General features: G+C 58.3%; 48 protein-coding genes and 2 pseudogenes. 26 read left to right on the top strand and 24 right to left on the bottom strand.

What is annotated here, in order from left to right:
• The 8 genes from DYL59_RS26515 to arnC all read right to left on the bottom strand — a co-directional run.
• A partial coding sequence (locus DYL59_RS26515; protein ID WP_135291798.1) for an ArnT family glycosyltransferase occupies window positions 1-629 on the bottom strand: 629 nt, incomplete at its 3' end.
• 3 nt (window positions 630-632) lie between these two features.
• The gene (locus DYL59_RS26510) at window positions 633-2,012 is read right to left on the bottom strand and encodes a UDP-glucose dehydrogenase family protein (protein ID WP_135291797.1); all 1,380 of its coding nucleotides are present in this window, start codon (window positions 2,010-2,012) and stop codon (window positions 633-635) included.
• Window positions 2,009-2,410: a 4-amino-4-deoxy-L-arabinose-phosphoundecaprenol flippase subunit ArnF gene (gene arnF / locus DYL59_RS26505; RefSeq protein WP_135291796.1), complete on the bottom strand. Its 402-nt coding sequence runs from the start codon at window positions 2,408-2,410 to the stop codon at window positions 2,009-2,011. The genes DYL59_RS26510 and arnF overlap by 4 nt, the downstream gene beginning before the upstream one ends.
• Window positions 2,407-2,754, bottom strand: coding sequence for a 4-amino-4-deoxy-L-arabinose-phosphoundecaprenol flippase subunit ArnE (arnE, locus tag DYL59_RS26500; protein ID WP_135291795.1), 348 nt, complete (start codon window positions 2,752-2,754; stop codon window positions 2,407-2,409). Before arnE ends, arnF begins: the two co-directional genes overlap by 4 nt.
• Window positions 2,751-4,406 carry a lipid IV(A) 4-amino-4-deoxy-L-arabinosyltransferase gene (gene arnT / locus DYL59_RS26495; protein WP_135291794.1) on the bottom strand — a complete coding sequence of 552 codons (1,656 nt, stop codon included), beginning with the start codon at window positions 4,404-4,406 and terminating at the stop codon, window positions 2,751-2,753. The genes arnE and arnT overlap by 4 nt, the downstream gene beginning before the upstream one ends.
• Window positions 4,403-5,287: a 4-deoxy-4-formamido-L-arabinose-phosphoundecaprenol deformylase gene (gene arnD, locus DYL59_RS26490; RefSeq protein ID WP_135291793.1), complete on the bottom strand. Its 885-nt coding sequence runs from the start codon at window positions 5,285-5,287 to the stop codon at window positions 4,403-4,405. The genes arnT and arnD overlap by 4 nt, the downstream gene beginning before the upstream one ends.
• Window positions 5,287-7,293 carry a bifunctional UDP-4-amino-4-deoxy-L-arabinose formyltransferase/UDP-glucuronic acid oxidase ArnA gene (arnA, locus tag DYL59_RS26485; protein ID WP_135291792.1) on the bottom strand — a complete coding sequence of 669 codons (2,007 nt, stop codon included), beginning with the start codon at window positions 7,291-7,293 and terminating at the stop codon, window positions 5,287-5,289. The genes arnD and arnA overlap by 1 nt, the downstream gene beginning before the upstream one ends.
• Window positions 7,290-8,321, bottom strand: coding sequence for an undecaprenyl-phosphate 4-deoxy-4-formamido-L-arabinose transferase (gene arnC, locus DYL59_RS26480; protein ID WP_135291791.1), 1,032 nt, complete (start codon window positions 8,319-8,321; stop codon window positions 7,290-7,292). The genes arnA and arnC overlap by 4 nt, the downstream gene beginning before the upstream one ends.
• 366 nt (window positions 8,322-8,687) lie before the next feature.
• Here arnC and DYL59_RS26475 point away from each other — a divergent pair, with 366 nt between their 5' ends.
• Complete coding sequence (locus DYL59_RS26475) at window positions 8,688-9,500, top strand: M949_RS01915 family surface polysaccharide biosynthesis protein (protein ID WP_135291790.1); 813 nt, start codon at window positions 8,688-8,690, stop codon at window positions 9,498-9,500.
• A gap of 108 nt (window positions 9,501-9,608) precedes the next feature.
• Window positions 9,609-10,523: pseudogene (locus DYL59_RS26470) on the top strand (site-specific integrase).
• A gap of 6 nt (window positions 10,524-10,529) precedes the next feature.
• On the opposite strand, the gene DYL59_RS26465 reads toward DYL59_RS26470, so the two are convergent.
• Window positions 10,530-11,387: an SDR family oxidoreductase gene (locus DYL59_RS26465; protein ID WP_135291789.1), complete on the bottom strand. Its 858-nt coding sequence runs from the start codon at window positions 11,385-11,387 to the stop codon at window positions 10,530-10,532.
• Between the two features lie 184 nt (window positions 11,388-11,571).
• On the opposite strand from DYL59_RS26465, the gene DYL59_RS26460 reads away from it, so the two are divergent.
• The 8 genes from DYL59_RS26460 to DYL59_RS26425 all read left to right on the top strand — a co-directional run bounded on the left by DYL59_RS26460 (window position 11,572) and on the right by DYL59_RS26425 (window position 18,783).
• Window positions 11,572-12,333: a GntR family transcriptional regulator gene (locus DYL59_RS26460; protein WP_135291788.1), complete on the top strand. Its 762-nt coding sequence runs from the start codon at window positions 11,572-11,574 to the stop codon at window positions 12,331-12,333.
• Complete coding sequence (locus DYL59_RS26455; RefSeq protein WP_135291787.1) at window positions 12,330-14,060, top strand: fumarate reductase/succinate dehydrogenase flavoprotein subunit; 1,731 nt, start codon at window positions 12,330-12,332, stop codon at window positions 14,058-14,060. The genes DYL59_RS26460 and DYL59_RS26455 overlap by 4 nt, the downstream gene beginning before the upstream one ends.
• Window positions 14,061-14,139: 79 nt before the next feature.
• Window positions 14,140-14,385: a 4Fe-4S dicluster domain-containing protein gene (locus DYL59_RS26450; RefSeq protein WP_028616162.1), complete on the top strand. Its 246-nt coding sequence runs from the start codon at window positions 14,140-14,142 to the stop codon at window positions 14,383-14,385.
• Window positions 14,386-14,504: 119 nt separating this feature from the next.
• Entirely contained in the window at window positions 14,505-15,911 is a 1,407-nt protein-coding gene (locus tag DYL59_RS26445; RefSeq protein WP_135291786.1) for an ABC transporter substrate-binding protein, read from the top strand.
• A 13-nt stretch (window positions 15,912-15,924) separates the two neighbouring features.
• Window positions 15,925-16,707 carry an ABC transporter permease gene (locus DYL59_RS26440; RefSeq protein ID WP_135291785.1) on the top strand — a complete coding sequence of 261 codons (783 nt, stop codon included), beginning with the start codon at window positions 15,925-15,927 and terminating at the stop codon, window positions 16,705-16,707.
• Complete coding sequence (locus tag DYL59_RS26435; RefSeq protein WP_135291784.1) at window positions 16,707-17,537, top strand: ABC transporter ATP-binding protein; 831 nt, start codon at window positions 16,707-16,709, stop codon at window positions 17,535-17,537. The genes DYL59_RS26440 and DYL59_RS26435 overlap by 1 nt, the downstream gene beginning before the upstream one ends.
• Window positions 17,534-18,478 carry a HEAT repeat domain-containing protein gene (locus DYL59_RS26430; RefSeq protein ID WP_135291783.1) on the top strand — a complete coding sequence of 315 codons (945 nt, stop codon included), beginning with the start codon at window positions 17,534-17,536 and terminating at the stop codon, window positions 18,476-18,478. Before DYL59_RS26435 ends, DYL59_RS26430 begins: the two co-directional genes overlap by 4 nt.
• Entirely contained in the window at window positions 18,475-18,783 is a 309-nt protein-coding gene (locus tag DYL59_RS26425; protein WP_135291782.1) for a DUF971 domain-containing protein, read from the top strand. Before DYL59_RS26430 ends, DYL59_RS26425 begins: the two co-directional genes overlap by 4 nt.
• Here DYL59_RS26425 and DYL59_RS26420 read toward each other — a convergent pair.
• Window positions 18,753-19,961 carry a multidrug effflux MFS transporter gene (locus tag DYL59_RS26420; RefSeq protein WP_135291781.1) on the bottom strand — a complete coding sequence of 403 codons (1,209 nt, stop codon included), beginning with the start codon at window positions 19,959-19,961 and terminating at the stop codon, window positions 18,753-18,755. The genes DYL59_RS26425 and DYL59_RS26420 overlap by 31 nt on opposite strands.
• A gap of 196 nt (window positions 19,962-20,157) precedes the next feature.
• Between DYL59_RS26420 and DYL59_RS26415 the strand changes: the two genes are divergently transcribed.
• Window positions 20,158-22,251 (top strand): TonB-dependent siderophore receptor, encoded by a 2,094-nt coding sequence (locus DYL59_RS26415; RefSeq protein ID WP_135291780.1) that lies wholly within the window; start codon window positions 20,158-20,160, stop codon window positions 22,249-22,251.
• 108 nt (window positions 22,252-22,359) lie between these two features.
• Here the strand turns inward: DYL59_RS26415 and DYL59_RS26410 are convergent, their stop codons facing one another.
• A complete protein-coding gene (locus tag DYL59_RS26410) occupies window positions 22,360-22,851 on the bottom strand; it encodes a DUF4019 domain-containing protein (RefSeq protein WP_135291779.1) in 492 nt (163 codons plus the stop codon).
• Between the two features lie 573 nt (window positions 22,852-23,424).
• On the opposite strand from DYL59_RS26410, the gene DYL59_RS26405 reads away from it, so the two are divergent.
• Window positions 23,425-24,627 carry a hypothetical protein gene (locus tag DYL59_RS26405; RefSeq protein WP_135291778.1) on the top strand — a complete coding sequence of 401 codons (1,203 nt, stop codon included), beginning with the start codon at window positions 23,425-23,427 and terminating at the stop codon, window positions 24,625-24,627.
• Between the two features lie 1,515 nt (window positions 24,628-26,142).
• On the opposite strand, the pseudogene DYL59_RS31460 reads toward DYL59_RS26405, so the two are convergent.
• Window positions 26,143-26,295: pseudogene (locus DYL59_RS31460) on the bottom strand (transposase domain-containing protein); the annotation flags it as partial.
• 99 nt (window positions 26,296-26,394) lie between these two features.
• On the opposite strand from DYL59_RS31460, the gene tnpA reads away from it, so the two are divergent.
• From tnpA to tnpC, 3 genes are read left to right on the top strand one after another with little or no spacing between them, the layout of a single operon-like run.
• Complete coding sequence (gene tnpA, locus DYL59_RS26390) at window positions 26,395-26,727, top strand: IS66-like element accessory protein TnpA (protein WP_135291777.1); 333 nt, start codon at window positions 26,395-26,397, stop codon at window positions 26,725-26,727.
• Complete coding sequence (gene tnpB, locus DYL59_RS31815) at window positions 26,724-27,059, top strand: IS66 family insertion sequence element accessory protein TnpB (RefSeq protein WP_057440793.1); 336 nt, start codon at window positions 26,724-26,726, stop codon at window positions 27,057-27,059. Before tnpA ends, tnpB begins: the two co-directional genes overlap by 4 nt.
• Window positions 27,060-27,109: 50 nt before the next feature.
• Window positions 27,110-28,636, top strand: a complete 1,527-nt coding sequence (gene tnpC, locus DYL59_RS26380; RefSeq protein ID WP_135291776.1) for an IS66 family transposase — start codon at window positions 27,110-27,112, stop codon at window positions 28,634-28,636.
• 978 nt (window positions 28,637-29,614) lie between these two features.
• Here tnpC and DYL59_RS31455 read toward each other — a convergent pair.
• Window positions 29,615-29,788, bottom strand: a complete 174-nt coding sequence (locus DYL59_RS31455) for a hypothetical protein (RefSeq protein ID WP_167496719.1) — start codon at window positions 29,786-29,788, stop codon at window positions 29,615-29,617.
• Window positions 29,789-29,976: 188 nt separating this feature from the next.
• A complete protein-coding gene (locus DYL59_RS26370; RefSeq protein ID WP_200846544.1) occupies window positions 29,977-30,489 on the bottom strand; it encodes a hypothetical protein in 513 nt (170 codons plus the stop codon).
• Between the two features lie 99 nt (window positions 30,490-30,588).
• On the opposite strand from DYL59_RS26370, the gene DYL59_RS26365 reads away from it, so the two are divergent.
• Window positions 30,589-30,879: a helix-turn-helix domain-containing protein gene (locus DYL59_RS26365; RefSeq protein WP_102060515.1), complete on the top strand. Its 291-nt coding sequence runs from the start codon at window positions 30,589-30,591 to the stop codon at window positions 30,877-30,879.
• 555 nt (window positions 30,880-31,434) lie between these two features.
• Here the strand turns inward: DYL59_RS26365 and DYL59_RS26360 are convergent.
• Both DYL59_RS26360 and DYL59_RS26355 read right to left on the bottom strand, forming a co-directional pair.
• On the bottom strand, window positions 31,435-31,812 hold the full coding sequence (locus tag DYL59_RS26360; RefSeq protein WP_073637659.1) for a termination factor Rho: 378 nt from the start codon (window positions 31,810-31,812) through the stop codon (window positions 31,435-31,437).
• Window positions 31,813-32,116: 304 nt separating this feature from the next.
• Window positions 32,117-33,256: a glutathione-independent formaldehyde dehydrogenase gene (locus DYL59_RS26355; RefSeq protein ID WP_027616432.1), complete on the bottom strand. Its 1,140-nt coding sequence runs from the start codon at window positions 33,254-33,256 to the stop codon at window positions 32,117-32,119.
• A gap of 226 nt (window positions 33,257-33,482) precedes the next feature.
• On the opposite strand from DYL59_RS26355, the gene DYL59_RS31810 reads away from it, so the two are divergent.
• Window positions 33,483-33,686: a hypothetical protein gene (locus DYL59_RS31810; RefSeq protein ID WP_045792439.1), complete on the top strand. Its 204-nt coding sequence runs from the start codon at window positions 33,483-33,485 to the stop codon at window positions 33,684-33,686.
• Window positions 33,687-33,693: 7 nt separating this feature from the next.
• Here the strand turns inward: DYL59_RS31810 and DYL59_RS31805 are convergent, their stop codons facing one another.
• On the bottom strand, window positions 33,694-33,942 hold the full coding sequence (locus DYL59_RS31805) for a hypothetical protein (RefSeq protein ID WP_073637661.1): 249 nt from the start codon (window positions 33,940-33,942) through the stop codon (window positions 33,694-33,696).
• Window positions 33,943-33,946: 4 nt separating this feature from the next.
• On the bottom strand, window positions 33,947-34,657 hold the full coding sequence (locus tag DYL59_RS26340; RefSeq protein WP_135291774.1) for a glycosyltransferase family 2 protein: 711 nt from the start codon (window positions 34,655-34,657) through the stop codon (window positions 33,947-33,949).
• Window positions 34,658-34,848: 191 nt separating this feature from the next.
• Here DYL59_RS26340 and DYL59_RS26335 point away from each other — a divergent pair, with 191 nt between their 5' ends.
• The gene (locus tag DYL59_RS26335) at window positions 34,849-35,103 is read left to right on the top strand and encodes a hypothetical protein (RefSeq protein WP_045792168.1); all 255 of its coding nucleotides are present in this window, start codon (window positions 34,849-34,851) and stop codon (window positions 35,101-35,103) included.
• A 336-nt stretch (window positions 35,104-35,439) separates the two neighbouring features.
• Here the strand turns inward: DYL59_RS26335 and DYL59_RS26325 are convergent, their stop codons facing one another.
• The gene (locus tag DYL59_RS26325; RefSeq protein WP_232920625.1) at window positions 35,440-35,682 is read right to left on the bottom strand and encodes a hypothetical protein; all 243 of its coding nucleotides are present in this window, start codon (window positions 35,680-35,682) and stop codon (window positions 35,440-35,442) included.
• A 279-nt stretch (window positions 35,683-35,961) separates the two neighbouring features.
• On the opposite strand from DYL59_RS26325, the gene DYL59_RS26320 reads away from it, so the two are divergent.
• Both DYL59_RS26320 and DYL59_RS26315 read left to right on the top strand, forming a co-directional pair.
• A complete protein-coding gene (locus tag DYL59_RS26320; RefSeq protein ID WP_135291773.1) occupies window positions 35,962-36,399 on the top strand; it encodes a hypothetical protein in 438 nt (145 codons plus the stop codon).
• Window positions 36,400-36,424: 25 nt separating this feature from the next.
• Entirely contained in the window at window positions 36,425-36,955 is a 531-nt protein-coding gene (locus tag DYL59_RS26315) for a cupin (RefSeq protein WP_238340767.1), read from the top strand.
• On the opposite strand, the gene DYL59_RS26310 is transcribed toward DYL59_RS26315, so the two are convergent.
• Window positions 36,952-37,452, bottom strand: a complete 501-nt coding sequence (locus DYL59_RS26310) for a CinA family protein (protein WP_135291772.1) — start codon at window positions 37,450-37,452, stop codon at window positions 36,952-36,954. The genes DYL59_RS26315 and DYL59_RS26310 overlap by 4 nt on opposite strands.
• Before the next feature lie 187 nt (window positions 37,453-37,639).
• Here DYL59_RS26310 and DYL59_RS26305 point away from each other — a divergent pair, with 187 nt between their 5' ends.
• The 5 genes from DYL59_RS26305 (at window position 37,640) to DYL59_RS26285 (ending at window position 40,710) form a co-directional block, all read left to right on the top strand.
• Window positions 37,640-38,401: an OBAP family protein gene (locus tag DYL59_RS26305; protein WP_135291800.1), complete on the top strand. Its 762-nt coding sequence runs from the start codon at window positions 37,640-37,642 to the stop codon at window positions 38,399-38,401.
• Between the two features lie 81 nt (window positions 38,402-38,482).
• Window positions 38,483-39,793: an SDR family oxidoreductase gene (locus DYL59_RS26300; protein WP_135291799.1), complete on the top strand. Its 1,311-nt coding sequence runs from the start codon at window positions 38,483-38,485 to the stop codon at window positions 39,791-39,793.
• Window positions 39,794-39,833: 40 nt separating this feature from the next.
• Window positions 39,834-40,115, top strand: coding sequence for a hypothetical protein (locus tag DYL59_RS26295; RefSeq protein ID WP_135291771.1), 282 nt, complete (start codon window positions 39,834-39,836; stop codon window positions 40,113-40,115).
• Window positions 40,116-40,216: 101 nt separating this feature from the next.
• A complete protein-coding gene (locus DYL59_RS26290; protein ID WP_135291770.1) occupies window positions 40,217-40,471 on the top strand; it encodes a DUF6555 family protein in 255 nt (84 codons plus the stop codon).
• On the top strand, window positions 40,471-40,710 hold the full coding sequence (locus tag DYL59_RS26285) for a hypothetical protein (protein WP_104996130.1): 240 nt from the start codon (window positions 40,471-40,473) through the stop codon (window positions 40,708-40,710). Before DYL59_RS26290 ends, DYL59_RS26285 begins: the two co-directional genes overlap by 1 nt.
• A gap of 228 nt (window positions 40,711-40,938) precedes the next feature.
• On the opposite strand, the gene DYL59_RS26280 is transcribed toward DYL59_RS26285, so the two are convergent.
• The gene (locus DYL59_RS26280; protein WP_135291769.1) at window positions 40,939-41,865 is read right to left on the bottom strand and encodes an NADP-dependent oxidoreductase; all 927 of its coding nucleotides are present in this window, start codon (window positions 41,863-41,865) and stop codon (window positions 40,939-40,941) included.
• 178 nt (window positions 41,866-42,043) lie between these two features.
• Between DYL59_RS26280 and DYL59_RS26275 the strand changes: the two genes are divergently transcribed.
• Window positions 42,044-44,356: an FdhF/YdeP family oxidoreductase gene (locus DYL59_RS26275; RefSeq protein ID WP_135291768.1), complete on the top strand. Its 2,313-nt coding sequence runs from the start codon at window positions 42,044-42,046 to the stop codon at window positions 44,354-44,356.
• Here DYL59_RS26275 and DYL59_RS26270 read toward each other — a convergent pair.
• The 3 genes from DYL59_RS26270 to DYL59_RS26260 form a co-directional block, all read right to left on the bottom strand.
• The gene (locus DYL59_RS26270; protein ID WP_027616419.1) at window positions 44,328-44,582 is read right to left on the bottom strand and encodes a hypothetical protein; all 255 of its coding nucleotides are present in this window, start codon (window positions 44,580-44,582) and stop codon (window positions 44,328-44,330) included. The two genes, DYL59_RS26275 and DYL59_RS26270, sit on opposite strands and share 29 nt — an antisense overlap.
• A 1-nt stretch (window position 44,583) precedes the next feature.
• Entirely contained in the window at window positions 44,584-45,210 is a 627-nt protein-coding gene (locus DYL59_RS26265; RefSeq protein WP_027616418.1) for a cytochrome c oxidase subunit 3, read from the bottom strand.
• The coding region (locus DYL59_RS26260; RefSeq protein WP_135291767.1) for a cytochrome c oxidase subunit I at window positions 45,197-46,268 on the bottom strand (1,072 nt) is incomplete at its 5' end. The genes DYL59_RS26265 and DYL59_RS26260, both read right to left, overlap by 14 nt.

Genomic DNA, 46,268 nt, shown 5'->3' with positions numbered 1-46,268 from the left:
CTGAACAGTCGGCGCCATTGCCGGTTGATCAGGTAGTAACTGCACAGCACACCCGTAGGGATCACCAACCCGATGGGCCCGCGAATCGCAAACCCGATGATCAGCAGCAGGTACAGCCAGTGCAGGCGCTTGCCCGCACCGAAGTGATCATGCGCATACCCCAGGTAGAACACGGCCAGGGCGACGGCGGCAAGCATCTGATCCAGGGATACGGCTCGGGTCTCGCTGACAAAGGTACTGCTGAGCAGCAACATCGCCACGCTCAACAGCCCCCAACGCCGGGAGTAGGGCGCGGTGAGGCGGTACACCAGCATGACGATCAACGCCGATGCCAGTGCCGTCGGCAACCAGGCGGTCAGGCTGGTGACCTGGCCCAACGGCACCGACAGCAACCACGTCAGCAGGGTCGAGGTGGCCAGGTAGTCGGCGTAGGGCTGGCCGTACGTGGTGGGAAAGAAGCTGGGCCCATGGCGCAGCATCTCCTGGGCGAACACCACGAAGCGGGAGTCGAAGCCAATGATCGCCTGGTGCCAGCTGCCGGCGATAAACAGCAACAGCGCCAACACAGCCAAACCGAGGGATTGCTGGCGAACCGTTGCATTGCACAGGGACGGTCGGGCTTTGTTCACCTATCAGGCTTCCACGACCCGCGGTAACCACTGTTGCTGCGGGATCGGTAACTGGCAGGAATCGCCACGGCCGATCGGGTAGTACTGGAAGCCTTTGCGCGTCAGGCGTTCACCGTCGTAGAGGTTGCGCCCATCGAAAATCACTGGGGTTTTGAGGCGCTGGTGGATCAGGTCGAAGTCCGGTGCCTTGAACTGCTGCCATTCGGTGCAGACGATCAGCCCGTCGGCGCCGCCGAGGGTCGATTCCGGGGTGCCCATCAGCATCAGCCTTGGGTCGTCGCCGTAGATGCGCTGGGTTTCCTGCATGGCTTCAGGGTCGAACGCCCGCACATTCGCACCGGCGGCCCACAACGCTTCCATCAGCACACGGCTGGGCGCATCGCGCATGTCATCGGTGTTGGGCTTGAACGCCAGGCCCCACAGGGCAAAGGTCTTGCCACGCAGGTTGCCTTTGAAGAACGCGTTGATGCGTTCGAACAGCTTGCTCTTCTGGCGCTGGTTGATGGCTTCCACAGCTTCCAGCAAGTCGCTGGAGCAGTTGGCCTGCTTGGCGCTGTGGATGAGGGCGCGCATGTCCTTGGGGAAGCACGAACCACCGTAGCCACAGCCGGGGTAGATAAAGTGGTAGCCGATGCGCGAGTCGGCACCGATGCCCAGGCGCACGGCTTCAATGTCCGCGCCCAGGTGCTCGGCCAGTTCGGCGATCTGGTTGATAAAGCTGATCTTGGTGGCCAGCATGCAGTTGGCGGCGTACTTGGTCAGTTCGGCGCTGCGCAGGTCCATGAAGATAATGCGGTCATGGTTGCGGTTGAATGGCGCGTACAGGTCGCGCATCACGTCGCGCACCTCTTCACGCTCGCAGCCGATCACGATGCGGTCCGGGCGACGGCAATCGGCAACCGCCGAACCTTCCTTGAGAAATTCCGGGTTGGAGACAATATCGAACTCCAGGTGACGACCGGCCAAGTGCAGGGCTTTTTCGATATGGGCGCGCAGGGTGTCGCCGGTGCCGACCGGCACGGTGGACTTTTCCACCAGGATCACCGGGTTGATGCGGTGACGGGCCACCGCGTCGCCCACCGACAGCACGTATTTGAGGTCGGCGGAACCGTCTTCGTCCGACGGCGTGCCCACGGCGATAAACAGCACTTCACCGTGTTCGACCGCGAGTTTCTCGTCATGGGTAAAGCTCAGGCGGCCGCTTTCCAGGTTGTCCTTGACCATGGCGGCCAGCCCCGGCTCAAAAATGGTCACGTGGCCTTTTTGCAGTTGCTCGACCTTGTGCTTGTCTACGTCCATGCAAATGACATCGTGGCCGACTTCGGCCAACACAGTGGCCTGCACCAGGCCGACGTAACCGCTACCAAATACACTGATTTTCATGGGGCATTCCTGGGACTTGTCGTGCTAGTACGGCGCGAGTTGATAACCACAACACCAAGGATGACCAACGCCACCCCCAGGGTTTTTGAAAGCGAGAAATGTTCGTTGAACACCGGCAGGCTTGCGGCCAGCAGGTACACCAGCGCATAGCTGATGCTCAGCAGCGAATAGGCGCGACCCAGCGGCAGGTGCTTGAGGGCGCCAAGCCAGCACAGCATCGACAGCGCATAGGCGAGGATCGCCAGGCTCACCACGCCAAGGGCGCCCACATCGATTTGGGCACTGAGCCATTCGGTCGGCAGCGGCAGGCGCGTCATGCTCCAGCGCATGCCCAACTGGGCGGCGCTGACCAGGCCGACGCTGCCCAGGGCCAGGGCAAAGCCACGCACGCGGCTCATACCTGACGCCCCAGCAGCACGACACCGGCAATCACCAACAGCACCCCCAGCCAATGGCGGCTGTCGATGGGCTCATGGAAGACAAACCGCGCCACCAGGGTCACCAGCACAAAATTCAGGCTGAGCATGGGGTAGGCGATGCCCACCTCCAGGCGCTGCAACACCAGCAGCCATACCAGCAGGCCCAGGCCCAGGCAGATCAACGCCGCCCACAGCCACGGCGAGCGCAGTTTCAGCGCCCAGCCATCGGGCAGGTCACGCCAGCTTTCCACGGCGAACTTCTGCGCAACCTGGCCCATGCAGGTCAGCAGGCAGGCCGCCAGTAACAGCAGCAGCGTGATCATTGCGTCACCTGCGGGAAGATCAGAATCACGATATTGCCTTGTTCATAGCGCTGGCCGTCATTGGGCAGCAATGCAACTTCGGCAATTTCGTCGTCACCTTTAACCCGCATCACCACACCGACCGAACCTTTTTTGCGCGCATCGCTCATCCATTGCTGGACGTGCGTGGTGTCGACCTTGTGGTGACTGGCATCCGGGTAGGCCAGGCCGTACTTCACTTCGCCCACGGTGTTGTAGAGGGTCACGTCCGGGCGCGCCAGCCGCCACGACAGGGCAGAGGCCGCGCCAAGGTCATTACTGAGCAAGGCGCTGGCCGGTCGCAGTGCCTGCAAGTGATCGACGATGAATTGATCCGGGGTCTTGTTGTAGACCACCGAATGGGGCAGCGCAGCCGGCACCAGCGCTACCAGCAGCCAGCTGCCGATCACCGGCGCAGCCCACAGTTTCAAAGGGCGAGCGGCTTGCAGCAGATTGACGATGATCCAACCGAACAAAAAGCTGAACACCAGCACCAGGCTGAGGGTTTCCTGGCCGTGCTCGTAGACCGGCTTCTTCACTTGAAACCAAGTGAGAGCCAGCAGCGCCGCGATGCCGATGATCAGGTTCAGCCAGCCGTTGAGGCGCAAGGCCAGGCTTCGGCCCTGAGCCAGCGCGTCGGCCAGGGCAGACCCCATCAGCAACGCCAGAGGCAGCAGGCACGGCATGATGTAGGAGGGCAGCTTGCCTTTGGCCAGGCTGAAAAATGCCAGGGGCATCAGCAGCCACAACAACAGGAACGCGGTTTGTGGCAGGCGTTTCTCTTGCCACGCCCGCGTGATCGTGGGCGGCAGCAGGGCCACCCAAGGCAGCGAGAACGCCACCAGCAGCGGCAGGTAGTACCAGAACGGCTCGGCATGCTGGGCGTCGTCGCCGGCAAAGCGCTGGATATGCTCGTGCCAGAAGAAGAAGTCCCAGTAATCGGGCTCTTGCAGGTGCACTGCCAGGGCCCACGGCAGGCTCACCCCAATCGCCACGACCACGGCCACCAAGCCAAACCGGACCAACTCCCCAAAGCGTTTCTGCCAGAGGGCGTAGGGCAGGGCGATCAGCACCGGCAGCAGCCAGGCCAGGAAGCCCTTGGTCATAAAGCCCATGCCACAGGCAAAGCCCAGCAACGCCCAGGCACCCAGGCGACCGTTACGGGTGGTGCTGTCAAAGCAAAACCACAGGGCCACGCCGGTCAGGTTGATCCAGAAGGTGAATTGGGGGTCGAGGTTGGCATACCCCCCCAACGCCGCGACGCTGACAAAACTCATGTACAGCACGGTGCTGACCAGCGTCTTTTGCGGGTCGTTCCACAACCGGCGCGACACCAGGTACACCAGCAGGATGCTCAAGCCGGTGCTCAACGCCGAGGCAAACCGCACGCCGAACAGGTTCTGCCCGAAGATCGCCTGGCCCAGCGCGATCAGCCAGTAGCCCGCCGCCGGTTTTTCAAAATAGCGGATGCCCATGAAGTGCGGCGCCGCCCACTTGCCGGTCAGCAGCATTTCCTGGCTGATCTGTGCGTAGCGGGTTTCATCCGGGATCCACAGGCCATGGGTGGCCAGCGGCAATAGGTAGAACACGCCAAAGGCCAACAGAAGCAGGGGCAGCGCCCAACGGCGGATCATGCCTGCTGCACTCCGAGCCAACCCTCGCGGCCGGGCAACGCACCCCGCACCAAGTGTTGCTGGGGCAGGCGGGTGGGGTCGGGGGGCAGCAAATCGCCCAGCGGCTTGAAGTGGATGCCGCGCTGCCCTGCCTGGGCGAGCAACTGGCGAAAATCGTTGGCCATCAGAATCCCTTCTACTTCTGCGTGGATCGTGTAGACGTTCAGCTTCGAGTCGGCAAAGCGGTCGAGGATGAAGCCATTGAAGTCGTTGGCAGCCACCACCGGCCCGACGACTTCGTCGAAGGTCGGCAGGTCTACCGGAATTTGTGGGGTGCCCGCGCTGCCATCGGCCAGTGTCGGCCTGAACAGGCTGGTGCCCCGGCAATCGCTGTTGTAGCGAAAGTTGAAGCCTTGTTTGGCTTGCACCACGCGCTCATCGGCACGCCAACCGGCGGCCGCTGAACAGTCGATGCGTTCACCGAGGATGTCACTGAGGGTGTCGACGCCCTGGCGGATCTGCTCCACCAACTGCGCCTCGCTCCAGCGCCCGGCGTTGGCCTGCCAGCCATGGTGGTCCCAGGCGTGCAGGCCCACTTCATGCCCGGCCGCCTTGGCCTGGCGCATCAAATGCCCCAGGTCGCGGCCAATCGGCTTGCCCGGCCAGGCGGTGCCGGCCAGCAGGATATCCAGGCCATACAGGCCCACGGCATTGGAACGCAGCATCTTCCACAGGAACTGCGGGCGGATGAGGCGCCACAAGTGGCGCCCCATGTTGTCCGGCCCCACGCTGAAGAAGAACGTCGCTTTCACGCCGGCTTCATCCAGGGTTTCGAGCAGCCGCGGCACGCCTTCACGGGTGCCTCGGTAGGTGTCGACGTCGATGCGTAGGCCTGCCTGCATTAGCGTGCTTTCTCGGTAGAACGGTCGGCGATTTCAAGCATGGCTTCGCGCAGGAAGAAGTCCAGGGTGTTGCCGATGGTCTCGCTCATCTCAACGGTAGGCTCCCAGTTCAGCAGGCGCTTGGCGTTTTCGATGCTTGGCTTGCGGTGAGCCACGTCCTGGTAACCGGTGCCGTAGAACGCCTTGCTCTCTACGTCGCGGAAACCGGCGAACGGCGGGAAGTTGCTGCGCAGCGGGTGCGCTTCGAACTGACGCAGCAGCTCTTCGCCCAACTGGCGGATGCTGGCTTCGTTGTCCGGGTTGCCGATGTTGATGATCTGGCCGTCGCACACGCCGTTGTCGTTATCGATAATGCGCGCCAGGGCTTCGATGCCGTCGGCGATATCGGTAAAGCAACGCTTCTGCTCGCCACCGTCGAACAGGCGGATCGGCGTGCCTTCCACCAGGTTGAGGATCAGCTGGGTGATGGCGCGTGAACTGCCGATACGGGCCGAGTCCAGTCGGTCCAGGCGCGGGCCCATCCAGTTGAACGGGCGGAACAGGGTGAATTTCAGGCCTTTGTCACCGTAAGCCCAGATGACGCGGTCCAGCAGTTGCTTGGAGACCGAGTAGATCCAGCGCTGCTTGTTGACCGGGCCGACCACCAGGTTGGAGGTGTCTTCGTCGAAGTACTGGTCCTGGCACATGCCATAGACTTCGGAGGTCGAGGGGAAGATCACGCGCTTGTTGTACTTGACGCAGTAGCGCACCAGCTTGAGGTTTTCTTCGAAGTCCAACTCGAACACGCGCAGCGGGTTGCGGGTGTATTCGATGGGCGTGGCGATGGCCACCAGCGGCAGCACCACGTCGCATTTCTTGATGTGGTACTCGATCCACTCGGTGTGGATGCTGATATCGCCTTCCACATAATGGAAGTTCGGGTGGCTGCGCAGGCGCTCGATGGCGTCGGAGCCGATGTCCAGGCCGTAGATTTCGTAGCGGTCATCGCGCAGCAGGTGCTCGGACAGGTGGTTGCCGATAAAGCCGTTCACACCCAGGATCAGCACGCGAGTCCGGCGAGGCTTGCGGCCAGATTCGGCGCCGCGCAGTACGGAGCCGTCCACCAAACCCAGCTCATTGGCCAGGGACGGGCCCGCCAGGTACAGGCCGTTGTCGTTGCGCTGGCCGAACTTGATCACCAGCGAGTCTTCACCGCAGGCAATGCGCAGCGGGTTCACGCTGATCACCCGGCCCGGCGCCAGGCCTTCGTTGCCTTGGGCCACTTCGGCTTGCCACACGATCAACTTGTGCTCGCCCACCGCGCAGAACGCGCCTGGGTAAGGCTGGGTCACGGCGCGCACCAGGTTGAACAGTTCTTCAGCCGGTTTGTTCCACTCCAGCTTGCCGTCGGCGGCGCTGCGGCGGCCAAAGTAGGTGGCTTGGCTTTCGTCCTGGGCGGTTTCGCTCAGTTTGCCGGCGGCCAGTTGGGGCAGGGCGTCGCGCAGCAGGCTGACGGCCGCATCGCGCAGCTTGGCGTGCAGGGTCAGGCCGGTGTCGCTGCGCTCGATGATGACTTTCTGCTGGGCCAGGATCGCACCGGCATCGGCGCGCTTGACCATGCGGTGCAGGGTCACGCCGGTTTCGGTTTCGCCGTTGACCAGCACCCAGTTGGCCGGGGCGCGGCCACGGTATTTGGGCAGCAGCGAGCCGTGCAGGTTGAATGCACCGTTGCGGGCGGTGGCCAGCAGTGGCTCGCTGAGCAGATTGCGGTAGTAAAAGGAGAAGATGTAGTCCGGGTTCAGCTTGGCGATGCGCTCGATCCACAGCGGGTGGTTGGCGTCTTCCGGCGCGTGCACCGGGATGCCGTTGCGCGCGCAGAGCTGGGCGACGGAGCCGTAGAAGTTGTTTTCCTTGGGATCATCGGCATGGGTAAATACCGCAGCAATGTCGTAGCCGGCAGTCAGCAGGGCTTCAATGCCTGCGCAGCCAATATCGTGGTAGGCGAAGACAACGGCTTTTGAACTCATGATTGGACCTGATCAGCAGAAGTAGAAGTGTGGGAAGACGCCAAGCCGTCAACGACAACCGTGGGGGCGGGTGCCGCCGGTTGGTTGCGCAGCACTTTTTCGATAAAGAACCGTGGGCGGGCGCGCACGTCGCTGTACATGCGGCCCAGGTATTCGCCCAGCAGGCCCATGCCGATGAACTGGCCACCTGTGAACACGAACAGCACGGCGAACAGCACGAACATGCCGTCGCCCGCCCATTCGGCGCCGAAGGCCAGCCGCAGCACGATCAACGCAAAGGCAAACAGCATGCCCAGGGCCGCCAGGCTGAAACCGACAATGGACAACAGGCGCAAGGGGGTGGTGGTCATGCACGTCAGCAGGTCGAACATCAGGCTGATCAGGCGCATGGCGCTGTATTTGGACTCGCCGTGCTCACGCTCGGCGTGGTGCACCAAAATCTCGGTGGTGTGGCGGGCAAAACCGTTGGCCAGAATAGGGATAAACGTGCTGCGTTCACGGCAGGCGAGCATGGCGTCGACGATGGTGCGCCGGTACGCGCGCAGCATGCAGCCGTAGTCGGTCATGGCCACGCCGGTGGAGCGTTGCACCGCCAGGTTGATCAGGCGTGATGGCCAGCGGCGAAAGGCCGAGTCCTGGCGGTTATTGCGCACGGTGGCGACCACGTCATAGCCACGCGCCGCTTGTTCCACCAGGCGCGGGATCTCTTCGGGCGGGTTCTGCAGGTCGGCATCGAGGGTAATCACTACATCGCCCCGGCATTGCTCGAAACCGGCCATGATCGCGGCGTGTTGGCCATAGTTGCGGTTGAGGATGACCGCGACCACCTGGCTGCCCGCTTGCGCGGCGGCGTCTTCGAGCATTTGGGCCGAGTTGTCGCGGCTACCGTCATCCACCAGGATGATTTCGTATTCGTAGGCAAGTTGCTTGCACGCTGCGGTGGTGCGTCGCAGCAATTCGGGCAGGCTTTCTTGTTCGTTGTAGACCGGGATAACGATCGACACGCAATGAATAGGGTAGGGTTTCAAAGATTCATGACCTCGGGGGGTTAGAGCAACTTGGCGCGTGAATACAGCAACAATCATGGGGCGAACGTCTAGACCGCAAACTTGAGAAACGGTGCCAAAGATAAAGCGTAATCAACAGGTTAGCCGGTGTAACGCGGTTTGCTCTGAAGTTCTGCAATAAAGACTAAGCGTAAAAATGTAGAACGAATATGAAAGCCGGATGAAAAACTCGTTTATTTGACAGGTAGACAGCCAGGGTTCAGCTAAGTAATCAGGGGTCAGTCAGCACTGGGTTTAATCAGTGCGCAATCGGATTTATTGAAGAATCTTCTCTGCAATGCCTCTCAAGTGCCGGTAAAGTAAGCCCTCTCTTGCCAGGGTACTCGGATGAATAGCGTGCAGCTTTTACGCGGCCATTTGCGGCCAGTGTTGATGGGGTTGTTGATGGGGGTGGCGTGTGTCACCACCGTGCGGGCTGACGACAGCGTGGCGTTGACCAGCATCGACCAGGTACCGGACGGCGTGGAAGTGCGTGGCAAGCAGATCGCCGCCTATACCTGGGACGATCGCCAAGGCAAGAACCTGCTGGTGCTGGCCGAACAGGTCAGCGAGCGTGACGATGACGGCACCCAGTCAGCGTTTGTCTATGCCGCCCAATACCTGATCGACGGCAACCGCCCCAAGCGCGTGTGGATGCTCTACGACGATGTGCAGCATTGCCAGTTCGACGCAGCACTGCGTTTTGACATGGCCGCAACCCAGGTCACCGACCTGACCGGCGACGGCATCACCCAGGCCACCGTGGGTTACTCGCGCACCTGTACCAGTGATGTCAGCCCCAACGAATTCAAACTGATCATGCACGTTGGCAAGTCGCAGAAGTTTCGCCTGCGCGGCGTTGACCGCTATGGCGCCAGCTGGTGGGACGAAGAAGCTGGCGCACTGCGCGGCATGCCACTGCCCAAGGATTGCAGCGTGGCGGCGCAACAGGCGTTGGTCAGCCAATACAAGGAGCAGGGCACGGAGCTGCCATTGCCGGGTTGTTACGGCGACGAGAAGGATTTTGCCAAGGCGCCCGAAGCCTACCTGAGCTTCATGCGTGAGCAATGGTTTGCCCTGATGCACAAGCAAGACAGTGAATGGGGCCAGGCGCAGACCCAGCCGCCTGTGCCCACCGAGGACGACGACACGGCCCCGTGACTTTGTGCCAGGGCCGTGCTTGCGTTAGACTCGGCCCTCGCCAATTCACTAAATACCTCGATTAAACAACGGCTTGTTCGAGGTATTTAATCCAAAGGCTGATCTACCTTGACTGAGTCTATCCGCAACCCGCTGACCCTTTACCTCACCCGTCTGGCGCCCTCCAGCCAGCTGACCATGCGCTACGTGCTGCAGGACGCCGCCGACCGGCTGGGCTTTGAAGACATCAACCTCGAAGACATCGACTGGCACCTGTTGCAGCCCGAACAGGTGATCGCTCTGGTGGCGGCGTTGCGCGAGGACGGGTATGCGCCCAATACCTCGTCGTTGTATGTGAATGCGGTGCGCGGCGTGATGAACGAAGCCTGACGCATGAACCTGATCAGCCAGGAGCACCTGCTGCGCATGCGTACGGTCAAGCCGTCGCCGGGTACGCGCCTGGGCCAGGGCCGCAACCTGCGGCGTACGTTGATCCGCGAGATGATGGAGGTCTGCGCCGCCGACCCGCGTCCCCAGGGCCTGCGGGATGCAGCGCTGATCGGCATTCTGTACGGCTCGGGGATGCGCAAGTCCGAATCGGTAAACCTGGACCTGGCCCAGATCAACTTTGCCGAGCGCAGCCTGCGGGTGATCGGCAAGGGCAACAAGGAACTGCTCAAATACGCGCCGGACTGGGCATTTGCGAAGTTACAGGCCTGGCTGGATTTTCGTCGCGAACAACTCAAGGACGGCGAACAGGACGACACCTTCCTGTTTAACCGCATTCGCCGGGGCAGCCACATCACCCGCGAGCGCATCACCAAACACGCGATCTACTACATCGCCCGCCAGCGTGGCGAGCAGGTAGGCGTCAAGATCATGCCCCATGACTTCCGTCGCTCATTCATCACACGGGTGATCGAGGAGCATGACCTGTCGATTGCGCAGAAGTTGGCGCACCACACCAACATCCAGACCACCGCCAGTTATGACGTGCGTGACGACAATGAGCGGCGCCGCGCGGTGGATCGCTTTGATTTGTGAAGTGGCCTAGAGGATGGGTTTGCCCCCGGTGACCGCATAGCGTGAGCCAGAGATGTAGCTGGCCTCATCCGATGCCAACAACACGTAGATCGGCGCCACTTCCACCGGTTGGCCTGGGCGGCCGAGTGGAGTTTCGCTGCCGAAGCTCTGCACATCGTCGTCGGGCATCGTGGCGACGATCAGGGGCGTCCAGATCGGGCCAGGCGCCACACTGTTGACCCGAATACCCTTGCTGCCCAGCAATTGCGCCAAACCACCGGTGAAGTTGGCAATCGCGCCCTTGGTGGCGGCGTAGGCGAGCAGGGTTGGCTTGGGCATGTCCGAGTTGACCGAACTGGTATTGATGATCGAACTGCCAGCCTTCATATGGGGCAGGGCGGCCTTGCAGATACGAAACATCGCGGTGATGTTGATATCGAAGGTCTTGACCCATTCCTCATCCTCGATCTCTTCGAGGGTGTCGTGACTCATCTGGAACGCTGCGTTATTGACCAACACGTCAATGCGGCCGAACTGTTCGATGGTCTTGTCCACCAAAGCCTGGCAATTGGCCTTTTGCGCGATGTCACCTGGCAGCAACAGGCACTGGCGCCCAGCCTCTTCGACCCAGCGTGCGGTTTCTGCGGCGTCGTCGTGCTCATCCAGATAGGCAATGGCCACATCGGCACCTTCACGGGCAAAGGCAATCGCCACTGCGCGGCCGATGCCGCTGTCCGCGCCGGTGATCAAGGCGATCTTGTTAGCCAACCGGCCAGAACCTTTGTAGCTCTGTTCACCGCAGTCCGGGTATGGGTCCATCTTCTGTTGGACGCCGGGCACGGTCTGGGCCTGGGGAGTGAAGGGTGGGCGGGGGTAGTCAGTCATCTCAATCTCCATAGGTTTTCAAAGGTGCTATGGGATTAGTAGGCTCGCCTCTGGTGATAGTTGTAGCGGATGGCGCGCAGCCCCGACGAGTGGTTGGCTTTAAGCTTATGCGTAAACGGTATTTCCACCGCCACCCTTAGACTTCCTATGATCACGTCATAACTCGTTATGACAAGTGACTTTGATGAACGATTCCACCGCCGCCTTATCCCCACTGTCCAGTATCCCCTTGCATACCCAGCTGCGTGATTTGCTGCGCAGCGGCATTCTGGATGGCCAGTACCCGCCCAACACCCAGATGCCGTCCGAAAGCGAGTTGGGTACACGCTACAAGGTCAGTCGCATCACCGTGCGCCAGGCCCTGGGGGACCTGCAGAAGGAAGGGCTGATCTTCAAGATCCATGGCAAGGGTACGTTCGTGTCCAAGCCCAAGGCATTCCAGAACGTCAGCACCTTGCGCGGCCTGGGGGAGTCGATGACCGAACGCGGCTTTGAGGTGATCAACCGCCTGCGCAGTTTTCGCTTTGTGCCGGCTGACAAGCAAGTGGCCGAGCGCCTGGGGTTGGAAGAGGGCGCCACGGTGGCGCAGATCAAGCGGGTTCGCCTGATCAATCGCGAGCCGGTATCGCTGGAAATCACCTACCTGCCCCAGGCGCTGGGGGAGCGCCTGGAAAAAGCCGACCTGGTGACCCGCGACATCTTCCTGATCCTGGAAAACGACTGCGATTTGCACCTGGGCCACGCCGACGTGGCCATCGATGCGGTGCTGGCCGACAGCGACCTGACCCAGGCGCTGAACGTGGAGCCCGGCTCGCCGATCATGCACATCGAGCGCCTGACCCACACCGCCGACGGCCAGCCCGTGGACTTTGAACACCTGTATTACCGTGGCGACGCCTTCCAGTATCGCCTGCGCATCGACCGTGAACGAGGCAACCGCCCATGAGCCGCAAGACCCTGGAGCTGGAATACGACATCGTGGTGATCGGCGGCGGTACCGCCGGGCCGATGGCAGCGATCAAAGCCAAAGAGGCCAACCCCGCGCTGCGCGTACTGTTGGTGGACAAGGCCAACGTCAAGCGCAGTGGCGCCATCAGCATGGGCATGGACGGTCTTAACAACGCGATCATTCCCGGCCACTCCACGCCGGAGCAGTACACCAAGGAAATCACCATCGCCAATGACGGCATCGTCAACCAGGCGGCGGTGTATGCCTACGCGACCCACAGTTTCGAGACCATCGAACAACTGGACCGCTGGGGCGTGAAGTTTGAAAAGGACGAAACCGGCGACTACGCGGTGAAAAAGGTCCATCACATGGGTGCCTATGTGCTGCCGATGCCTGAAGGGCACGACATCAAGAAAGTGCTGTACCGCCAACTCAAGCGGGCGCGCGTGGCCATCACCAACCGCCTGGTGTGCACCCGTTTGCTCACCGACAGTGAAGGCGCAGTCAACGGCGTGATGGGTTTTGACTGCCGCACCGCTGACTTCCAGGTGATCAAGGCCAAGGCGGTGATCCTGTGCTGTGGCGCCGCTGGCCGGCTTGGCCTGCCTTCGTCCGGCTACCTGATGGGCACCTATGAAAACCCCACCAATGCGGGCGACGGCTACGCCATGGCCTATCACGCAGGCGCCGAGCTGGCGAACCTGGAGTGCTTCCAGATCAACCCGTTGATCAAAGACTACAACGGCCCCGCCTGCGCCTACGTCACCGGCCCTTTGGGCGGCTACACCGCCAACAACAAGGGCGAGCGCTTTATCGAGTGCGACTACTGGAGCGGCCAGATGATGTGGGAGTTCCACCAGGAGTTGGAAAGCGGCAACGGCCCTGTGTTTCTCAAGCTGGACCACCTGGCCGAGGAAACCATCCAGAACATCGAAACCATCTTGCACAGCAACGAACGCCCCAGCCGCGGCCAGTTCCACGCCAACCGGGGCACCGACTACCGCAGCGATATGGTGGAGATGCATATCTCCGAAATCGGCTTTTGCAGCGGGCATTCGGCATCGGGCGTGTGGGTGAACGAACGCGCCGAAACCTCGGTAAAGGGCTTGTACTCAGCCGGGGACATGGCCGCCGTGCCGCACAACTACATGCTAGGCGCCTTCACCTATGGCTGGTTCGCCGGCACCAACGCGGCGCAGTTTGTGGCGGACAAGGGCTTCAGCGCAGTCAACCCCCAGCAGGTCGCGGCCGAACAGGCCCGCGTCTATGCCCCGCTGGAGCGTGAAACCGGCCTGCCGCCGGCCCAGGTCGAATACAAACTGCGCCGCTTTGTGAACGATTACCTGCAACCGCCCAAGGTCACTCGCAAGATGGAAATCGGTCTGCAGCGCTTCAGCGATATCGAGCGCGACCTGGACCAGATGAAAGCCCACAACCCCCACGAACTGATGCGCGCCATGGAAACCAGCGTGATCCGCGACTGCGCCGAAATGGCCGCCCGCGCCTCGCTGTACCGCGCCGAAAGCCGCTGGGGCCTGTACCACCACCGTGTCGATCACCCGCAGCGCAATGACGCCGACTGGTTCTGCCACTGCCACCTGAAAAAGGGTGACGACGGTCAGATGGTCAGCTTCAAGAAACCCGTGGAGCCGTACGTTATTGCACTCGACGCCGAAGAACTGCAAGCCTACGACCGACTGCGCGTCGGTGCAGATGCTGCCTGAACGCTGTGGTGAGCGGGCTTGCCCGCTCACCACACGCACAAAGAACAGAGAGCGCTAAAAGCGCCAAGGACACCGTGAAATGGCTTACCAGCCCCAGGAAATATTCTTTCGCTCCAACGCGCCGGTAACGATCGATGAAGACAAGTGCATTGCCGAAAAAGGCTGCACCGTGTGCGTCGACGTGTGCCCGATGGACCTGTTGGCCATCAACCCGGCAACGCAAAAGGCCTACATGGCTTTTGACGAATGCTGGTACTGCATGCCCTGCGAAAAGGATTGCCCCACCGGTGCAGTCAAGGTCGAGATCCCGTACCTGCTGCGCTGAGTGTTCTGACTCCAAGCCATCCGCCAACACCGGACGCCTACGCCGTACCCCCTCGTTTCCCACCGTGCCCGATCACGGCGGAGACGATCCTATAACCATGATTCGAGGGGAAACACCCAATGTTCTTGCGCGCAACTGTTGCCAGCCTGGTGCTGGCCTCCATCAGCCTGTCGGTACAGGCTCAGACCATCCGGGTTGCCATTGGCACCCAGGACACCACCATCAACTGCGCCGCCGGCGGCTTGCTGATCCGTGAGTTGGGGCTGCTGGACAAATACTTGCCCCATGACGGCAAGTACCAGGACGCCACTTACGATATCCAGTGGAAAAACTTCACCAGTGGCGCTCCGTTGACCAATGAAATGGTGGCCGGCAAGCTCGACTTCGGCGCCATGGCCGACTTTCCTGGTGCGTTCAATGGCGTGGCCTTTGAGGGGGCGGGCAAGCACAGCCTGTTTATCAGTGTGCTGTCGGGCAACATCAAGGGCAGTGGCAATGGGATTGTGGTGCCAACGGGTTCCAGCGCGCAGTCCTTGGCAGACCTGAAAGGCAAGACCATTTCCGTACCGTTCGCCTCCACGGCCCACGGCATGTTGTTGCGGGCGGTGGCCGCCCAAGGCTGGGACCCGCTCAAGGATGTCAACATCATTGCCCAGGCCCCGGAAGTCGCAGGCTCGGCCTTGCAAGCCAATAAAATCGATGCCCACGCCGACTTTGTGCCCTTTGCCGAACTGTTCCCCAACCGTGGGTTTGCCCGCAAGATCTACGACGGCTCCCAGTCCAACACGCCGACCTTCCATGGCGCCCTGGTGGATGAGAGTTACGCCCGCCAGTACCCGGAAGTGGTGGTCGCCTACCTGCGTGCCAGTATCGAGGCCAACCGTTTGCTGGCCGCAGAGCCTGAGAAGTACAGCGAACTGATCGAAAAAGTCACGGGGGTGGAAGCCGAGGTCAACTACCTGTTCCACGGCCCCCTGGGCGTGCAAACCCGTGACCAGAGCTGGAAGCCCGAATACCGCCAGGCCGTCGGCACTGCGATCGACACCCTCAAGCTGCTGAAGAAAGCCGATCGTGGCCTTAACCTCGACACCTTCATTGATGACCAGTACATCCGCGCCGCTTTCAAGGCATCGGGCCTGGATTATCAGGCGCAACTGGCCAACTACGCCCAGGCGCCGCTCAAGGCCGACGATGCATTGACCGGCAAGCCGATCACCGACTGGAAGCACGTTGCGCAGATCTGGGTGAAAGGCGAAGCCAAGGTGCGTGACTACGCGTCGGCCGAGTCGGCCTTCACCGCGCTGGCCAGTTTGAAGAAGGAGGGCAAGAGCGTGCGTGCGGTGTATGCCCAGGCCGAAGACAGCGGTATCAAGCTGCTGGCCAACCAGGCGTGGTTCGCCAGTGATCGCCAGGGCAAGTTGAGTGCGTTCCTGCTCAAGGGCCAGGCACAGCAATTTGCCGCTGCCCAGGGCGGCAAAGTGTTCGACTTTACCAGCGCCGGCGCCCAGGCCGTGGCCGGACGCTGACAGGAGCATGCCCATGTCGACTCCCGCTTATCGTTGGCTGCCGCGCGCCGCCTCACTGCTGGTGTGTCTGCTGTTCTGGCAACTCGCCGCCAGCCATCGTTGGAACCTGTGGCTGGTGACCTTCGCCAATGTCCCCACCCCCGGTGCCGTGGTGGAGGCGGCGCTGGGCCTGCTGGACTCCGGCAAGCTCGCCCAGCACCTGGGTGCCAGCTTGACCCGGGTGTTCGAAGGCTACGTGGCCGCTGTTGTGGTGGGGGTGGGGCTGGGCATCGCCATCGGCCGTTCTAAATGGGCCGAAGACCTGCTGCTACCGCCCCTGGAGGTGATCCGGCCGATCCCTGCAGTGGCGTGGATACCCTTGGCGATCCTGATGTTTGCGTCGTCGGAGCTGTCGATGGTGTTCATCACCTTCACCGGTGCGTTGTTCCCGATCCTGCTCAATACCGTGCATGGCGTTGAAGGCGTCGACCCACGGCTGATCGCCTCGGCGCGCAGCCTGGGGGCCGGGCGCACAGCGATATTGTGGGAAGTGATCGTGCCGGGTGCCGCGCCGAGCATCATCACCGGTTTGGCCATCGGCATGGGCACCTCGTGGTTTTGCCTGGTGACGGCGGAGATGATCTCGGGGCAGTTCGGCATCGGTTACTACACCTGGGAGTCGTACACCATTCAGAACTATGCCGACATTGTGGTCGGCATGCTGTTGATCGGCGTGCTGGGCATGGGCAGCAGTTGGCTGGTCAAGCGCCTGGGCGCCGTGTTCACCCCTTGGCACCGTCCGCGAGGTAAAGCCTGATGGAAGGCCGCGTCGAGATTCATGATTTGTCCATTGTGCTGGGCGAACAGGCCCAGGCGTTCGAGGCCGTGAAGGCACTGGATTGCACCATTCCTGCGGGGCAGTTCGTGTGCATCCTCGGGCCGTCGGGTTGTGGCAAGTCGACCTTGCTCGGCGCCCTGGCCGGGCATTTGGTACCCCGCCAGGGCAGCTTGCAGATGGATGGGCAGGCGGTGGTCGGCCCGTCGCAGCAGCGCGGCATGGTATTCCAGCAGCACACGTTGTTCCCGTGGCGCAGTGTGCGTGAGAACGTTGCGTTCGGCTTGAAGATGCGCGGTGTGGGCAAGGCCGAGCGGCTGGCGGCGGCAGATGAAATCCTTGCGCTGGTGGGGCTGGAAGGCTTTGCCGAGCGCTGGCCGAATCAACTCTCGGGCGGGATGCAGCAGCGGGTGGAAATCGCTCGGGTACTGGTCAATCGTCCGCACCTGTTGTTGATGGACGAACCCTTTGGCGCACTGGACGCGCTGACCCGCATGAAGATGCAGGCACTGTTGCTGGATATCTGGACGCGCGTGCGTACCACTGTGGTGTTTGTGACCCACGATATCGACGAGGCGCTGTTCCTGGCCGACCGCATCCTGGTGATGAGCCCGCGTCCGGGCCGCATCATCGAGGATTTGCTGTTGGATTTCCCTCGACCACGGCGCACCGAACTGATGACCACCCCCGAATTTACTCACCTCAAGCGCCATTGCCTGGAGTTGCTGCACCATGAAGATGGTCGCCAGCTGCCTCGCCTGAACCCGCTTGGGTTGCCCATCGATCATTCAACACCGCGATTTGCCATATGACCTATAACCCCGAAATAGAAGCCTTGCGCCCCCGCCTGCAAGCCACCGATGCGGGCATGCGCCGCATCGCCTTGATCGACCTGGCCGACCTGGAAGACCCCGATGGCCTGGAATGGCTGGTGGACAGCCTGTGCAATGACCCAAGCGTGGACGTGCGTACCCAGGCCGCTGTTTTGCTGGAGGCCTGGGAGGACGAGCACGTCGTGCGGGCGCTGTGCGAAGCACTTACCGATAGCGCAGGCCCTGTGCGCGATGCCGCCGCGCAGAGTCTGAGCGTATTGAAAACCCGTGAAGCGGGCTTGCTGCTGCTACCTTGGGCCGATCACGCCGACGTCAGTGTGCGCACCGCGATCTTGCGCGCCCTGCGCGAGTTGCGTCTGGACGCCGCCGCCCCGGCGGCATTGCTGGCACTGGCGGACGCTGATGCCGGAGTCCGCCGCGAAGCCGTGGGCGTGCTGGGCTGGCTCAAACACCTGCCGGCCCTTGCGGCACTGGCGACGTTGGCCAGCCATGATCCCGACACCGAAGTACGCCGCGCCGCCACGGGGGCCTTGGGCTTGGCCAGTGATGACGTGGTCTTGCCCGCGCTGTACCAGGCCTTGCTGGATCCGGCCTGGCAAGTGCGTGAGGAAGCTGCCACGACGTTAGGCAAGGTGGGCAGCGTAAATGCCGGTGATGCACTGGTTGCCGCACTGGCGGATGACTATTGGCAGGTCCGTCTGCGGGCGACCCGTAGCCTGGGGCGCTTGCGCTACACCCCCGCGTTGAGCGCCTTGATCCAAGCCCTGGGCCACAGCATCAGCAACCTGCGCAAGGAAGCCGCGCTGGCCCTCGGCGAACTGGGTGATCGCCAGGCGCTGACAGCCTTGCGTGACGCGGCTGACGACGGCGACCCGGAAGTACGCAAAGCCGTGCGCATTGCCCTGGCGCAACTGCAATGAGTACCGCGCCGAACGCAATAGGCAAAGGTACGGATGGGCGCTTGCGCCTGGATTGGCCGCAAGGTTCGCAGTGGATCGATCACCCACGCCTGCGCCGCGAATGCCCGTGCTCACAATGCCGGGCGTTCCGGCTGCGGGGTAGCCAACCGTTGGTGAGCGAGGCCGTGCGGGTGGTACACATCCACCCGCAGGGCTACGGGGTGCAATTGGTATTCAGCGATGGCCATCAGCGCGGCATCTACCCCTGGGCCTACCTGGCGCAAATGGGCAGCGATCAGGGGGAGGGCGGGGCGCTTGCCAGGTGAGCGGGCAGCCGGCGCAGGGTCCACAGCACGGTGAGCATCGCCGCCACCGCACAAAGGGCAATGCCGATCAACATCGGCGCGGGGGTGTGATCGGCGAAGACGCCCACCAGGGTCATGGACACAGCGGCGACGATCATCTGGATCGCCCCCAGCAAGGCCGATGCGGAACCCGCGACCGCGCCGTGATCCTCCAGCGACAACACACCCGCCGCCGGCAATAGCAGGCCGAGGAACCCGAAGCCGATAAACAGCAAGGTCATCATCAGCGCCAGGCTGTCGATCCACAGCGTGGTCAGCGCCAGCAACACCATCACCGCAGCCACCGCCACCACTGACCAGCGAATCACCGGCGCCAGGCCAAAGCGTGCACTCAAGCTCGCGGTGAGTTGGCTCATGGCAAAGAACGACGCGGCGTTCACCGCAAAACCCAGGCTGAACTGCGTGGGCGTAAGCCCGTAATACTCGATGTACACGAACGGCGCGCTGCCGATAAACACAAAGAAGGTGGCCAGGCCGAACCCGCTGACCACCGACAGGCCGGTAAACACCGGGTCGCGCAGCAGTGCGCCGTAGCTGCCGAATGCGCTGCCCAGGGTTTTACCCAGGCGGCGTTCGGCCGGGTGGGTTTCCGGCAGTTGCACGATGGTCATGACCAGGCAGGCCACCGCAACCACGGCCAGCGCCACGAACACTTCGCGCCAACTCCACAACGAAATCACCAGGCTGCCGGCCAACGGTGCGAGGATCGGCGAGACACTCATCACCAGCATCAGCAATGCCATGAGTTTCGCGGCTTCATGGCCGGTATAGAGGTCGCGCACAATCGCCCTGGGAATCACCATGCCTGCGCAAGCGCCGAACGCTTGCAGGGCGCGAAAGGCAATCAGTGTTTCGATGGTGGGCGCCAATGCGCAGCCCACACTGGCCACGGCAAAAATCACCAACCCGGCATAGATCGGCGGCTTGCGCCCGAATACGTCGCTGACCGGCCCGTAGAACAACTGGCACACGCCGATGATCATGAAGAACACCGTAAGGCTCATCTGCACCGCTGCGGGTGAGGCGTGCAGGCTGGCGCCCAGGGTAGGCAACGCAGGCAGGTAGCTGTCGATGGCGAACGGCCCGACGGCGGTGATCAGCCCCAGCAGCAGGGCGAGATGGGCGATGCTTCGAGACATTGGGGTTCCGGGGCAGTCTGGCAAAGGAGCGTCAGCTTATGTTTGACGACCGAGGTACACAAGCCGGATTGACGCTGCCCAGTCCCTGGCGTTTGGAGGCAAGCAAAACGCCATTGTGTCTAATTGAGAATAATTGACATCTAGCAATCTATGCCAATAACATCCGCGCCCTCTAACCCCCGCGCCAGGAGTGCGTATGCTGCGACCGTCAATTCCCCTCGCCGTCAGTGGCTTGCTGTGGGTGTCCTGCTCGACATTGTCGGCAGCAGAATCCGTTGAAACCACCTCTGCGGATACGGCCATTGAGTTGCCTGAAACGGCAGTGGAGGGCGTTGCGACGTACGCCGACGAGCATTCGTTTACCGGTTTCACACCGGTGCAGGTCACCAAGTCCAACGTCCCTTTGGCTGAGACCGCGCAAACCATCACCGTGGTGCCGCGTGCCGTGCTCGACAGCCAACAGGCGCTGACCCTCACCGATGCCTTGCAGAACGTACCGGGGGTCACGGCTGGTGCCTACGGGCGGCGCGGTTGGGACGATCTGATCATTCGAGGCCAGGTGGCTTCGGACTCGTTGTTTGTTGACGGTTTGCGTACATCTTCATCCAACCGTGTGGCCCAGCAACTGTTTGGCGTGGAGCAGGTTGAGGTGTTGAAGGGGCCAGCGTCGCTGCTGTACGGCCTGGTCATGCCGGGCGGCGTGGTGAACATGGTGACCAAGCGGCCGAAGGCAGATCCCTTTGCCAATATCGACTTCACTTACGGCAGCAACGACCTGCGCCAAGGCACCTTCGATGTGGGCACGCCGCTGTCGGAAAATGGCAAGGCGGCGATTCGACTGAACGGGCTGAGCAGTGCGTCCAACGATTCCACCGACCATGTGTGGTTCAAGAGCAGCTACATCGCGCCGTCGCTGTCGTTGGACTTTGGTGACGACACTGACTTTACCCTTCTGGCCAGTCACCAGGACCGTTCGTACATGCGCCAGCAAGGTGTTCCGCCGAGTGCTGCGGGCAAAGTCTCCCGGCATTTGTTTATCGGTGAGCCGGACCAGGACCCGTACCACGGCCAGGAAAATCGCCTGGGGTATGCCTTGACCCACCGCTTTGACAACGGTTGGACCTTTAACCAGAACCTGCGCTGGCAGGACTACACGTTGAGCGGCCAACTGGTTGCAGCCGGCGTGCTGACCGGCAGCACATTGAAGCGATCGGTGACTGACCAGCAGTTGTCCGGCGACAACATCAGCCTCGACAACAACCTGCAGCGCACTTTCAACGTCGGCGAAACAGCGCACGAAATCACGGCGGGCGTGGATTACCTGCGTTCACGAGAAGAGCAGGTGAGCCGCACCTGCACCGTGGGCTCGCTGAATATCTATAACCCGGTGTATGGCGGTGCGATTGTGTGCCCGACCACACCCCGGACCCAGCAGTTCACCACCGTGCGGATGCTCGGCACTTACCTGCGTGACAACGTCAAGATCGGGGACAAATGGAACCTGCAGGCCGGGTTGCGCTTTGATCAGACCGCGACCTACACCCAGAATCAGCTGACGGATAAGCGCACCAACGCACCGGCGGATGCCACCACCGGCTCCGTCGCCGTGATGTACGAGTTGTTCGAAAACGTACGCCCCTACGTCAGCTACTCCACATCGTTCTTTCCCAACACCGGCACCGACGCCAGCGGCAGCGTGTTCGACCCGGAAAAAGGCCAGCAGTGGGAGGGCGGTATCAAATGGGACCTGGTGCCCGGCAAGACATTGCTGACCACGGCGATCTTCGATTTGCGCCGCCAGAACGTCCTGGAGACCGACCCGAACGACGCCGCCTACAGTGTCGCCGTGGGCGAGCAGCGCACCCGCGGCTTCGAACTGGGCGTGACCTCGGACGTGAGTGACCGGCTCAGCCTGATGGGGGGGTACTCCTACACCATGGCGGTGATCACCGATAACGGCAGCTCGACAGACACGGTAGTGGGTGGCCGCCTGAATAACGTCCCACGCCACAGCGCGACGTTGCACGCACGCTATCGCCTGGACGACAACCCCCAGGGCTGGAGCCTGGAAGGCGGGTTTCGTGCAGAGGGTGAGAAATACGCATACGGCTACAGGATCGCCGGTTACGCGGTCGCCGATGTGGGTGTGGCATACGAGCAGGAACATTGGCGTGCAGGGTTCAACGTGAAGAACCTGTTCGACAGGGAGTACTACACCGGCGGCGTCAAAAACGCAGTGGCGCTGGGGGATGATCGCACGATGATGATGACGCTCGGCTACAGGTACTGATGGACAGCGGCGGGGGCCTTGACCGTTGGGCTGCGTAAGCTCTATATATAACTAAACTAAATGACTATTTAGTTTAGTTATAATTTTATTGAATATCTATTGGGTGGGTCAGGGGGCTTCCTTGTCACTGTCATCACTGCCGAAAAAGCGTTTATTGACGGAATAACCTGCCACACGCCATTCGTTGTTGTCCTCACGTAGCACGATGTTTTCTGTCGCAGGCCCGCGGGTAAAGGTTGTCACACATTCGACCACCGCATAGCGGCCAGCCGGCACATCCGGCATTTGCGTGGTAAAACCAATATTGGCGGAGTTACGCTCAACAAAAGCACCAAGCCCCAGGCGCATGGCCTTGATGCTGTTGGTCCACATGCTTTCAGAGGTCGTGGCTTTGAGCAGCGCACTGGAGGCTGGCCAGGTCTGGTCAACGTTGCCCGAATCGAGCAACTGCAGAAACTCGACCGTGGCATCAAACACCAGGCGCTGTTGTTGTTCGGTGGCAGGTTCGGACACCAAGGCTTTAGGGGGTGCTTTGTTGAAGCTGACATCGCAGCCCGAGAGCAGCATTGAGAACAGAGCAGCGCAGAAAATGTGCTTCATGCAAAACCTCAAGGGTGGCGGCGTGTGTGCTGCGAGTAAAGATGAGGAATGCCGAGGGCGCCATTGGCCAAAGGCTACTGCCTGAGTGTGAGCGTGAAATCTGCTGGGGACTGGCCATAGATGTGTAATAGGATATTACGCATAATGTATATTATGTTAAATCATGTATCAGGCAGCACTCTTCCAGTTAGCCATTGGCGGCCAGTCAGGCCTGCAACCTTCTCACCGTGTGACCGTTCCTCCTAGAAGCGAAATCTGTTCCTCATAAAAAATATAGAAAAAACATTAAGTTGGACGAGTACATTTTGGATCTGTGCCATTACTCTCCCTTCAAATGTAATATCTCGCCTGTTTTCGTAGGGAGTTAGTGGGTTCCGTAGGTGAGAATTTTTTATATGTCAGAAGTTTTTTTACTCACGAAATCATATTCTTAAGTATTTTTTCATGGTATTCATAAATGATATATCCTTTTTAGGATGCTCCCCCATAGATGCGAGGTAAATATTCTCTAGCTATCTATTCCCAGTGTGGGCTACGCTTGGAGCTAGTAGCTATTCAATAGTAGGTATCTCGATGACTAATCCCTACCCTATTTTTTCAGGTCAGGACGCAATAACACTTCCACTAGATGAATACTTTGAGCTTCATCCAGAAATTCAAGCGTATCTCGAAGGTTTCGGTGTTGAGAGAGATCCCGTTATTATTTTTGATGCCGTTAGAGAGTTTCTAGCGAGCTATGTAAACTATGAGCAGGCGGCCGAAATTAGCTCCACTTACATGTACTACCGTAGCGTAACTGAACGGTTGTTATTATGGTCATGGATCGTGAATCAGTGTCCGCTATCAAAATTGAGTACGGAAGACCTAAAAAACTTTTTCGAGTTTTGTGTTTCTCCTCCACCTAGTTGGGTATCAGCGAATCCCATTCGCCGGTTTTATATCGGCGGAGACGGAAAAATATACATTAATGGTCGATGGCGCCCTTTCTCCAATGCTTCAAAAGGGAGTACGTCAGAACCAAGGTCGCTTGCTGGGATTCGTTCAGTTTGTATTAAGCTTTACTATTATTTACAAGGTAAAAACTTGGTAGAGACCAATCCGGTTATGCCTATAGATCTATCCTTCATCGCCAGCATTAGTGGTAAGGGGATTTCTTTGGTTGGGAGATTAGATCAGGTTCACTTAAGATACCTTCTCAAGGCCGCAGAAAACCTCTGTATGAATGATGTTGCGCATGAGCGTTCGCTGTTCATTATAGCCATGATCATTTACTTGCTTGTGCCTGCAAGATTTCTATCGGGCAGTAAAACTTGGAAGCCTATGCTTTCAAATTTCACCAAGGACGTCGAGCGAGAAGAATTGAGTTACTCTGTGATTGACTCGGGAAGTGCTTATAAGTTAGTCGCACCCAGTGAATTTAAAACTTACTTAAAGCGCTACCTCAATTCGCGGGAGATTTTGTTTAAAAGTGGAAAGCTGCCTAATAGTGCTCTTTTCACCACGTTAAGTGGGAGGCCAGGCTTAACCATTAGACAGCTCAGCAACATAGTGAAAGAGATTTCTGTAGAAGCAGCACATTTAATGGCGTTTGATGGATTCGCCCAAAGTACCATTGATCAAATGGCATGCGCACGGTTAGACAGCATTCGCACGGCAAGCATTATGCATTCAATTGACACAAGTGGTTTTTGGGCGACCAGAAGTCGACTGGGGTATGAGTCGCTCAATGCCCTGCATAACCGTTATGCCGTTGATTCATCTAGAGTCTTTGAGTAAGCACCTTGTGAGAATTTAAATGTAACAAGCACGTGTTACGGAAAATTCGTTTTCAAAGATTGTTATCGATTACATCTAGTTAGTCACCGAGCCAGCGCATATGCTGTAGGGCAGTGAAACTGCCATTGCCAGGGATACTCGGTAGTGAAGATTGGCACCTGATGGCTTCCCTTGGAAAGGTTACATACCTCGCACAATCGATGCGACTCTCACAGATTAGGGTAAACGCCCCCTCCCCCAGCCTCATTTACCGCCTTTGAGGATTGGCGGAAATTTGGAGGTCTATCTGCGCCGAAAAGTCATGGGTCTCGCTATATACATGTAACCTTCCGGCCAAGTCACCTACCGAGCTCCAGCATTAAGGGGCAGTGGTGTCCGCGTATTTTTAAGCGAACGCGATCACCCTTATCGCTAGGATTTCTATGCGCCAACGTAGCTCTTATCCCAACCCGTTCAAAGCCCAGGTCCTCCAGAAAGCGCAATGCGGCAAGGTGTGATTGCGGGACGCTTACCGCCGATAAGCTGAAAGCCCAAAAATAGTGGTTGCGTGGCCATTTCCGTTAATATTTTCTGAGCGTTCGGCGCACATTTTAAGAAAATCTTGGCGCGGTTAAGAAAATCTATCCAACAACAGCGGAAAAAATGGGAAATCTAGTGCGGTACGCCCATTTGATCAGTGCGATGGAGTTGAAGGCTATCGGGTAAAGAAGCCTGATGCGACTGAGTCTGTGGCCTTCACGGTGGAAATGGCCAAGCGGGCATTGGTAATCGTACTGAGGGAAGAAACCGAGTATTTGCAACGATACGACACATTGCTTGAGGTGGTTAATGACAAGTACGACGTGCGCGGCGGCCTCTTGAGTAGGCTGACTATGCAGTGCTTAGACCAGAATGGGGTCGTATCAAAGGGCTGGCGCAAGCAATCAACGGATATATCCAAGAGGAGGTTTTCGACTTCCTCGAAGGTCACGCCCAAGCCCTTCTTGCAGAAGCCTACGCAGAGCCCGACGACCAATAGTCCAGCGACCGTGGCGATTGAATGGCCGGTAGCAGATTCCTTGCCATGCCCACCTCAATAAATTGTGTACAGATAGGCAGATTAAACGTATACGACAGTATCTGACATCAACTGATTCATACCAATATATCGGACGCACTATAAATTATAGTGATCAGGATATATTCGAATATTTCGTTGCCATGAACGAGTAGCCCATATTCGACATCGACCGGAGGCTCGACTGACTGCATTGGGTCGAATACATTTGAGCACGATCGCGGCGTTTGCCAACTCGATGCTAAGCAAATCACCGGGCCCCACGTTCATTGCTGCAAGGAACTCTGTGGGGAGATCAATGATGACTTCCCCGCTTCCGTCGCTCGGGACTCGGCACTTTCCAATTCAGTCATTGGTAACCCCTCCTAACTTGGCTGATTCACTGAATCGGTATCCAACCTCCGTGGATACCCGTGTCTGACGTTGTGATATATAGATCAAAATTAAGCGTCCGGGCATCACTCCTCGCGTGATGAAACCGGTTGCCACTTATGCGGCAGTAACTGATCAAACTCACTCGCCCGCTGAGTCGGCAGCCGCGTAAGAACATCGTTCAGATATGCCTACGGATCAAGACCATTCAGGCGCGGAGACTGGATCAAACTCATGAGTAAGCGTCTGCCGAACACACCTTCAGAATCCCCAGATTAAGGGCGATGGTGCCCACCTAAAAATACGTGGACACCATCGCCCTTAATTCAAGGAACACCATGCGTCAGCGCACCTCTTATCCCAAACCCTTCAAGGCCCAAGTTGTCCAGGAATGCCTGAGCCCCGATGTATCCATTGCCAGCGTGGCGCTGCGGCACGGCATCAACGCTAATCTGGTTCGCAAGTGGATACCTATCTATCGTGACCGGCAGGCTTCTGGCTTGCCTGCATTTGTACCGTTTAAGCTTGAGACCGCTGCGGCGACGCCTGCTCGGCAGGATCAGGATGTAGCCCGCATCGAGATTTCTTCGGGGCAGCGAACAGTCACTGTGAGCTGGCCGATCTTCGATCCGGACGGCTGCGCACGCTTCATCCGCAGCCTCTCCCAATGATCCGCATCGACGCCATCTGGCTCGCCACTGAGCCCATGGACATGCGCGCCGGTACGGACACAGCATTAGCCCGTGTGGTCGCGGTGTTCGGTGCGGCGAAGCCGCACTGCGCATATCTGTTCGCCAATCGCCGCGCTAACCGCATGAAGGTGCTCGTACATGACGGCGTTGGCATCTGGCTGGCCGCGCGCCGCCTGAACCAAGGCAAATTCCACTGGCCTGGCACTCATCGAGGCCACGAAGTTGAACTCGACGCCGAACAACTTCAAGCGCTGGTGCTGGGCCTGCCCTGGCAGCGGGTGGGTGCTAACGGTGTAATTACGTTGCTCTGAATCGGCTCTTTTAGCTGTGGCAGGTGTGCTGCTTTGGTAAAATCCAAGGCATGACTTCCTCGCCCAATCTCGACCAAATGACGCCCGATCAACTGCGTGCACTCGCTGCGCAGTTGCTGTCGAAGGTCGACACCATGGGCCGAGAGAGCCGTCGCGACAAGACCGTCATCGAGCAGCTCTCTCACGAAATTGCCGTCCTCAAACGCCACAAGTTTGCCAAGCGCAGTGAGCAAATCAGCCCGGAGCAAGGCAGCTTGCTGGATGACTTGCTCAGCACCGATCTCGAAGCCATTGATGCCGAGTTGAAAGCACTTCGTCCCGCCCCTGCACCGGACGAACCACGCCAACAGCCTAAACGTGCGCCGCTGCCGCCGCAGTTCCCTCGTACCGTCATTCATCATGAACCAGAGAACACTCAATGCTCCTGCGGCTGCCAACTTCAACGCATCGGCGAAGACGTCAGCGAGAAGCTGGACTACACCCCCGGCGTGTTCACGGTTGAGCAACATGTACGTGGCAAGTGGGCCTGCCGCCAATGCGAAACACTGACTCAAGCGCCGGTACCGGCACAGGTGATCGACAAGGGCATCCCCACTGCCGGCTTGTTGGCCCACGTGATGGTGGCCAAGTTCGCCGACCACCTTCCGTTGTACCGGCAGGAAAAGATCTTCGGCCGTGCCGGCCTGGCGATCCCGCGCTCGACGCTGGCTCAGTGGGTCGGCCAAACCGGTGTACAACTGCAACCGCTGGTAGATGCACTGCGCGAAGCCGTGTTGGCCCAGCGAGTCCTCCATGCCGATGAAACACCGGTGCAGATGCTGGCCCCGGGCGAAAAGAAAACGCACCGAGCGTATGTCTGGGCCTACTGCACGACACCGTTCTCGGCACTGAAAGCGGTGGTCTACGACTTCAGCCCCAGCCGTGCAGGCGAAAATGCGCGCAACTTCCTAGGCACCTGGAACGGTAAGCTGGTGTGCGATGACTTCGCAGGCTACAAGGCTGGCTTCGAGCAGGGCATCACCGAAATCGGCTGCATGGCCCATGTCCGGCGCAAGTTTTTCGACCTGCATGTGGCGAACAAAAGCCAGTTGGCCGAACAGGCGGTGCACTCCATCGGCGGCTTGTATGAGGTCGAACGGCAGGCCAAGGACATGAGCGATGAAGATCGCTGTCGATTACGCCGAGAAATGGCGGTGCCCGTCGCTGAAAAGTTGCATGAGTGGATGATCGCTCAACGCGCACTTGTGCCCGAGGGCTCAGCCACGGCCAAAGCTCTGGATTACAGCTTGAAACGCTGGGTAGCGCTGACGCGCTACCTTGATGATGGTGCTGTGCCCATCGATAACAACGCCTGCGAAAACACGATAAGGCCGTGGGCGCTTGGTAGGTCGAACTGGCTATTTGCTGGATCGCTGCGCAGCGGTAAGCGGGCAGCGGCGATCATGAGCCTGATCCAGTCGGCGCGCATGAATGGGCATGATCCGTATGCGTATCTCAAGGATGTACTAATGCGGCTGCCGACGCAGAAGGCTAGTGAGATCGAGCAGCTACTGCCACATCAGTGGATGCCGGGCTGACTTGCGCAAGGCGTATTCCCCGTACGCTTACACTCATGATCGCTGCCGCCCGTTTGCCGCTGCGTAACGACCCTGCAAAGAGCCAGTTCTTGCGTCCAAGAGCCCATCGCTTACTAATCTCATGACTGCCCCCGTCCCTGTCGATGCTATCGCTCGCGGTCGACGAGTTGAGGTTGTAGGTTTGATGCGCCTTATCATCCATGCAAAGTGCCACGAACTTCATCGCTCGCGGCATCCAGGACTATGCCGGCGTCAATTCGTATCACCTCTTTCGGCTGCCTTCAACCGAGGGAGGAATTTGAGGAGCCGAACCAGAAAGCCGTCCCTCAAGCATCTTTGCGCTTCGCCAATATCTCAATGACAGCCTTCAATACTGGGACTGGCTGGTAGCCGCCGTTAGCGTCAAAAGCGTATGTAGGAATGTAATCGACGCCTTCGTAGTTTATGGCAAAAATTCGACCTTCACTCATCAAGCTGTAAACTCTTGTCTTTAGCTCATCAACCGTTTGAGCCGTCAACTCACTCAATTCCGCAACTGTTCAGCCCGTCCCCGGAGGATATAATTCGTTGCTTGCATTCCACTACAAGCATGGCGATTCTCAAAGTAGTGTCCATAGCGTACTCATCCCATAGCAACAAGATATTTCCTCAAGGTCGATGACATGTGCCTTCGGGTTTGCAGACGGGGGTTCAAGCCAATATGAGCTGACCGGTTATCCTCAACTTATCCCCACAATCGATGCACAAGCTGCTCAAAATTCAGTGCGCTAACCATTGCACCCCAGATTCGACCCACGCCTGGCGTTAGTGGAGGGCAGATAGTGAACCATCGGAGTTCTTTGGTATCGGCAGAAATCGGCCAACCGCAGAAGCCTCCGGATTATTCCTTTCAGCATTGGCACGGTTCATGATGTAGGGCCCTGGGTCAGTTATGTTTCAGTATCTGGGTCAAGCCTAAGCTGGCGATAATGGCTTATGCTAACCACCAGCAAGGCGCCCAATAGGTTCATGTTCGATTCCAAATTGCAATGCCGCATCAAGAAATCTATTAGCTGCTTCATTAGGTCTCGTTGCCATAATGCGCTGAGCCTCGGCCTCAAGTTGAGCCTTCAAAAACCACTTAGAGGTTGTGACTTTATGTCTTCCTTTCATGGGCGTCTCTCGTGAATACTGTTGGGAGGTGAGCGTAGCCGTCGCGTTCTTAATGCTCTATCGTCGGCAGATGACTATCGTTAAGTTTGTGAGTTCAAAAGACAGAAGTATCCGTTCCCTCCTCCCCGTGTTGTCTTTCAAAAGGTCGCCTTTGGAATTGAGCTACGGCACCAATGAAGAGTTAGTAACTACTCAGTGGCTTCCTCCGCATCAGGTAGATTTACCGCGTTGACCATTCGAGTGATCACAATTGATAACCAGGTTTGATGGGCGACAAGCTCTGGATCAACGTCACCATTCGCATTGGGCGTTTCATAGAGTGATCTCCAGCCTAAGATATCTGCTGGGTCGACCCTTGCGTTGTCTCTGAATACAGCCTTTGAAGCAAGCCGGTAGGCGTATGTATCTAAGCAAGTGTCATCCGCTACCCTTAGCTCGGCGCGTCCAAAATCAAACACACTTTCAGCGATCCATCGCTGAGATCCGTTAAATTCTGGAGGAACTGCCAGCAGGACACCAACGATAGCCTTATCGGAATCAGGCCGATCCAGTTCGTTGAAAAGGTCGATCAGATTTTGGCCCGAAATGCGCTTGATAATCTCTACACCCAGCTCCGGCTCAGAGACATTCGCCACTGCGACAATGAGCATTGTTGAGGGACTTCGCTCATTTTTTGTGGCGGATAACTGACATGCACTCATCTGTACTCCGGCCATAAAAACCCCATCAAATGAACACTATAGATTGTAGTCCTATAGAGCTCAAGAAGGCCTCATAGTTCCTTTTGTGGATTAATCAAAATGGAGCTGCGAGAAGCGTTTGCCATCGCGTTGCGCAATACACGGATTCGCCAGGGTTTGACCCAAGAAGACTTTGGAATCGTCAGCAGTAGGACATACCTCAGCACGCTTGAACGAGGTCTCAAGAACGTTACTTTGGAGAAGGCGTCAGAGCTTGCTGGCAGAATGGATGTACATCCACTGACCCTTCTTCTAGAGAGCTTTTTGCTCCTCGATCCTGATACGGATTTAGACTCGTTGCTTGAGCGTATTCGACGTGAAACCCTTTCATCTCGGCTCCGCAAGTCCTAGAGAGAAGCCGGAACCAGAACTTCGGCATGCGACGGGCTTTTTATAACACACGAACTGGAATTGAGGGTCATAGGGGCCGGATTCCGAATATAGAGACCGTCAGTTACGGCTATCAAGACGTCCTCGACGCCTCGCGCCATAGCGCGGGCAAGACGTTCTTGTTGGCGGTAGCGGTTGAGCATTTGCGAGCTTTTGGCGTCTAGGAGAGGCCCTTTGGCCTAATGGGCGATGCTTTACCGCTAAGGCAGAACTTTGCGGGCCGTATCTGCGACCGAGTAGCACTGGTGGTGCTCTAGAGACGATCTTCGAGAACCCTGAGCAAATCAAGCAGGGGCTGGCTAGGCTGAAGGCTCAAGGATCTATCTCAAAGCTGTGCTCACGCGACTGCCGACGCACCGAAATGCTACTTAATCACGCAAGGTGTGTTGGGCAGGCGCATACGGACCGGTGGCCCCTGAGGGGTAAACTTGGCCAGCCAGCGCCGTTACACCGAAGCGGCCAGCGTGAATTCATTGGTCGCACCGCTCATGCCACGTGGTCACTTCGGTTAAGTCCTTAACTCACCTCATTCAGCGCCTTGATCAGTTCGATCTTACGCATAGTCGAACGCCCGGCTATTCGGTGTTTACGAGCTCGCTCCATAAGCTCATTTTTGCTCATATCCTCTAATCGCTGGTCAGTTCGCGGGGCACCCTGTCGTGTTGCTGCAGCTCGCCGGGCTGATGATTCTCGGGCTTTAGCCTTTTTTGCTTTGGTGGTTTTCTGCCCAGACCCACCCTTCCGTTCGCCGCCACCTGACTGTTTATTAACTGTTCCCCAAGCACGACGTGCTGCTTCATCTTCGGGAACCCCTTTAGCCTCATAGCTATCTTCGATATGTTTCGCTTTGCGTTTTTGGTTATCGGTGTACTTGTCTTTATCCCCGCGCGGCATGATCGCATCCTCTTAGTGGCTGAGCACATTGCCTACATTTGTGGAGCATCCAACCCAACATTTTATTGTCGTCAAAGGGTTTTGGCCCAGCGGTTCATAACGGTCTGGGCCATCAATTATCGCTTACTGTCGTCCGACTTTCCTTCCTGCATCTGTACAGAGGACTTGGTACCGCTGGAGTTGTCTTTGGTTGCATTGTCGGCGCTGTCAAAGCATCCATGAAGCATGAATACGCTGCAAAAGCCCAAGCACATACTCAACTTTTTCATGATCGTTTACCTACTAGTGAATTTGGCTCTTCATTTCAGGCTGCTGGTTTGAGTACGACCTTCGTCCAGCCATCGTCACGTGCGTCGAAGTGCTTATAGGCATCTGGGCCTTCGGCGAGCTTGAGGCGATGAGAAATGATCTGAGATGGTTTGGCACGACCGTGATGGATAAGCTCGGCCAAGCGACGGTTATAGACTTTGACGTTAGCCTGCCCAGTTCGAATCTGCTGCCCCTTGAACCAGAAAGCGCCGAAATCGAAGGCCATCTTGCCTTCTTTGGCGAGTTCATTTTTAGCGCCGGGATCCTGAGGTACGAACACACCAACGACTCCGATACCCCCCGTCGCTTTTGTCGAGGCAACAAGGTTATTCATAGTGAGGTGATTGGCTTCATGACCGTGGCGGTCGCAGCATTGATAACCAACACACTCACATCCTCGATCGGTGCCTTTGCCGTGAGTCAGATTTAAGATTTGGTCCACTGCCTCTTTCTCAAGCGAGTTGATGGGCGTAGCACCCATCTGAGCGGCGAGCTTTAAACGGTCGGGATGATTGTCGACCACGAACACCTGAGAGGCGCCCTTGATAACTGCTGAGTGGGCGGCCATTAAACCCACCGGGCCGGCGCCATAGATGGCAATGCTCTCCCCAGGAAGGAGGCCCGCCAGCTCGGTTGCATGCCAGCCCGTCGGGAAGATATCCGACAGCATGACGTAATCTTCTTCACGCTCTTGCGCGTCGTCGGGCAGCACCAGGCAATTGAAGTCGGCATACGGCACCCGTAGCAGCTCTGCCTGCCCGCCCTGATATGGCCCCATATCAGCAAATCCGTAGGCCGCGCCCGCACTACCTGGGTTAGCGGTCAGGCAGAATCCGGTCAGGCCTTTTTCACAGTTTTCGCAAAAACCGCAGCCGATGTTAAATGGCAGACATACGCGGTCGCCTACCTTGACTCGATCCACACCGGCGCCTACTTCAACGACCTCGCCCAGATTCTCATGGCCAAAGACTCTGCCGGTTTCGAAAGAGGTTCGGCCTTCATACATATGCAGATCAGATCCGCAGATATTGGTGGCCGTCACCCGCACCAGAACGTCCGTAGGTTTTTCGATTTTGGCATCCGGCACATTTTGCACACTGACGTCACGGGGGCCGTTGTAAACGATGGCTTTCATTGCGTTCTCCCAGAGGCAAGACGAAAGGGATTTTTCGTCAGCACATGTTTAATCTGTCCGAGAGAGCAAATCGTATGTTCAAGAAATTCGAGGCATGTCTGACGAGCGGTACATTCTCAAAATCGCTCAAAAAATCTGAATTATTCGCCCTCGTATCCCTCTCTTTTTTATCGATAGAGATTGAGAGGTTGGCTTGAGTTATCTGGATTGGGTTCAGTGGCCCGCCATGGCAGTGACAGTGATCGCCGCGTGGCTTATCGGGTCTCAACGCCCCGCGAGAAGAATGGCAGGGTTCTTCTGTTTTATTTTGAGTAATGTCCTATGGGTCATTTGGGGGGCTTATGCGGAGGCCTACGCACTGATCGTGCTGCAGATCTGTCTTTGCTCGATGAACCTACGTGGGTTTAAAAAGAACTTTCAGAATCAGTAGGCGCGATTCATTCGGAGGCCTGGGGACCGCGCTGATTTTTCCTAAACCCACGAACATTCATGCCAAGCAAAATGCACTCGAGCACAATCAATCCGAAAGCATTTGTGTGCCATCCCCAGATAACCCATAACGCGTTGCTGAGGATAAACCCCCAAAAGGCAATCATGCGTCGGCGCGGTTGTTGAGAACCGATATACCAAGCTGACATGACAGTCACTACCATGGCGGGCCATTGCACCCAATCAATCAGATCCACAAGGTCACGCCCCCCGGAGGCCAGAGTCTGAACTCATGGACGGCTCGACACCTTTGTCGGTATTAGGAGGCATAAGGGAAGCCAGATAATCTCCAAATCCGCCCCGGCACTTGTAGTCTCGGCGTGCACTGGTGAGCAAAGGATTGGTGGCTGTCCAGACAATACGTGCTCCAATCCTCTCGAGGTCTGCAACCAGTTGAACATCCTCGTATGCCATCAAATGCTTGAACCCACCAGCGTTCCGATAAGCCTCGGCACTCAGGTCGAGATTGGCCCCATGGATATGGCGATGGTTCTCGATGAACTGGTACAACGCCAGGTCTTGAGTGCGAACCGTCTCGCCGTATTCTCTCCAGCTGTCGACCTCAACTGTTCCACACACCGCGTCAGCGTCAAACTCAATCTGACGCGCTAGCCAATCGGGCGGTACAACGGTATCGGCATCCGTGAAAGCAAGCCACCGTGCACCAGCTTTCAGTAACTGCTCAGCACCTACAGCTCTCGTCTTACCCACGTTTTGAAAGGAGACACCAATCGACTGTATGCCCATCGCCGCGACCATTGCCTCCGTGCTATCTGAGCAGTCATCCAAGACGACAAGTATCTCGACCAACCGATCTTTTAGCGACGGGTGTTCAACCGCGAGGAGTACGGACTCAAGGCATTGGCTGATATAGCGTTCTTCGTTATGAGCAGGTATCACGATCCCTATCATTTTCTCTCCCTTACCTCGCGACGTGTGCCCAGCAATCGACACCGCCCTGATAAGGAAGGTTTAAAGAATCTATCGTAGCGAGAGCAGCTCCATCTAAAGGAACGTTTCGGAGGGCCATTATCCTGCCAGTATTTACGCCGCGGCATTCTGAACTAGCCTTGTCGTGTTTAGGCTTTTAATCCGGAGAACTGATGGACACGCTAACCAAAGTGGAGGTTGAAGCAGCCCTTTCCGCTCGCCTTCCTAACTGCGCAGTTCACTGTGCGTTCAATCCCGACGGCAGCCTTTCGGTGACCGTGACGGCACACGATGCTGATCAGTTCACCATCGCCAATATCAATCGCGCCCACTATCACGGGGAATCAGGAATCAATAGGCTCATACGGGAAATACTGGAAGAAATGGTCATATCGAGACAGTCTTCCAGGCGCTCATCTGTGGGGTAATAAACAGGAATTCATATGCCGGACTCTACTGAAGCGACGATGCATTCAATCAAAATTGAATACCTAGTGGACACGCTGTTCGGAGTGAATCCACTCGCAAGCGAGTGCAGAGCACGCATAATACGCAAAGCGTCTGGATTACAGCTGCAACTCGCACTGCCGTGGCCTAGCGAGCTACAACACGCCCACACACTTACCTTCGAATGGGAGGGCGGCTCCTACCGTGGGGTGGTGCACCACGTTGAAAAACTTCCCAGTGGAGAGCTGCTGTTGGACGTCGCCCCATAAGCTCAGTCGTGATGGCGGAGAAGGTGGAAATTGCGCCTGCCGCTGCTGTTACGCCGAGGGGTCACGCTTCAGATGGGCTTTGGCTTCCAGCACGGCCCGGGCATGCGCCGAATCAGCCAGCCGTTTGAGTTCCTCACATTGGTCCCAATCAATGACACCGCCGCTTAACAGCGCTTTGGCACCGTCCAGCAGAGCACGGTGGTAAGCATCCGGAGAAGTGGCGCGGTACGCGTAGTCGTTCAACGCCTTGTACCAAGCTTTGAGCTCGGGTCGTTGGGGTAAGTGGCTCATAATGCTCATCCTGTTTGGAGCAGGGTTTGTCTTTTCGCCTATTTCTATGTGAGAGCGTCGTCGACCTGAATGTTCAAACACAATCACCCCAAAGCCCCGCTATTCAGCATTGGTGGATAGCGCTGCACGCCACTCGTCGAGGGATATGCAGAGCGTTAAAACTTTATCTACCGTTGCACCCTCCCATTTGTGAAGAGAAAAGAATTTGCTCCTAGATAAGTCGATATGAGTCGATTCAATTGAATCCGAAAGTGTGAACGCTGCGTGGAGATGACAATTATGAACCTGCGTCTACCCATGTTTTTGATGTTGTGCTTTACCTTTTCAAACGCCTTGGCTGCGGCGTGTGATGTCTACACGCACTCTCGGAGCGATCAAGTACCTGTGGTTGAACAGCACACCTGCTACACGTACGAAGGCGTGCCTTCCGACGCTATCGATTGGTCGTGCAGCAACGAAAACAAGGACATGATGAACACAAAAAAAACCAAGATCGCTCAATGCGCCGGCGACTATACGGCCAGTTGCAAGGCAACACTCACACAGGAGGCACTTGCGAATCCTCATGCAACCGCCAAAGTTCCTGGCCACGCAGGCGCGATGCTTCCCAGCAACGCTGGGGTGGTGACTTATCACTATGCCGCACAGGACCTTAAGCAAGCCAAAATCGATTGTGAGAAAGACGGCGGGCAGTGGACGTGGCAGTCAGCTAAATAACCGGATTTCAAATGGCGCATCCCATATGAACGGCTTTGAGAATGGTACAACTGCGTCAATACCGCTTATGTTTAAGCGCGGTGATACGGTGCCCAATAACCCGGACCTGCCCGTACTTTTTTATTCAGAGGCCCTGTCCAAGCCCTTCGACGACCCTGCGGCACTCTTTGAAGCAATGTTCGCCAGCCAAGGTTGGCCACCTCAGTGGCGTGATCGGATCTACAACTATCATCATTACCATACACAGGGGCACGAAGTGCTGGGTGTCGCAAGCGGCCATGCTCAGCTGATGCTAGGTGGCGAGCACGGGCAGGTTCTGAACGTGAGTACAGGCGATGTGTTGCTGTTGCCGGCAGGCACCGGACATTGCAGTCTGAGCGCCAGTAGAGACTTCCTCGTAGTAGGCGCGTATCCGCCAGGCCAGCATGCGGATATCTGCCGCGAGGCGCCCACCCAGGCACAATTGAGAAATATCGAACGGCTACCATTTCCTGATGAGGGGCCAGTAACGGGCGATCAACGTGTTTTTCGCAGGCTGTGGGTCAGAGATCGCTAAGCGCCCTCTCCCGCCATGGCTAGCTGGTGAAAATGCGGCAATGATTTCAGGGCATGGAGGGATGCCGCCAATTGGACCTCCTCGCGCGATCCCATGAACCGTTCCTTTCGACTGAACACGCTCAGACCTCGCCCTACTCGATAGGCCCAGGCAAAACACACAGTTCCAGGAGGTATTCCATCGACCACATCAGGACCGAGTATGCCTGTGGTCGCGACGGCTACATTTGCCGGGCTGTCGTCCAGCGCCCCGAGAACCATCTCCCGAGCAACCTCACAACTCGTGAGATTAAAAGTATTTATGGTGTACGCGCGTACTTTTAGTAGTCGCTGCTTCGCTTCTGGCGAGTAGACAACATAACCACTCTCAATACATGCCCCCCCTCCGTCGACCTCGGAAAGCAACGTGATAATTTTTCCCGCGGTACAAGACTCGGCCGTCGCAATGACCAGTCGGTTGCGTTTGAGGTACTCCACGATAGAAGTGGCGACTAACATGATAATTGCTCCTGCGCGCGAGCGATTGCGCTATCACCCGTTCCAAAAAACGACCTTTCAGATCAATCAACGTTCAAGTGAAAGTGTTTTGAACGTGCACGGTGTCAGGATTTCCAACGTCTACAGAGTTGAACCTGACGTTCACGATTTCAGCTTGAGAGAAGGCAAGAGGGTGGAACCTACGGCAATGATTACCAAGACAACCAGAATGGCCAAGTCATGCTCCTTGGCGGCAACCTTTACCCTGTTAAGCGCCTGCGCTGGCAACGATTCTCCCTCGAACGTGGGGGCACCCGGTAAACCCACCACTTCATCTACCCGAACCCTGGAAGCCGGTGCAGCCCTGCTCCAATCTCGTCCGCCTGTTGATGCATTGAACGCCTACCTGGACGGTTTTCACTTTTATAACGGCCATCCTGAGGTGCAGATGGAAGCGCATCACTACTGTGCGATTCTCAATGAAGAGGTGATTCAATGCGTGATCTACGACGGCAATCGCAAGGATGCAAAGTTGATGGGCGTGGAATACATCATCAGCGAGCAGTTATTCACCTCACTGCCTACCCCTGAAAAGGCGCTGTGGCACAGCCACGTGCACGAAGTGAAATCAGGACAACTGGTCGCGCCGGGAATCCACGAAGTGGCGGAGCACGCGTTGATGGAAAAACTGGTGCATACCTACGGTAAGACTTGGCATACCTGGCATACCGATCTCAACAAACGCCTGCCGCTGGGTGCGCCGCAACTGATGATGGGGTTTACCACCGATGGCCAGGCCGACCCTGGGATGGTCGCCGAGCGAGATAAGCGGATGGGTATCGACAGCACCGAAAAGAAGAAGACACGCATCGATATAGTTGCGCCACCCATCGCACCGGGTGCGGACGCATGGCAACAGGGCACCGTTATTCAGATCACCGATCCGACTGTAACGGCCCATCAGCACTGAACGCACCACTCAGTCATTTGGATTGAACGATCATTTGCTGGCCCTTCTCTATCGCAAGACCAGCGATAGGAGGATGTCATGATGATTGATTCAGCAACCGGAATGAGTCCTGGCGAACGATACGCAGTGGAGAGCCTGGAGCGAACAAGGAGCTTTTGCGGTTTTTTCCTGGATGGAAAATATTACCTGGGTCCCGAACTCTTGACGGCTGTCGGGTGGCTTGAGGGCCAGACATTTATTTACGACGAGCTCGACGCCTTAGGCGACCCGGTATTCCCCGACCGTGTCGCTGGCACGATTGAAAACCTTACCCTCGTACTGGCCGACGGTGCCCGTTTGAAACTCCATCCGATACCTGTTCATGTGCCCGAGGATTTGCCTGCGCGCGCGCCTGTAATGGGAAAAAACAATGGCCAGTTACACGGCAAAACGGTGGTGATCACCGGCGCCTCAAGCGGCATAGGTCGTGCTGCTGCTCACGCATTTGCAGAACAAAGTACCCGGCTAGTCTTGGCGGCTCGTGATGAAAAGGCGCTGGCAGAAGTGGTCGAGGAATGTGCTGTACGCGGCGCGCAGGCGATCGCCGTTAAGACCGATGTGACACATGGCGACCAAATGCGCGCGCTGGCGGAAAAGGCTGCAGCCTTCGGAAATGGCCGCATCGATATCTGGATCAATAACGCCGGTGTAGGGGCCGTCGGAAGCTTCGAAAACACGCCTTTGGAAGCACACGAACAAGTACTGCAAACAGACCTGCTCGGTTACCTGCGTGGCGCCCACGTGGCGTGGCCCTATTTCAAAGCCCAGAAAAGCGGGATTCTGATCAATACACTCTCACTGGGAAGCTGGGTCGCCCAGCCTTTTGCCGCCGCGTATTCAGCCAGTAAATACGGTCTGCGTGGCTTGACCGAAGCACTGCGCGGTGAATTGGTCGGCTACCCGAATATTCATGTGTGCGACGTCTATCCCGCCGTGATGGATACACCGGGCTTTCGCGATGGCGCAAATTTTACCGGCCATGCATTGACGCCGCCGCCACCGGTCTATGATCCGCGTCAGGTGGCGCGGGCGATGGTCGCTTGCGCGCTGCAGCCGAGAAACAGCACCACTGTGGGTGCCGCCGCAACCATCGCTCGAGTCGCGCATTTTTTGATGCCCGCCTTTCCCCAGGTATCCGGCTGGCTGACCCGCACCGCCCTGCAACGGGCCCCCCACTCAGCGACTTCGTCGGGAAACCTGTTTAGACCCGCCAGCGGCGAGCGCCGCATTGAAGGCGGGTGGCGGCAAACACGCCGTACATCGTATTGGTTGGTTGCAGCAAGCGCAGCGTTGTTACTCGGCGGTGTGGTCATTGCTCGCAAGCATTCAACAAACAACAAGCCGCATAACTGAAATGGGGGGCAGCCGCCCCGTTTAAATGAGGTAAATCAGCATGTCTTACAACTTCCAAGGTAACGCGAGCGTAATGACTGCCTCTCGTCATTTGGGCACACCCTCGGATGAATGTTTGAATGAGTCAGCAGATATCCATTTGAGCAGCAGTGGAAAACCTACGATTGCGCGTTTGGACTTCGACAAGCCACTGGATTGGCCGGGTAATCCTAACTTTGTCGCAGTCCATTTACCCGATGGTTCCACCGTGAGTGGCGTCATCGTCGATATAGATCGGCCCACGGATGCGCCCGGCTGGGTCACGTTTACAGTAGATGATTGAGGTGTGATAAGCGCCGGAGCTCATCCATCGAATTGTCGGACAATTTTTTTGAATTTTTTTTGACGTCAAATATCTGTAATTCATGAGCATAAGGAGGTCTCATGAAAGATAACAATCTATTTACCATCGAGTATCAGCTTCACGGTGAACCGAAGTCCTTCGTCGTGCGCGCGTCGCAAATGAACAATGCCGAGGCTTGGCATTGGGCCAGCTGCGATGCAGGTGTTGCCGTCATACCCAAATTTGGCCAACACACACTCAAGCGTGTTTCCAAGCCGATGGCGGAAAAATACGGCATCACGCAAGTACGCTGGTGCGCCGCGACGCAGGTACAGTGGGCGGAGGGTCTCGCATGATGAACAGCCAGACGCTTGGTTATACGATGAGACAAGCACGCGATGATGAGGTCGCGCGAAATAACGAGATGTTTTTTGAAGCCGACCGACTGGATGCGCAAGCGTACAAAATCATCGAGTCCTACAGCGGCGACGCGCAGACGTGGGCGCGCTTCATCGAAGCGAAGAAAGCTGCAGATGCACAACGCACCGCCGCTTACCAAGAGTGGATGCGCATCCATCGTACAAAGCGAAGATAGCCGTCAGCCCTGTCGAAAACAGGGCTGACGCCCGGTCAAGTATCACGCCCCTGACTCAGGGTCTTGTGAAGGCCCGCCAGGGGCGACGCCGCCTTGATCGACGTCCGCCTCCCAGGGACGGTCGACCGTCGGGTCCTCCGATTTGTCGTTGCGCTTTGCCGCGGGCCGCACCTTTTGCCCGATTTGCCCCGACGTATGGGGTTTGGATGGTGGGTTCATGACGCCTCCTCAATCACTGATATGCAGCACGACCTTCCCGTGCACATGCTCATTGGCCAGGTAATCCAGCGCCTGCACCGCAGCCTCCAACTCGAATACCTTGGCGAGGTAGACCTGCACATTGCCGGCCTCGATCAATCCGGCGATCTCTGTCAGCTCCTCGCCACGTGGCGCCGCGGTAAACCGTGCTCCGGTCTTGCCGGCTGCCTGCGGATGGCTGGCGTCGGGCATCGTCAGGGTCGACACCAGTCGGCCCCCCTCCCCCAGCACTTGCCACGAACGCGCCTGGGTGTCGCCGCCGATCAAATCAATCACCAGGTCAAACTCCTTGCAAATGTCCTCAAAACGCTCGGTCTTGTAGTCGATCGCGCGGTCTGCCCCCAGCTCGCGCAATAACGGCAGGCTGTCCGTGGACGCGGTGGCGTATACCTCGGCACCCTTGACCTTGGCAAACTGCACGGCCAAGTGGCCCACTCCACCGGTCCCGCCATGGATCAGGACCTTCTGCCCCTGCTCGATCTGTCCGTGCTCCACCAGGGCCTGCCAAGCGGTATGGCCCGCCAACGGTATGCCAGCCGCGACCGGCCAATCCAACGCATGAGGAATACGCGCCAGATGCACCGCCGGTACCCGCGAATACTCGGCATAGCCACCGTCGGCGCCAATCATCGCAAACACCCGATCGCCCTTCTTGAAATCGCTGACGCCCTGCCCGACTTTTTCTACCAGGCCGGCGACTTCACGGCCAAGGGTCAGCGGGAGTTTGTCCTGCTTGACCTCCGGGTATTGGCCTTCACGAATCTTGTAGTCCACTGGGTTGATGCCCACGAAAAAATTCTTGACCAGCACCTCGCCTGCCAGAGGCTCCGGCACCTCGACGTCACAAAACCGCATGACCTCGGGGCCGCCAAACTGCTCAATCCTGATTGCTTTCATGTTACGCACCTCGTTGTCTGTTCAAAGCACACAGGGGTGTGGAGGACCGTCGATGTCCAGGGGTTCACTTGATGTCGAGCAACACTGACAAACGGCAGCTTCCACCCACGAATCCACTCGAACCTTTGCGTCTACCGGCCCGTCCCAACTGTATTCAGCCAAGACCCGGGAGTGCCTGATGCTTATCTACCCCAAAAGCCATTTCCAGCCTTATACCAATGCCTGCGGCGGTTGGGGTTCGGCCAAGTCGGTGATGCAGATCCTGTGGCGCGAACAAGCGCTGGCCAAGGCGCCCGCCGCGCTGTTCAAACAGAACAAGCCCGACGGGTTTGCCTGCGTCAGTTGCGCCTGGGCAAAGCCCGGCCATCCCCATGCGCTGGAGTTCTGTGAGAACGGCGCCAAGGCCACCGCCTGGGAACTAACGTCCCTCAAGACAGACCCGGCGTTCTTTGCCGAGCACAGCCTCAGCGACCTGCGTACCTGGCCCGACTATGCGCTGGAGCAGCATGGCCGCCTGACCCACCCGCTACGCTACGACCCCGACACTGATCATTACCGGGAAACCTCCTGGGAAGAGGCCTACCGTGAAATCGGCGCCCAACTCAAGGCCATGGACCCCGACAGCGTGGTGTTCTATGCCTCCGGGCGGGCGTCGCTGGAAACCTCGTTCATGTACCAGTTGTTCGCGCGCGCCTACGGCACCAACAACCTTCCCGACAGCTCCAACATGTGCCACGAGAGTACCTCGGTAGGGTTGCAGGAAAGCATCGGCGTGCCGGTGGGCACCGTGACCCTGGCAGACTTCGAGCACACCGATTGCCTGTTTTTCTTTGGCCAGAACGTTGGCAGCAATAGCCCGCGCATGCTGCATCAACTGCAAGACGTGCGTCGACGCGATGTGCCTATCATCACGTTCAACCCCTTGCGCGAGCGCGGCCTGGAGCGTTTCGTCAACCCGCAATCCCCCACGAAAATGCTTACGCCCGACTCGACCTTGATCAGCACCCAGTACCATCAGGTGGCAATCGGCGGTGATACGGCAGCGATCACCGGCATCGCCAAGGCGTTGCTGGAAATGGATGACCTCGCCACCGAGCAAGGCAGCCCGGCGGTACTCGATCATGACTTCATCGCCGGCCACACCGACGGCTTCGAAACCTTCACCACCTATGTCCGTGGCTGTGCCTGGCCAAAGTTGGAGCACCAGAGCGGGCTGACGCGCGGCGCACTGGAAGCCGCCGCGACCGTGTATGCCCACAGCCAACGCGTGATGTTCATCTACGGCATGGGGCTGACCCAGCATCGACAGGGCGTGGCCAACGTGCAGATGCTGGTCAACCTGCTGCTGCTGCGCGGCAATATCGGCAAGGCCGGTGCCGGGATCTGCCCGGTGCGCGGCCACTCCAATGTGCAAGGCCAGCGCACGGTGGGCATTACCGAAGACCCGAAAAAAGTACCGGCGGAGTTGATCGAGCAGCACTTCGGCTTCAACGTGCCAGAGAAAATGGGCGTGTGCACGGTGGATGCGTGCGAAGGAATTCTCAGCGGCCAGGTGCGCGGTTTTGTCGGCCTGGGCGGCAACTTTCTACGGGCAATTCCGGACACCTCGCGCATGGAGCCCGCCTGGCAAGGGTTGCACCTGAACGTACAGGTCGCCACCAAGCTCAACCGCACGCACTTGCTGCCGGCGCGTCACCAGTGGCTGCTGCCATGCCTGGGTCGCATCGAAATAGACCGGCAAAATGGCGTGGCGCAAACCTACACCACTGAAGACAGTACCGGCTGCATCCACAGCTGGCGTGGCAGCAGCGAGCCGGTCGGCCCTCATGTGCGCGCCGAAGCCAGCATTGTCGCCGGGCTGGCCATGGCCACCCTCTCCCATCCCTGCAACATCGATTGGCAGGCCTGGAGCACCGACTACGCCAAGGTCCGCACGGCCATCGGGCAGATCTACCCGCAGATATTCCACGACATGGAAAGCCGTATGACCGAGCCTGGCGGCTTCCATCGCCCGATTGCCGCCGCGCAGCGCAAGTGGCTGACCCCGAGCGGCAAGGCGCAGTTCGTCAAGCCCGTGACCCTGGCCGAAGATGACGATGTAAACCTTGCACAACCGGCACGGGATGTCCTGCAACTGATGACGCTGCGCAGCAACGATCAGTTCAACACCACCATTTACGGTTATGACGATCGCTTTCGCGGGGTCAGCGGCACGCGCGAGGTGATTTTCATGCACTGCAACGACATCGTGCGCCTGGGCTTCATGCCCGGCGCGCAGGTGATGTTGACCACTGCCATCGAACCGGAGGTCAAGCGCCAGGTCGGGCCATTCGAAATCATCGCCTACGACATTCCCGAAGGCTGCGCCGCGGCGTACTACCCCGAATGCAACCCGCTGGTGCCGCTCTGGCACCACGCTGAACGCAGCAAGGTGCCGGCCGCCAAATCGGTGCCGGTGCGGCTCAGCGCGTCGCCGACTCACCCAGGATGAACACCACCATTACCAGCAACCACAGCAGGTACACCCATCCAAACAGGCGTACCCAGCCGCGGTGCCGGTAAAGCCCTAAATAGAACAGCAACAACAGCAGGAACTGGCCGGCGGCGGCGAGCATGATCACGCTGCCGAACCGGGGCTGATAGCGAACGCACAGTATCTGCACGGCCAGCAACAGCAGCAGCGCCCCATAGACTTTCAACGCGCCCGCCTTGCTCATCTCAACGCCCCACCAGGTAGAGAGTGGGAAACAACAGGATCCAGATCCCGTCCACCAGGTGCCAATACAGGCTGATCATTTCCAGGCGCATCGCGCCCTGATGAGGTGCCAACCGGTCGCGTTTCAACGCGCTGTACAGCCACAGGGCCAGGCCAACGGCGATCAACACATGTAGCCCGTGCAACGCCGTGGCGATGAAGTACAGGTTCATGAACAACTGCGCCGACGGCGCCTGCCAGGTTGAGTGATCGCTAAAGCCGGGCAGCACGCCTTCGTGGATCTCCAGGCCGTATTCAACACCCTTGCAGCCCAGGAACAACACGCCCAATACGGCCGCACCCAGCAGACACCAGCGCACCCGGCGCGGCTCGCTGACGGCCAGGGTCATCAACAAACTGCTGGTCAACAACAGGACTGTATTGCCCGTCGCCAACAGGTAATGCAGGCCCGCTACGGCCTCCGCCACCCCGCTCGGATGACGCAGCCGAAAAAACCACGCCACCATGATCAGGCTGCCGAACATCATCGCTTCGCTGGCCAGGAACAGCCACATGCCCAGGCGGGCGGCCTCGCGTTGCTGGGCCCAGGCCACGAACGGGTCGGCGGGCCTCTCGTCAGAGCGGATCACGGCGGGCCCCTGGGGAATAATCGTAGGCCTCGAAATCCACCGTCACCGGCGCTTCGAAGTTGTGCAGCGGCGGCGGCGAAGCCACGCGCCACTCCAGCCCGGCCGCCTCCCAGGGATTGATCGGCGCCCGCTCGCCCCAGCGCAGGGAGCCGAGCAGGTAGAAAAACGGCAACACGTAGGCCAGCGCCAGGATCGATGCGCCGGCCGATGACATCACGTTGAGGAACTGAAAGTCCGGGTCGTAACTGTGGTAGCGACGCGGCATGCCCAGGTAACCCAAAAGGAATTGGGGGAAAAACGTCAGGTTGAAGCCGCAGAAAATCAGGATCGCGGTGACCTTGCCCCACAGTTGCGAGTAAAGACGGCCGGTGATCTTCGGCCACCAAAAATGCAAGGCCCCGAAGTACCCGGCCACGGCGGCGCCGACCATGATGTAGTGGAAGTGCGCGACCACAAAATAGGTGTCATGCGCATGCAGGTCGGCGGCCAGCAGCGCGAGGAACAGCCCGGTGACGCCGCCGACGATAAATAACCCGATAAACGTCAGCGCAAACAGAAACGGCGCATGCAGGGTCAAGTCGCTCTTGTACAGCGTGGCACTCCAGTTATAGGCCTTGATCGCCGACGGAATCGCCACCAGAAAACTCAACAATGAGAACACCAGGCTGGCATACATCGACTGCCCGGCGACAAACATATGATGGCCCCACACTAGAAAGCCGATCACCGCAATCGCCACGCTGGACCAGGCGATAAAGCGGTAGCCGAAAATGCGCTTGTGCCCTGCCGCCGTGATCAACTCGCTGACCACCCCCATGGCCGGCAGAATCATGATGTACACCGCCGGGTGGCTGTAGAACCAGAACAGATGCTGGAACAACAGCGGGTCGCCGCCCAGTTTCGGGTCGAACACACCGATGTTGAACAGGTGCTCGGCGGCCACCAGCACCAGGGTGATCGCCAGCACGGGCGTGGCCAGCACCAGAATGATCGAGGTGGCGTACATCGACCAGATGAACAGCGGCAAGCGCATCCACGTCATGCCCGGCGCACGCAGG

Source organism: Pseudomonas kairouanensis (assembly GCF_004682055.1).
In the GTDB taxonomy this organism is placed as follows: domain Bacteria; phylum Pseudomonadota; class Gammaproteobacteria; order Pseudomonadales; family Pseudomonadaceae; genus Aquipseudomonas; species Aquipseudomonas kairouanensis.
This window is presented reverse-complemented; position numbering and strand designations above follow the sequence as displayed.

Excerpts from the sequence above, each read along its gene's own strand:
- DYL59_RS26270 (WP_027616419.1), bottom strand. The coding sequence starts at position 44,582 with ATGAGCAAGGCGGGCGCGTTGAAAGTCTATGGGGCGCTGCTGCTGTTG.
- DYL59_RS26460 (WP_135291788.1), top strand. The coding sequence starts at position 11,572 with ATGAACGATTCCACCGCCGCCTTATCCCCACTGTCCAGTATCCCCTTG.
- DYL59_RS26510 (WP_135291797.1), bottom strand. The coding sequence starts at position 2,012 with ATGAAAATCAGTGTATTTGGTAGCGGTTACGTCGGCCTGGTGCAGGCC.
- DYL59_RS26370 (WP_200846544.1), bottom strand. The coding sequence starts at position 30,489 with ATGAGTGCATGTCAGTTATCCGCCACAAAAAATGAGCGAAGTCCCTCA.
- DYL59_RS26415 (WP_135291780.1), top strand. The coding sequence starts at position 20,158 with ATGCTGCGACCGTCAATTCCCCTCGCCGTCAGTGGCTTGCTGTGGGTG.
- arnA (WP_135291792.1), bottom strand. The coding sequence starts at position 7,293 with ATGAGTTCAAAAGCCGTTGTCTTCGCCTACCACGATATTGGCTGCGCA.
- DYL59_RS26440 (WP_135291785.1), top strand. The coding sequence starts at position 15,925 with ATGTCGACTCCCGCTTATCGTTGGCTGCCGCGCGCCGCCTCACTGCTG.
- arnD (WP_135291793.1), bottom strand. The coding sequence starts at position 5,287 with ATGCAGGCAGGCCTACGCATCGACGTCGACACCTACCGAGGCACCCGT.
- arnT (WP_135291794.1), bottom strand. The coding sequence starts at position 4,406 with ATGATCCGCCGTTGGGCGCTGCCCCTGCTTCTGTTGGCCTTTGGCGTG.
- DYL59_RS26365 (WP_102060515.1), top strand. The coding sequence starts at position 30,589 with ATGGAGCTGCGAGAAGCGTTTGCCATCGCGTTGCGCAATACACGGATT.
- DYL59_RS26320 (WP_135291773.1), top strand. The coding sequence starts at position 35,962 with ATGAACCTGCGTCTACCCATGTTTTTGATGTTGTGCTTTACCTTTTCA.
- DYL59_RS26465 (WP_135291789.1), bottom strand. The coding sequence starts at position 11,387 with ATGACTGACTACCCCCGCCCACCCTTCACTCCCCAGGCCCAGACCGTG.
- DYL59_RS26420 (WP_135291781.1), bottom strand. The coding sequence starts at position 19,961 with ATGTCTCGAAGCATCGCCCATCTCGCCCTGCTGCTGGGGCTGATCACC.
- DYL59_RS26435 (WP_135291784.1), top strand. The coding sequence starts at position 16,707 with ATGGAAGGCCGCGTCGAGATTCATGATTTGTCCATTGTGCTGGGCGAA.
- tnpB (WP_057440793.1), top strand. The coding sequence starts at position 26,724 with ATGATCCGCATCGACGCCATCTGGCTCGCCACTGAGCCCATGGACATG.
- DYL59_RS26310 (WP_135291772.1), bottom strand. The coding sequence starts at position 37,452 with ATGTTAGTCGCCACTTCTATCGTGGAGTACCTCAAACGCAACCGACTG.
- arnE (WP_135291795.1), bottom strand. The coding sequence starts at position 2,754 with ATGATCACGCTGCTGCTGTTACTGGCGGCCTGCCTGCTGACCTGCATG.
- DYL59_RS26340 (WP_135291774.1), bottom strand. The coding sequence starts at position 34,657 with ATGATAGGGATCGTGATACCTGCTCATAACGAAGAACGCTATATCAGC.
- DYL59_RS26410 (WP_135291779.1), bottom strand. The coding sequence starts at position 22,851 with ATGAAGCACATTTTCTGCGCTGCTCTGTTCTCAATGCTGCTCTCGGGC.
- DYL59_RS26325 (WP_232920625.1), bottom strand. The coding sequence starts at position 35,682 with ATGAGCCACTTACCCCAACGACCCGAGCTCAAAGCTTGGTACAAGGCG.
- DYL59_RS26425 (WP_135291782.1), top strand. The coding sequence starts at position 18,475 with ATGAGTACCGCGCCGAACGCAATAGGCAAAGGTACGGATGGGCGCTTG.
- DYL59_RS26450 (WP_028616162.1), top strand. The coding sequence starts at position 14,140 with ATGGCTTACCAGCCCCAGGAAATATTCTTTCGCTCCAACGCGCCGGTA.
- arnF (WP_135291796.1), bottom strand. The coding sequence starts at position 2,410 with ATGAGCCGCGTGCGTGGCTTTGCCCTGGCCCTGGGCAGCGTCGGCCTG.
- DYL59_RS26300 (WP_135291799.1), top strand. The coding sequence starts at position 38,483 with ATGATTGATTCAGCAACCGGAATGAGTCCTGGCGAACGATACGCAGTG.
- DYL59_RS26315 (WP_238340767.1), top strand. The coding sequence starts at position 36,425 with ATGAACGGCTTTGAGAATGGTACAACTGCGTCAATACCGCTTATGTTT.
- DYL59_RS26335 (WP_045792168.1), top strand. The coding sequence starts at position 34,849 with ATGGACACGCTAACCAAAGTGGAGGTTGAAGCAGCCCTTTCCGCTCGC.
- DYL59_RS26280 (WP_135291769.1), bottom strand. The coding sequence starts at position 41,865 with ATGAAAGCAATCAGGATTGAGCAGTTTGGCGGCCCCGAGGTCATGCGG.
- DYL59_RS31810 (WP_045792439.1), top strand. The coding sequence starts at position 33,483 with ATGGCAGTGACAGTGATCGCCGCGTGGCTTATCGGGTCTCAACGCCCC.
- tnpA (WP_135291777.1), top strand. The coding sequence starts at position 26,395 with ATGCGTCAGCGCACCTCTTATCCCAAACCCTTCAAGGCCCAAGTTGTC.
- DYL59_RS26285 (WP_104996130.1), top strand. The coding sequence starts at position 40,471 with ATGAACAGCCAGACGCTTGGTTATACGATGAGACAAGCACGCGATGAT.
- DYL59_RS26275 (WP_135291768.1), top strand. The coding sequence starts at position 42,044 with ATGCTTATCTACCCCAAAAGCCATTTCCAGCCTTATACCAATGCCTGC.
- DYL59_RS26355 (WP_027616432.1), bottom strand. The coding sequence starts at position 33,256 with ATGAAAGCCATCGTTTACAACGGCCCCCGTGACGTCAGTGTGCAAAAT.
- DYL59_RS26430 (WP_135291783.1), top strand. The coding sequence starts at position 17,534 with ATGACCTATAACCCCGAAATAGAAGCCTTGCGCCCCCGCCTGCAAGCC.
- DYL59_RS26305 (WP_135291800.1), top strand. The coding sequence starts at position 37,640 with ATGATTACCAAGACAACCAGAATGGCCAAGTCATGCTCCTTGGCGGCA.
- DYL59_RS26445 (WP_135291786.1), top strand. The coding sequence starts at position 14,505 with ATGTTCTTGCGCGCAACTGTTGCCAGCCTGGTGCTGGCCTCCATCAGC.
- DYL59_RS26405 (WP_135291778.1), top strand. The coding sequence starts at position 23,425 with ATGACTAATCCCTACCCTATTTTTTCAGGTCAGGACGCAATAACACTT.
- DYL59_RS26455 (WP_135291787.1), top strand. The coding sequence starts at position 12,330 with ATGAGCCGCAAGACCCTGGAGCTGGAATACGACATCGTGGTGATCGGC.
- DYL59_RS26290 (WP_135291770.1), top strand. The coding sequence starts at position 40,217 with ATGAAAGATAACAATCTATTTACCATCGAGTATCAGCTTCACGGTGAA.
- DYL59_RS31455 (WP_167496719.1), bottom strand. The coding sequence starts at position 29,788 with ATGAAAGGAAGACATAAAGTCACAACCTCTAAGTGGTTTTTGAAGGCT.
- tnpC (WP_135291776.1), top strand. The coding sequence starts at position 27,110 with ATGACTTCCTCGCCCAATCTCGACCAAATGACGCCCGATCAACTGCGT.
- DYL59_RS26295 (WP_135291771.1), top strand. The coding sequence starts at position 39,834 with ATGTCTTACAACTTCCAAGGTAACGCGAGCGTAATGACTGCCTCTCGT.
- DYL59_RS26360 (WP_073637659.1), bottom strand. The coding sequence starts at position 31,812 with ATGCCGCGCGGGGATAAAGACAAGTACACCGATAACCAAAAACGCAAA.
- DYL59_RS26475 (WP_135291790.1), top strand. The coding sequence starts at position 8,688 with ATGAATAGCGTGCAGCTTTTACGCGGCCATTTGCGGCCAGTGTTGATG.